Annotated in this window: 53 protein-coding genes and 2 pseudogenes (1 of these 55 only partly in view); 20 read left to right on the top strand and 35 right to left on the bottom strand. The window is 70.4% G+C overall.

Annotated elements, in window-relative coordinates; translation table 11 throughout:
* The first annotated feature begins 553 nt into the window (after positions 1 to 553).
* The 4 genes from LAJ19_RS18285 (at position 554) to LAJ19_RS18270 (ending at position 7,529) form a co-directional block, all read left to right on the top strand.
* A complete protein-coding gene (locus LAJ19_RS18285) occupies positions 554 to 1,813 on the top strand; it encodes a DEAD/DEAH box helicase (RefSeq protein WP_225524262.1) in 1,260 nt (419 codons plus the stop codon).
* A 311-nt stretch (positions 1,814 to 2,124) separates the two neighbouring features.
* Complete coding sequence (locus LAJ19_RS18280) at positions 2,125 to 3,117, top strand: tyrosine-type recombinase/integrase (RefSeq protein ID WP_225524261.1); 993 nt, start codon at positions 2,125 to 2,127, stop codon at positions 3,115 to 3,117.
* A gap of 238 nt (positions 3,118 to 3,355) precedes the next feature.
* Positions 3,356 to 3,526 carry a hypothetical protein gene (locus tag LAJ19_RS18275; protein WP_225524260.1) on the top strand — a complete coding sequence of 57 codons (171 nt, stop codon included), beginning with the start codon at positions 3,356 to 3,358 and terminating at the stop codon, positions 3,524 to 3,526.
* 253 nt (positions 3,527 to 3,779) lie between these two features.
* Positions 3,780 to 7,529, top strand: a complete 3,750-nt coding sequence (locus tag LAJ19_RS18270; protein WP_225524259.1) for a PAS domain S-box protein — start codon at positions 3,780 to 3,782, stop codon at positions 7,527 to 7,529.
* A gap of 114 nt (positions 7,530 to 7,643) precedes the next feature.
* On the opposite strand, the gene LAJ19_RS18265 is transcribed toward LAJ19_RS18270, so the two are convergent.
* Both LAJ19_RS18265 and LAJ19_RS18260 read right to left on the bottom strand, forming a co-directional pair.
* Positions 7,644 to 8,441, bottom strand: coding sequence for an isocitrate lyase/PEP mutase family protein (locus LAJ19_RS18265; RefSeq protein ID WP_225524258.1), 798 nt, complete (start codon positions 8,439 to 8,441; stop codon positions 7,644 to 7,646).
* 14 nt (positions 8,442 to 8,455) lie between these two features.
* Complete coding sequence (locus LAJ19_RS18260) at positions 8,456 to 9,028, bottom strand: TetR/AcrR family transcriptional regulator (RefSeq protein ID WP_225524257.1); 573 nt, start codon at positions 9,026 to 9,028, stop codon at positions 8,456 to 8,458.
* A 189-nt stretch (positions 9,029 to 9,217) separates the two neighbouring features.
* On the opposite strand from LAJ19_RS18260, the gene LAJ19_RS18255 reads away from it, so the two are divergent.
* A complete protein-coding gene (locus tag LAJ19_RS18255; protein WP_225524256.1) occupies positions 9,218 to 12,361 on the top strand; it encodes a cadherin-like domain-containing protein in 3,144 nt (1,047 codons plus the stop codon).
* 57 nt (positions 12,362 to 12,418) lie between these two features.
* On the opposite strand, the gene LAJ19_RS18250 is transcribed toward LAJ19_RS18255, so the two are convergent.
* Both LAJ19_RS18250 and LAJ19_RS18245 read right to left on the bottom strand, forming a co-directional pair.
* Entirely contained in the window at positions 12,419 to 13,756 is a 1,338-nt protein-coding gene (locus LAJ19_RS18250; protein WP_225524255.1) for an erythromycin esterase family protein, read from the bottom strand.
* Entirely contained in the window at positions 13,749 to 14,390 is a 642-nt protein-coding gene (locus LAJ19_RS18245; protein WP_225524254.1) for a phosphoribosyltransferase, read from the bottom strand. The genes LAJ19_RS18250 and LAJ19_RS18245 overlap by 8 nt, the downstream gene beginning before the upstream one ends.
* 343 nt (positions 14,391 to 14,733) lie before the next feature.
* Here LAJ19_RS18245 and LAJ19_RS18240 point away from each other — a divergent pair, with 343 nt between their 5' ends.
* Entirely contained in the window at positions 14,734 to 15,057 is a 324-nt protein-coding gene (locus LAJ19_RS18240) for a hypothetical protein (RefSeq protein WP_225524253.1), read from the top strand.
* Positions 15,058 to 15,117: 60 nt separating this feature from the next.
* On the opposite strand, the pseudogene LAJ19_RS18235 reads toward LAJ19_RS18240, so the two are convergent.
* The 3 genes and pseudogenes from LAJ19_RS18235 to LAJ19_RS18225 all read right to left on the bottom strand — a co-directional run bounded on the left by LAJ19_RS18235 (position 15,118) and on the right by LAJ19_RS18225 (position 16,526).
* Positions 15,118 to 15,983, bottom strand: a pseudogene (locus LAJ19_RS18235) (LLM class flavin-dependent oxidoreductase).
* Between the two features lie 40 nt (positions 15,984 to 16,023).
* On the bottom strand, positions 16,024 to 16,227 hold the full coding sequence (locus LAJ19_RS18230; protein ID WP_225524252.1) for a hypothetical protein: 204 nt from the start codon (positions 16,225 to 16,227) through the stop codon (positions 16,024 to 16,026).
* Entirely contained in the window at positions 16,224 to 16,526 is a 303-nt protein-coding gene (locus LAJ19_RS18225; RefSeq protein WP_225524251.1) for an alpha-amylase family glycosyl hydrolase, read from the bottom strand. The genes LAJ19_RS18230 and LAJ19_RS18225 overlap by 4 nt, the downstream gene beginning before the upstream one ends.
* Positions 16,527 to 16,789: 263 nt before the next feature.
* Here LAJ19_RS18225 and LAJ19_RS18220 point away from each other — a divergent pair, with 263 nt between their 5' ends.
* The 4 genes from LAJ19_RS18220 (at position 16,790) to LAJ19_RS18205 (ending at position 20,270) form a co-directional block, all read left to right on the top strand.
* Positions 16,790 to 17,545, top strand: coding sequence for a GntR family transcriptional regulator (locus LAJ19_RS18220; RefSeq protein WP_225524250.1), 756 nt, complete (start codon positions 16,790 to 16,792; stop codon positions 17,543 to 17,545).
* A gap of 71 nt (positions 17,546 to 17,616) precedes the next feature.
* Positions 17,617 to 18,660 (top strand): SIS domain-containing protein, encoded by a 1,044-nt coding sequence (locus LAJ19_RS18215; protein ID WP_225524249.1) that lies wholly within the window; start codon positions 17,617 to 17,619, stop codon positions 18,658 to 18,660.
* Position 18,661: 1 nt separating this feature from the next.
* Positions 18,662 to 19,474, top strand: a complete 813-nt coding sequence (locus tag LAJ19_RS18210) for a PfkB family carbohydrate kinase (RefSeq protein WP_225524248.1) — start codon at positions 18,662 to 18,664, stop codon at positions 19,472 to 19,474.
* Between the two features lie 28 nt (positions 19,475 to 19,502).
* On the top strand, positions 19,503 to 20,270 hold the full coding sequence (locus LAJ19_RS18205) for an ABC transporter substrate-binding protein (RefSeq protein ID WP_225524247.1): 768 nt from the start codon (positions 19,503 to 19,505) through the stop codon (positions 20,268 to 20,270).
* A gap of 49 nt (positions 20,271 to 20,319) precedes the next feature.
* Here the strand turns inward: LAJ19_RS18205 and LAJ19_RS18200 are convergent, their stop codons facing one another.
* Positions 20,320 to 21,108: an AraC family transcriptional regulator gene (locus LAJ19_RS18200; protein WP_225524246.1), complete on the bottom strand. Its 789-nt coding sequence runs from the start codon at positions 21,106 to 21,108 to the stop codon at positions 20,320 to 20,322.
* A gap of 82 nt (positions 21,109 to 21,190) precedes the next feature.
* On the opposite strand from LAJ19_RS18200, the gene LAJ19_RS18195 reads away from it, so the two are divergent.
* Positions 21,191 to 22,090 (top strand): DMT family transporter, encoded by a 900-nt coding sequence (locus tag LAJ19_RS18195; protein WP_225524245.1) that lies wholly within the window; start codon positions 21,191 to 21,193, stop codon positions 22,088 to 22,090.
* Positions 22,091 to 22,216: 126 nt separating this feature from the next.
* On the opposite strand, the gene LAJ19_RS18190 is transcribed toward LAJ19_RS18195, so the two are convergent.
* The 7 genes from LAJ19_RS18190 to LAJ19_RS18160 all read right to left on the bottom strand — a co-directional run bounded on the left by LAJ19_RS18190 (position 22,217) and on the right by LAJ19_RS18160 (position 28,044).
* A complete protein-coding gene (locus tag LAJ19_RS18190; protein ID WP_225524244.1) occupies positions 22,217 to 22,717 on the bottom strand; it encodes a DUF2382 domain-containing protein in 501 nt (166 codons plus the stop codon).
* Positions 22,718 to 22,764: 47 nt separating this feature from the next.
* Positions 22,765 to 23,667 carry a PRC and DUF2382 domain-containing protein gene (locus LAJ19_RS18185; protein ID WP_225524243.1) on the bottom strand — a complete coding sequence of 301 codons (903 nt, stop codon included), beginning with the start codon at positions 23,665 to 23,667 and terminating at the stop codon, positions 22,765 to 22,767.
* A gap of 330 nt (positions 23,668 to 23,997) precedes the next feature.
* Complete coding sequence (locus tag LAJ19_RS18180) at positions 23,998 to 24,774, bottom strand: heme ABC transporter ATP-binding protein (RefSeq protein WP_225524242.1); 777 nt, start codon at positions 24,772 to 24,774, stop codon at positions 23,998 to 24,000.
* A complete protein-coding gene (locus LAJ19_RS18175; protein ID WP_432804261.1) occupies positions 24,771 to 25,835 on the bottom strand; it encodes a FecCD family ABC transporter permease in 1,065 nt (354 codons plus the stop codon). The genes LAJ19_RS18180 and LAJ19_RS18175 overlap by 4 nt, the downstream gene beginning before the upstream one ends.
* Positions 25,832 to 26,731 carry a heme/hemin ABC transporter substrate-binding protein gene (locus LAJ19_RS18170; RefSeq protein ID WP_225524241.1) on the bottom strand — a complete coding sequence of 300 codons (900 nt, stop codon included), beginning with the start codon at positions 26,729 to 26,731 and terminating at the stop codon, positions 25,832 to 25,834. Before LAJ19_RS18170 ends, LAJ19_RS18175 begins: the two co-directional genes overlap by 4 nt.
* A 31-nt stretch (positions 26,732 to 26,762) precedes the next feature.
* Positions 26,763 to 27,710 carry an SIP domain-containing protein gene (locus LAJ19_RS18165; RefSeq protein WP_225524240.1) on the bottom strand — a complete coding sequence of 316 codons (948 nt, stop codon included), beginning with the start codon at positions 27,708 to 27,710 and terminating at the stop codon, positions 26,763 to 26,765.
* Between the two features lie 22 nt (positions 27,711 to 27,732).
* Positions 27,733 to 28,044: a hypothetical protein gene (locus LAJ19_RS18160; protein WP_225524239.1), complete on the bottom strand. Its 312-nt coding sequence runs from the start codon at positions 28,042 to 28,044 to the stop codon at positions 27,733 to 27,735.
* Positions 28,045 to 28,256: 212 nt separating this feature from the next.
* Here LAJ19_RS18160 and LAJ19_RS18155 point away from each other — a divergent pair, with 212 nt between their 5' ends.
* The 7 genes from LAJ19_RS18155 (at position 28,257) to LAJ19_RS18125 (ending at position 35,436) form a co-directional block, all read left to right on the top strand.
* Complete coding sequence (locus LAJ19_RS18155; protein WP_225524238.1) at positions 28,257 to 28,928, top strand: hypothetical protein; 672 nt, start codon at positions 28,257 to 28,259, stop codon at positions 28,926 to 28,928.
* Positions 28,929 to 28,943: 15 nt separating this feature from the next.
* A complete protein-coding gene (locus tag LAJ19_RS18150) occupies positions 28,944 to 30,074 on the top strand; it encodes an isochorismate synthase (RefSeq protein ID WP_225524237.1) in 1,131 nt (376 codons plus the stop codon).
* Positions 30,071 to 31,720, top strand: a complete 1,650-nt coding sequence (locus LAJ19_RS18145; protein ID WP_225524236.1) for a (2,3-dihydroxybenzoyl)adenylate synthase — start codon at positions 30,071 to 30,073, stop codon at positions 31,718 to 31,720. The genes LAJ19_RS18150 and LAJ19_RS18145 overlap by 4 nt, the downstream gene beginning before the upstream one ends.
* Positions 31,717 to 32,577, top strand: coding sequence for an isochorismatase family protein (locus tag LAJ19_RS18140; RefSeq protein ID WP_225524235.1), 861 nt, complete (start codon positions 31,717 to 31,719; stop codon positions 32,575 to 32,577). Before LAJ19_RS18145 ends, LAJ19_RS18140 begins: the two co-directional genes overlap by 4 nt.
* Positions 32,578 to 32,582: 5 nt before the next feature.
* The gene (locus LAJ19_RS18135; protein WP_225524234.1) at positions 32,583 to 33,833 is read left to right on the top strand and encodes a condensation domain-containing protein; all 1,251 of its coding nucleotides are present in this window, start codon (positions 32,583 to 32,585) and stop codon (positions 33,831 to 33,833) included.
* Positions 33,830 to 34,597: a 2,3-dihydro-2,3-dihydroxybenzoate dehydrogenase gene (locus LAJ19_RS18130; RefSeq protein WP_225524233.1), complete on the top strand. Its 768-nt coding sequence runs from the start codon at positions 33,830 to 33,832 to the stop codon at positions 34,595 to 34,597. Before LAJ19_RS18135 ends, LAJ19_RS18130 begins: the two co-directional genes overlap by 4 nt.
* A gap of 620 nt (positions 34,598 to 35,217) precedes the next feature.
* Positions 35,218 to 35,436 (top strand): hypothetical protein, encoded by a 219-nt coding sequence (locus LAJ19_RS18125; RefSeq protein ID WP_225524232.1) that lies wholly within the window; start codon positions 35,218 to 35,220, stop codon positions 35,434 to 35,436.
* A 67-nt stretch (positions 35,437 to 35,503) separates the two neighbouring features.
* Here LAJ19_RS18125 and pstB read toward each other — a convergent pair whose 3' ends face one another.
* The 16 genes from pstB to hpaE form a co-directional block, all read right to left on the bottom strand.
* Positions 35,504 to 36,262 (bottom strand): phosphate ABC transporter ATP-binding protein PstB, encoded by a 759-nt coding sequence (gene pstB / locus LAJ19_RS18120; protein WP_225524231.1) that lies wholly within the window; start codon positions 36,260 to 36,262, stop codon positions 35,504 to 35,506.
* A gap of 14 nt (positions 36,263 to 36,276) precedes the next feature.
* Complete coding sequence (gene pstA, locus LAJ19_RS18115; RefSeq protein WP_225524230.1) at positions 36,277 to 37,140, bottom strand: phosphate ABC transporter permease PstA; 864 nt, start codon at positions 37,138 to 37,140, stop codon at positions 36,277 to 36,279.
* On the bottom strand, positions 37,137 to 38,135 hold the full coding sequence (pstC, locus tag LAJ19_RS18110; RefSeq protein ID WP_225524229.1) for a phosphate ABC transporter permease subunit PstC: 999 nt from the start codon (positions 38,133 to 38,135) through the stop codon (positions 37,137 to 37,139). The genes pstA and pstC overlap by 4 nt, the downstream gene beginning before the upstream one ends.
* A 142-nt stretch (positions 38,136 to 38,277) precedes the next feature.
* A complete protein-coding gene (gene pstS / locus LAJ19_RS18105) occupies positions 38,278 to 39,303 on the bottom strand; it encodes a phosphate ABC transporter substrate-binding protein PstS (RefSeq protein ID WP_225524228.1) in 1,026 nt (341 codons plus the stop codon).
* A gap of 258 nt (positions 39,304 to 39,561) precedes the next feature.
* Positions 39,562 to 39,771, bottom strand: coding sequence for a hypothetical protein (locus tag LAJ19_RS18100; RefSeq protein WP_225524227.1), 210 nt, complete (start codon positions 39,769 to 39,771; stop codon positions 39,562 to 39,564).
* The gene (locus LAJ19_RS18095) at positions 39,768 to 40,487 is read right to left on the bottom strand and encodes a metallophosphoesterase family protein (protein ID WP_225524226.1); all 720 of its coding nucleotides are present in this window, start codon (positions 40,485 to 40,487) and stop codon (positions 39,768 to 39,770) included. Before LAJ19_RS18095 ends, LAJ19_RS18100 begins: the two co-directional genes overlap by 4 nt.
* A gap of 139 nt (positions 40,488 to 40,626) precedes the next feature.
* Entirely contained in the window at positions 40,627 to 41,313 is a 687-nt protein-coding gene (locus LAJ19_RS18090; protein WP_225524225.1) for an MIP/aquaporin family protein, read from the bottom strand.
* Positions 41,314 to 41,315: 2 nt separating this feature from the next.
* Positions 41,316 to 41,777 carry an arsenate reductase ArsC gene (locus tag LAJ19_RS18085; RefSeq protein WP_225524224.1) on the bottom strand — a complete coding sequence of 154 codons (462 nt, stop codon included), beginning with the start codon at positions 41,775 to 41,777 and terminating at the stop codon, positions 41,316 to 41,318.
* 4 nt (positions 41,778 to 41,781) lie between these two features.
* On the bottom strand, positions 41,782 to 42,102 hold the full coding sequence (locus LAJ19_RS18080; RefSeq protein ID WP_225524223.1) for an ArsR/SmtB family transcription factor: 321 nt from the start codon (positions 42,100 to 42,102) through the stop codon (positions 41,782 to 41,784).
* A 90-nt stretch (positions 42,103 to 42,192) separates the two neighbouring features.
* On the bottom strand, positions 42,193 to 42,999 hold the full coding sequence (hpaI, locus tag LAJ19_RS18075) for a 4-hydroxy-2-oxoheptanedioate aldolase (protein ID WP_225524222.1): 807 nt from the start codon (positions 42,997 to 42,999) through the stop codon (positions 42,193 to 42,195).
* Positions 42,996 to 43,799 (bottom strand): 2-oxo-hept-4-ene-1,7-dioate hydratase, encoded by an 804-nt coding sequence (hpaH, locus tag LAJ19_RS18070; protein ID WP_225524367.1) that lies wholly within the window; start codon positions 43,797 to 43,799, stop codon positions 42,996 to 42,998. Before hpaH ends, hpaI begins: the two co-directional genes overlap by 4 nt.
* A gap of 5 nt (positions 43,800 to 43,804) precedes the next feature.
* Complete coding sequence (locus tag LAJ19_RS18065) at positions 43,805 to 44,197, bottom strand: 5-carboxymethyl-2-hydroxymuconate Delta-isomerase (RefSeq protein WP_225524221.1); 393 nt, start codon at positions 44,195 to 44,197, stop codon at positions 43,805 to 43,807.
* Complete coding sequence (locus tag LAJ19_RS18060) at positions 44,197 to 44,982, bottom strand: fumarylacetoacetate hydrolase family protein (RefSeq protein ID WP_225524220.1); 786 nt, start codon at positions 44,980 to 44,982, stop codon at positions 44,197 to 44,199. The genes LAJ19_RS18065 and LAJ19_RS18060 overlap by 1 nt, the downstream gene beginning before the upstream one ends.
* A gap of 84 nt (positions 44,983 to 45,066) precedes the next feature.
* Entirely contained in the window at positions 45,067 to 46,038 is a 972-nt protein-coding gene (gene hpaD, locus LAJ19_RS18055) for a 3,4-dihydroxyphenylacetate 2,3-dioxygenase (RefSeq protein WP_432804260.1), read from the bottom strand.
* Complete coding sequence (hpaB, locus tag LAJ19_RS18050) at positions 46,038 to 47,516, bottom strand: 4-hydroxyphenylacetate 3-monooxygenase, oxygenase component (protein ID WP_225524219.1); 1,479 nt, start codon at positions 47,514 to 47,516, stop codon at positions 46,038 to 46,040. Before hpaB ends, hpaD begins: the two co-directional genes overlap by 1 nt.
* A gap of 1 nt (position 47,517) precedes the next feature.
* Positions 47,518 to 49,050: a 5-carboxymethyl-2-hydroxymuconate semialdehyde dehydrogenase gene (gene hpaE / locus LAJ19_RS18045; protein WP_225524218.1), complete on the bottom strand. Its 1,533-nt coding sequence runs from the start codon at positions 49,048 to 49,050 to the stop codon at positions 47,518 to 47,520.
* A gap of 143 nt (positions 49,051 to 49,193) precedes the next feature.
* On the opposite strand from hpaE, the gene LAJ19_RS18040 reads away from it, so the two are divergent.
* Positions 49,194 to 50,450: a helix-turn-helix domain-containing protein gene (locus LAJ19_RS18040; RefSeq protein WP_225524217.1), complete on the top strand. Its 1,257-nt coding sequence runs from the start codon at positions 49,194 to 49,196 to the stop codon at positions 50,448 to 50,450.
* 174 nt (positions 50,451 to 50,624) lie between these two features.
* Positions 50,625 to 51,932: pseudogene (locus LAJ19_RS22190) on the top strand (NCS2 family permease).
* Positions 51,933 to 52,097: 165 nt separating this feature from the next.
* Here LAJ19_RS22190 and LAJ19_RS18030 read toward each other — a convergent pair.
* The 4 genes from LAJ19_RS18030 to LAJ19_RS18015 form a co-directional block, all read right to left on the bottom strand.
* Positions 52,098 to 53,621 (bottom strand): FGGY-family carbohydrate kinase, encoded by a 1,524-nt coding sequence (locus LAJ19_RS18030; protein ID WP_225524216.1) that lies wholly within the window; start codon positions 53,619 to 53,621, stop codon positions 52,098 to 52,100.
* Entirely contained in the window at positions 53,611 to 54,675 is a 1,065-nt protein-coding gene (locus tag LAJ19_RS18025) for an NAD(P)-dependent alcohol dehydrogenase (RefSeq protein ID WP_225524215.1), read from the bottom strand. The genes LAJ19_RS18030 and LAJ19_RS18025 overlap by 11 nt, the downstream gene beginning before the upstream one ends.
* Positions 54,676 to 54,745: 70 nt before the next feature.
* Positions 54,746 to 55,492, bottom strand: coding sequence for a glucose 1-dehydrogenase (locus LAJ19_RS18020; RefSeq protein WP_225524214.1), 747 nt, complete (start codon positions 55,490 to 55,492; stop codon positions 54,746 to 54,748).
* Positions 55,489 to 55,532, bottom strand: partial view of a zinc-dependent alcohol dehydrogenase family protein gene (locus LAJ19_RS18015; RefSeq protein WP_225524213.1) — the 3' end only. 1,003 nt of this gene lie beyond the right edge of the window; 44 of the gene's 1,047 nt are visible here — the last part of the coding sequence; its start codon lies beyond the right edge, outside the window — the gene reads right to left on this strand; it ends in the stop codon at positions 55,489 to 55,491. Before LAJ19_RS18015 ends, LAJ19_RS18020 begins: the two co-directional genes overlap by 4 nt.

The raw sequence follows: 55,532 nt of genomic DNA, 5'->3' as shown, positions 1-55,532 counted from the left end.
TGCAAACCGCGCTGCTCCTGGACTTCGACCAGTTCAAACGCCTGAACGAGATGAACGGACACGCCACCGGGGACTCCTGGTGGCGGCGCAGGTCTTTCAGAAGGCTGTTCGCCCCTCGGACCGGGCGTGCCGGATTGGCGGGGGTTCGCCGTGCTGCTCAAGCGGTGCGTTCAGCACGCCGTGAGTCAGGTGGAGGAACGCGCCCGGCACCGTGCAACCAGGGGAATGTTCAGGCGGAGTGGACCGGGGAAACCATTACCGTGTCGTGCGGCCTGATAGACCTGGGCGCCGAACGGAATGCCACACTGAGGGCCGCCTTCCACCCGCGCGAAAAGTGCGTCTCTCACACGGATCCTGACCTTCTTTGGTCTGGCCGGTGACCCGGCCGCTGCGCCCCGCAGGCGGGCTGAGCCGTGATTTGTTCCCCAGCGCCTTGGTCAATGGGCGCAGATGCGTCATGATAAGGGAACGGCTGGCGTTTCCCGCCCGCACTCCTGCCCTTACGCACCTCGTGCTTCCGCCCCTGCGGAGGCCTCTCAAGGATGATTGAACTGTGACTGACAAGCAACACAACTGGCAGGCCCTGCTCCAGGGCCGCACCCCCACGCCCGTGCAGGCGCAGGCCATTCCTGCGCTGCTGCGCGGTGAGGACGTGGTCACCACCGCCCGCACCGGCAGCGGAAAAACCCTCGCGTTCCTGATTCCCGCCGCGGCCCGCGGTCTGGGCCGCGCCGTGCGCGGCATGCAGCCGGAAGTGCTGATCATCACGCCCACCCGCGAACTGGCCGTGCAGGTCCGGGACGTGGCACGTGAACTGAACCTCAGCGCTGGGCGCATCACGGGCGGCATCACGCCGCAGGCGACGCGCGCTGAAGCGACCGGCAAAGGGGTCATCGTCGGCACCCCCGGGCGCCTGAAGGACCTGATCACCAAACGTGAACTGAACCTCAGCCGCGTGCAGTACGTCGTTCTGGATGAAGCGGACGAACTGCTGTCCCTGGGCTTCCTGCGGGACGTGGGCGACATTCTGCGCGCCGCGCAGGCCCAGGCCCGCACGCGCCCGCAGGTGGCCATGGCGTCCGCGACGTTCCCCGCGGAGCTGCGCAGCGTCGCCGAGCAGTTCATGAACCGCCCCACCCGCATCGACGTGAACGTGCCCGGTGCGCCCGCCGTGCCGCAGGACGTGCTGGCCGGCGCGTCGGACGCCACGCACCTTCTGGTGCACACCACCCGGGATGACCTGCTGGACACCGTGGCTGAGCACGTCCGCACGGCACTCGCCGCGCCTGGGGGCTGCGTGGTGCTGTTCAGCCGCACCAAACACCTTGTGAAGCGGCGCGCGCAGAAACTCACGACCCTGCTGCCCCACGAGGTGGTCGCGCCGCTGGAAGGCAACATGGACCAGAAGAAGCGTGAGCGGACCATGACGCTGCTGCGCGAAGGCCAGTCGCGCATCCTGATCGCCACCGATATCGCCGGGCGGGGCATTGACCTGCCGGAAGTGCGCCTGGTGGTTCACCTGGACGTGGCCTCCACAGCGGAGGATCATGTGCACCGCTCCGGGCGCACCGCGCGTGCCGGACAGCCCGGCACGAACCTCGTGCTGCTGACGCCCGAGCAGCGGCAGCTGTGGCAGAGCGTGCGGCGCAAACTGCCGCAGGCCTTGCAGCCGCCCGTCACGCCGGAAGAGAAGCAGATTGATCCGGCCATTCAGGAAACGCAGGGGCGCAAGCAGACGCCGCGCCCCCCGCAGCAGGCCACGCGCGGTGGTCCGGCCGGATCCACGGCGAACGCGCAACGCCGCCGCAGGTAGGCACCAGGGCAGAAGGGAGGCCTGGACCCATAAGGTCCAGGCCTCCCTTCTGCCCTGGCCCGCGTGGCACCTGCACTGCGCGCCCACCCGCTTGCCTGCGGCCCCTCAGGAAACCTTTGGGCGCGTCCGGTTAAAGTGGCCCGGACGCGGAGGGCTCTGCCTGACTCTGGCGGCGTTGTGACGTGCTGAACAGGGCCTTGGCACACGAGGTCCACCTCCGTTTATGGGGCCTGGAGGGAACTCACCCCTCTGCTTCTCTTTTGCAGGTGCCCTTCGCTAAGATCGGCCATGGCCGACCACCCGAGGCTCACGTGACGCTTCAGTCCTACACGGCCGACGCGCTGACACAGGCGCGCACCTGGAGCGGCCTGCACGACGATGAACTCCGCCGGCGCGCTGTGAAGGCCGCGGGGGAGAAGAACCACGAGGAACTGGTTTCCCTCACCCGCGCGTACCTCACGCATGAGGGCGCCAGTGGCCTGCTCACCAGCCTGCGCACGGTGGAGGCGTACACGCTGGGCGTCCGGCAGTTTCTGGAGTACGCCTCGAATCAGGCTGTGAATCTTCTGCGGCCTGGCCGGCGCGACGCGTCCGGGTACGTGGCCTTCATGCTGGACGCCGGCCGGCAACCGGCGGGCGTTCAGCTGAAGGTGGCGGCCGCCAGCTGCCTGTACCGCGCGCTGCGCTGGGCGGGGGCCACGGACGCCGACCCGTTCAAGGACGTCCGGATTCCGAAGGACCGCACGCCGGGGCTCGTGAAACGCCCGCCGTACACCGAAGATGAGCTGGCGGACGTGCTGGATCACGCTGACGTGCACGTGAAGTTCCTGCTGTTCGTTACGGCGCACGCCGGGCTGAGAATCAGTGAGGCGCTGGCCCTCACCTGGGATGACCTGGATGAAGCGGCGCGGCGGGTGCACGTCCGCAGCGGGAAAGGCCGCAAGGCGCGGGTGGTGGCCATGAGCACCAGCCTGGCGCGGGCCACCCGGCACTACCGGGGCCTGTACGCGCCGGGCGGGCCGGGTCACATGGACGGGAAACGCACCACGGCGCAGGATCATGTGTTCCGGTACGCTTCGCCCATGACGGCGCGCTACCACCTGGAGAAGGCGTTCAGGGCGGCGGGCGTGAAGTTCCGCGGCTTTCACCCGGGCCGGAAGTACGCCGGGACGCGCTTGCTTCAGCAGGTGAAGGATTTCGGCCGGGTCGCGGCGCACCTGGGGCACGAGAGCATCGACACGACCCGCAGGGGGTACGCTCAGCTGGCGACGGATGACCTGAAGGACGACCTTGCTGGGTGGTAGGGCCGGTGGACTCCGGCCGGCGCCTGACGACTGGTCCTTGTCGTGAAGGGGGACAGGGTCAGCGCTACAGCTTCGCGCTGCCCCTTCAAGGGTAACGGGAGTCGCCGCCGTGACGCTGGGGAGGCGTGACCACCAGCCCGCCTGAGGCGGTTCCTGCCTGGGCCGACCGGCGCGAGGATGCCAATGGTGAGCGCCCAGGGGGGCAGCAGCTCATTTTCCCTGTTGGTAGACTGCGACTATGCCCAGCATCGGACCAATTGAACTGATCGTGCTGCTGATCGTTTTCGCTGTGCTGCTGGGAGGCACATTCCTGGCGGTTCGGCTGATCAGCCGTGCCTGGAAGGCTGGGCCGTCTCAGCAGGTGCGCGACCTCGAAGAGCGCGTAAAGGACCTGGAACGCCGGTCCTGAAGACACTGGCTTCTCGTAACACCCGCGTTGTCAATGCTCTTTCCCCTGGACACAGACGCTCAGAAAGGAAAAAAGGGCGGCGCGCTGTTCATGGGTCTGGCGCGGCCCGGCACGTCCGGGCCGCGCCCCGCTTAACGGGGATGCGCGCAGCGCCTGATGCGGGTCTCCCATGAAGGATCGTTGTCTGCGGCTGGGGCCGCTTAATTGTTCCTGCGCTTCCTCACTGATCTTCACCGGAAGTTAATATACGGTGATGCCCGACCTGTCCGCGAACGCCCTGGACGTGCTGAACGACCTGCCTCTGCCGGTGTTCATCACTGACGCGCGCGGGCTGGTGCTGTTCAGCAATCAGGCGCTCGCCAACACCACCGGGCAGCGCGGGCCGGACCTGCAGGGGGCCAGCCTGAGCACCGTGATTCACCCGGATGACCTGAGCGCCGCCCAGGCGGTGTGGGGCCGCGCCGCCGCGGAGGACCGCCCGGATGAGCGGGAGATTCGGCTGCGGCTCGCCGACGGCACGTACGTGTGGTTCTGTATGCGCAGCCGCGCCCGGCCGGGCGGCGCGGGCTCCGCGACAGTCCTGAGCACCTGTCATGACATTCACGCGCTGAAAGTGGCAGAAACCCGCGCGCAGCAGCTTCAGGACCTGACGGCCAGCCTGGCGGACGCGCGTGACACCGGGGGCGTGCTCGCCCTCCTGCCCAAGGCCGCGCAGGTGCTGGGCGCCACGCGGGCCGTCCTGAGCCTCCTGCCGGATCACCGCGCCGCCGGGGGACTGACCCGCACCTTTGGCCTGCCGGACCTGCCGGCCACCCTGACGCAGACCCTGCTGGCCGACGTGACTGGCGGGCCGGGCGGCGAGGGTTCCTCCCCCGCGCCGGCACTGGCGGACCGTCTGCCGGGCGCAGGGCACCACCTGATGGTGCAGCCGCTGGGGGCTGCGGGAGTGCCGCTGGGGGTGCTGGCCGTGGCGATTCCGGGGGCCGCGCCCCCCGGCCCGGCGGAGCGGACGCTGGGCCTGACTGTGGCCGGCGTGCTGGCCCAGTCGCTGCGCCGCGCGCGGCAGCATGAGGCGGAGGAAGCCGCGCGGCAGCACGAGCGGGCGCTGCTGGACGCCGCACCCACCCTGATGTGGACGTCCCGGCCCCAGGAGGACGTGGCGCGCTTCAACCGGGCGTGGGCGGAGTACACAGGGCTGAACGTGGAGCTCAAGCATGGCGCGCTGGAGCGCGCGGTGCACCCGCAGGACCTGGGCGCCCTGCGGGACGCGGCGCGGCGCGTCCTCGCCGGGCTGCCGTACAGCGGCGAGCTGCGCCTGCGGCGCGCCGACGGCGCGTACCGGTGGCATCACGTGAGCCTGCGCCCCCTCGGTCCGGACGAGTGGCTGGGCGTGGCGACCGACATGCACGAGCAGCACGAGGCCGAACAGCGCCTGCACCTCACGCTGGAAGCCAGCGGCCTGGGTGTCTGGACGCTGGATCTGTCGACCGGGACCGTGCAGCGCTCCCCGGAGACGCAGCGGATGCTGGGCTTCGAGACCACTGTGGATACCACCGACACCTTCTACGACCGGGTGCATCCGGACGACCGGGCTGAGGTTCAGGAGACCTTCACCCGGGCGATCGCCGGTGAGGGCCCGGCGTCGTTCCGGGTAGATCACCGGTTTCTGCGGGGCGACGGCACCAGCATCTGGGTGGAGCAGCTTGTGCGCGTGGAACGCAACGAGCAGGGTCAGGCGCTAAGGCTGCTGGGCGTCACGGCCGACATCACCGCCCGGAAGCAGACCGAGACGCGGCTGCGGCTGCTCGCCGGGGCGGGTGAAACGCTCGCCGAGAACCTGAACCTCCCGGAAACCCTGTCGCGCCTGACCTCCCTGGCCGTGCCGGGCCTCGCGGACTGGTGCGCGGTGTACCTGCCGCAGCCGGACGGAACGCTGCACCCTGCCGCGTACACGCACCGTGACGTGGAGAAGCAGCGGCTGGCCGAGAAGTATCTGGCGCTGTTCCCGCAGCGGGCGGATGATTTCGGCGGCGTGGCCCGGGCGTACCGTGAGAACAAAGCGGTCGTGCTGCCCAGCGTGAGTGACGACCTGCTCGACGCGCTGCCCATCACGGACCGGCAGCGGACGCTCCTGAAGGCGATGGCGTTCGGGTCGGCGCTGATCGTGCCGCTCGCCGCCCACGGGCGGGTGCTGGGCGTCCTGAGTCTCATGCTGCACCGCGGCGGCCGCGCCTTCGGGCCGGAGGACGTGCCGTTTGTGCAGGAACTCGCGCGGCGCGCGGCGCTGGCCCTGGAGAACGCCCGCCTGTACGCCCAGGCGCAGTCCCTGAACGCTGAACTGGAGGCGCGCGTCGGCGAGCGAACTGCGGCCCTTGAGGCACGCAACCGGACGCTGGAGTCGTTTGCGGATCTGTCGCGGGATCTGAGCCTGGAACTGGACCCCGACGCGCTGGTCGGGCGCGCGCAGGAGATCCTGGTGTCCCTGCTGACCGGCGGCGCCAGCACGTACTACGAACCCGGCGCCGGCACCTGGACGCTGCGCTCAAGCCGCGGCGAGTTCCGCAACCCGGCGCTGCTGCCTGCCCTGCGTGCTGGCCTGCCGCGCGGCGCCACCCCCAACCTGGACCGGCCGCTTGACACGCAGCAGCCGTACTACCAGCGCCGGTACGATCCGGCCAGCGTGCCAGTCGCCCGCGAGCTGCTCAAGGAGGTCGGGGCGACGGCCAGCCTCCCCGTCATGGTGGGCGGTGAGCCGCGCGGGGTGCTGGTCGTCGGGACGTACGAGCCGCGCGCGTGGGCGCCCGAGGAACGCGCCATGCTGGAAACCACGGCCCGCGCCCTGGGCCTGGCGCTGGAACGCAGTGACGCGCTGCGCGAACGCCAGCAGGAACGGACGTTCCTGGCGGGCATCCTGCAGAACCTGGCCGAGGGGATCGTCGCCTGTGACGCGCGCGGGCACCTCACGCTGTTCAACGAGGCGTCCCGCACGCTGCACGGCCAGCCCCTGGCTCCCCTGCCGCCCGAGGCGTGGGCGGCGCACTACCACCTGTACCGCCCGGACGGCGTAACGCCGCTGCCGCTCGCCGAGATTCCGCTGTACCGGGCCTACCAGGGGGAGCAGGTGCAGGATGCGGAGATCGTGATTCGCCCGGAGGGCGGGGAGGCGCGCCTGGTGCTGAGCTTCGGCAGTCCCGTGACAGGCAGCCGTGGGGAACGGCTGGGGGCGGTGGTCGTCCTGCGTGACGTGACTGAACAGGACGCGTCGGAGCGTGCGCTGCGGGACGCGAACGAGCACCTGCAACGCTCGAACCAGGAACTGGAGCAGTTTGCGTACATTGCCAGTCACGACCTGCAGACCCCGACGCGGGCCGTGACGAGCTTCGCGGAACTGCTCCAGAACCGGTACGGCCCTCAGCTGGACGACCGCGCCCTGGTGTACCTGCAGCAGATTATCCGCGGCGGGCGGCGCATGAAACGGCTTGTGGATGACCTGCTGGCGTTCTCCCGGGTGAACACGCAGCAGGGGGCCCTGACGCCCGTCAGCAGCGAGGGCGTGCTGCGTGCTGCGCTGGAGGTGCTCGGTCCGGACCTCGAGGCCGCCGCGGGCGTGGTGACGCACGGACCGCTGCCGGTGATTCTGGGCGACCAGGACCAGCTGACGCGGCTGCTGGTGAACCTGATCGGGAACGCCGTGAAGTACCGCCGCCCGGGCACGCCGCCCCGCGTGCACCTGACCGCCGACCCGGACGGCACCTTCTGGCGCTTCGCGGTGCAGGACAACGGCGTCGGGATCGGCGAGGCATACCTGGACCGCATTTTCGAGCCGTTCCAGCGGCTGCACGCGCAGGACGACATTGAAGGCAGCGGCCTCGGACTGCCTGTCAGCCGGAAGATTGTGGAACGGCACGGTGGTCGGCTCTGGGTGACGAGCGCGCCGGGGGAGGGCAGCACGTTCTTCTTCACGCTGCCCGGCGCCGCGCACCGGCCGGTCATGACCCGGTGACGCGCCGGCCGGACGCGCCGGACAAGGGCGGCGGCCGGCCCCCACATCACTGGAGGGCCGGCCGGATTCAGACGGCGCGTCCGGGCAAGCGGTACGTGCCGCGCGCCCTGAGGATCAGTTGAGGGGGCGGGTGCCTGCCGGCAGGGTGCCGCCGGCCACCAGGGCTGCCGCTGCGTCCTGCAGGGCCGTGAGAGCGACGCGCTGCGTGAACGGCCCGGTGGAGACGCGCGCCACACCCAGCGCCTGAAGGTCGTTCACGGGCAGGCTCACGCCGGGCACGCTGATCACCGTGAGTTTCTGCGGGCCGAACGCGGCGGCCACCTCGCGAATTTCCTCACGGTCGATCAGGCCCGGCACGAACACCACCGGGGCGCCCGCCGCGAGGAACGCCTGACCGCGGCGGATGACTTCGGCCAGCACCTGCGTGCGGGCAGTGCCGGGCGCGGCGCGCACGGCCGCGTCGGTGCGGGCGTTGAGCACGAAAGGAATTCCAGCCGCGTGTCCGGCGGCCATGACCGCCTCGACCGCGGCGACTGCCTCGTCCAGCGGTTTCATGGCGTCTTCGAGGTTGCCGCCGACCACGCCGATCTCGATGGCACGCCGGGCGGTGTCGCCGGCGTTGCCGTAGCCAGCCTCGAAATCCATGGTGACAGGCACGTTCACGGCCTGCACGATGCGGCGCACCATATCGAGGTGCAGGTCGAGCGGGATGACTTCCCCGTCAGGGTAGCCGAAGGTGGACGCGATGGAGTGACTGGCCGTGGCGAGCGCCTGCACGCCGGGCACTGCCGCGACCACCTGCGCGGACACGACGTCCCAGACGTTCGCGAGAACCAGGATGTCGGGGGCGGCGTGCAGGTCCAGCAGGGTGCGGGCGCGGGTGGCGAGGTCGGGCGTGGTGATCTGGGTCATGGGGTCTCCTGGGGTCAGGCGGCGCGAAGCGCGGCGACCGAGTGGTGGGCGATGCGGTCAAAGCGGCGGGGATCGGCGGCCGTGCGGGCGAGCAGCATGGCGCCTTCCAGGGTGGCGAGGAAGGTGGCGGCGGTGTCGGCAGGCTCACCACCGTAGTGGAGGTCGCCGCTCTGGCGGCCCTGGTCGAGCGTCTGGGTGAGCCAGCGTTCGTTGAGGTCGAAGAAGGCCCGGAGTTCGGCGCGGACCGGCGCGGGAAGCGTGCAGTCCTCAGCGGCGAGCACGGTGCACAGGCAGATGCGCCCGTCGTCGTGCACGACGGCCCGGTAGGCGGCGACGTACTCGTCGAGCTGCCGCGCCGGTGGGAGGTGCGCGAGACCGCTGAGGACCCCGGACAGCTGCGCGCGGTAGCGCTGCAGCAGGGAGACGCCCAGGTCGGTTTTGGTGGGGTAGTGATAGTGAATGCTGGCGTTGCGGATGCCCAGGTGAGCACCGATGTCCTTGTAGCTCACGGCGTGATACCCGCGTTCCTGCATGAGACGCTGGGCAATGTCCAGAATCTGCGTGCGGGTGTCGGCGGGGTCGGACATAGCAGTAGTATCTACCTACATGTAGGTAGGTGTCAAGGGATAAGCAGTGATTGTTCATCCCAGGCCAGCGCGTCTGCGCCTGCCTCCCGGGCGCCGGGTGCTTACCTGGTCCCCCGCCACTCCCCCCATTCAGGGGAGAGTCCTGCCGCTTGCCAGAAACCTGACAGAAGGCCCCGGCCATCATGAGGCATGGACCTTCCGACGCTCCGGTGGATCACGCGCCTCTGGCCGCTGTTCCTGCTGGCGCTCTGGGGGCTGGCCGCAGCGGCCCCGAGCCTCGTGATCCAGCCGCTCACCTGGAACGTCATCGGTCTGGACAGCAACAACGTCAACGACGGACCCAACATCTTCCCGGTCGGCGCGCGCGTGTGCAACGTCGGCGACGCCACCGCCACCGGCGCCCAGGCGCGCTTTGTGTTCGACGGCGGTACCACCAACAGTTTCGTCGCCCTCCATGGCCTGAGCACGATCACCCTCAAGGACCTGCCCGCCGGGCCCGCCCCGGCCCACCCGAACAAACTGAGCAGCACGCCGGCCAACTGCCAGGACGCCATCTTCAACGTGCAGATCACCCGCAGCGCCAGCGCGTACTCCAGCCTGATCTCCAGTGCCGCGACACCCGCGCAGCGCAACACCCAGCTCTACCACATCGAAGCCACCGCCACCGGCACTGGCGTGGTCTCCACGCCCACCCCCCGCGAATTGTTCGTGGAAAAACTCGTCTCCCAGAACCGCAACTACGTCATCAGCTTCACCGGTCCATCCACCGTCGCTGTGGGGCAGGAAGTCGAACTGACCCTCACCGCGTCCACCGCCACGAACGGGTACGAGCAGATGGAGAACTACCCGATCCTGGTGAACACCGTGTTTCAGATTCTGAACGTCACCAGCACGTACAACTCTCCGGCCGGCGCGATCAACAGCAGCCCCTACGCGGACGCCTGCGGCTGGGAGAACGTCATCAACAGCGTCAACTACCACAACAACGGCGCGTGCATCGGCCCGGCGAACTACGCGGGCGGCAAGGTCGGCGATACCCTCACCACCACCTACCGCGTGCGGATCGTCGGCGGAGGCGTGCAGGGCGTCTTCAACGTCATCTACGACTTCTCCGGCAGTTCCTACCACTACAACAGCGACTACGGCACCAGCCGCAACGGCTTCACCATCACCGCGGTCCGCCCGGACCTCACCCTCACCAAAACCCACACCGGCATCTTCACGGCCGGTCAGCCCGGCAGTTTCACCTTTACCGTCCGGGCCACCGACGCAGACGTGTACGGCACCACCACCGTCACCGACGCCCTCCCCGCCGGCCTGACCCTCCCCGACGGGCCGGTCACCGTCAGTGGCCCGAACGCCAGCAGCTGGGCCTGCACCGCCCTGAACAGCAAGGTGACCTGCACCAGCACGAACACCAGCGCCACCACACCCCTGCTCACCGCGGGGAGCGCCAGTACCTTTACCATCAGTGGCGTCACGGTCGGCAGCGCCGCGTTTCCCAGCACCACCAACACCGCCACGGTCAGCAACCCCAACGAAACCGCGACCGGCAACAACGCCGCGAGCGACCCCGTCAGCGTGAACCTCCCCCCCACCGCCGCCAGCGACGCGGTCACCACCCCCTACGCCACCAGCGTCACCCTGAACGTCCTCGCAAACGACACCGACGCCGCCCCCGGGACGATCAACGCCGCCACGGTTGACCTCGACCCGGGCGTCACCGGGCTTCAGACGAGCCGGACCGTCGCGGGGCAGGGCACGTTCACCGTGAGCAGCGCAGGCGTGGTTACGTTCACGCCCGTCACCGGATTCAGCGGCGTCAGCAGCGTCACGTACACCGTGCAGGACAACCAGGGGGCGCTCAGCAACGCCGCGGCCATCACCGTCACCGTCCGCCCGCTCGCCGTGAACGACACGAACACCACCCCCAGCAACCAGGCCGTCACCACCTCCGTCCTGGGCAACGACGCGGGCAGCGCCCTGAACCCCAGCAGCGTCGTGTTCCCTGCCGCCGGCCAGCCCACCGGCAGCGCCGTCACCAGCAGCGGCAAAATCCTGACCGTGACCGGACAGGGCACGTACACCGTGAATCCCGACGGCACTGTGACCTTCACGCCCGCCACCAACTACACCGGAACGGCCAGCGCCGTCACCTACCAGGTGAGCGACGGCAGCGGCCAGACCGCCACCGCCACGCTGACCGTCACCGTCACCAACCGGCCCCCCACCGCCAGCAACGACAGCGCGATCATCACCGCGCCTGGGCAGCCCATCACCCTCCCGAACGTCACCAGCAACGACACCGACCCGGACGGCACCCTGAACCTCAGCACCCTGACGTTCGTGAACGCCCCCACCGGCGGCACCCTCAGTAACGGCGGGCAGACCCTCACCATCACCGGCCAGGGCACCTGGACCCTCAACCGCTCCACGGGCGCCGTGACCTTCACGCCGCAGTCCGGGTTCGTGACCAACCCCACCCCCGCGCAGTACACCGTCCAGGACAGCCAGGGCGCGACCAGCAACGCGGCGACCATCACCCTGACGGTCAGCAGCGCCGTGGACGTCACCGTCACCAAAGCCGCTCCCGCGTACGCGAAGGCAGCCGAACCCCTGACCTACACCCTGACCGTGAAGGTCAGCGGCGGACCGGCCAGCGCCGTGCAGCTCACCGATCCCCTTCCCGCCGGCGTCACCTTCCAGGCGGCCAGTGACGCGGGCAGCTATGACGCCTCAAGCCGCACCGTCACCTGGGTCCTCGGCGCTCTGCCCACCGGCACCCGCACGGTCACCGTGACCGTGCTGGCCCCCACGGGAGCGCAGCTGACCGCCGACGCCAACGTGCGCACCCTGGTGAACACGGCGTCTGTCACCACCGCCACCCCTGAAGCCGACGCCACGAACAACTCCGCCACCGCGCAGACCTTGATGGTGCACGCCCCGCTGACGAAAACCGTCCGGAACGTCACGCGCGCCACAGCCTTCGGCTCGGCCGGCGGCGGCCTGCCCGGCGAACGCCTCGAGTACTGCATCGCCTTTCTGAACGCGGGCGGCGTTGCCCTGCCCAACTTCGTCCTCGTTGACCCGGTGCCCGCGAATACGCGCGTGGACGTCAATGCCTACGACGCGGCCCGCGCCAACGGCAGCGCCGGAAACGGCATTCAGCTGACGCGCGCCGGGCTGGGCTACCTGAGCAGCGCCCAGGACACGGACGCCGGCAGCCTGAGCAGTGCCGGCGGCACCTTCGGCCAGGGGGTAATGACGGTCCGGCTGGGCACCCTGGCACCCAACGAACAGGGCAACGCCTGTTTTCAGGTGACGATCCGCTGAGCCGAGGCGACACGCGGCCCGGCCTGCACGGGTGCCCCCCGCGCGGCCGCTGCCCAGTCATTCTCCGCTGGGGTAGGTGTCAGGGAGGTCGTCATCGGACGGCTCAGCGCCGGGCAGCGCAGCGCCTGCCGGGTCCAGGGGACGCAGCGCCCGGGTGGTGTCGACGTGAATGAGCGCGTCGTACTGCCGGGCGGGATGCGTTTCCACGTAGTGGCTCCAGCGTTCCGTCTCCGGGCGGTAGATCACCCCGATAAAGCGCTGCAGCATCTCTTCACCCAGCGTGTGGGCGGCGGCGCCGGCGCGGAGATCCAGCCAGTAATGGTCCTGGCCACTCCAGCGCGCGAGGTCGTGCAGGTGGGCTTCCAGGCTGCCGGGCAGGGGCGCACGGACGCGCTTGACGTGACCAGGGGCGTCCCAGTCGTCCGCGGCATACACCTCACCCTGCGCGGTGGTCTGCCCGATGATGACCACCTCACTGCCCCAGCGTTCGCGGGCCAGCTGCCCGAGATTGAGTTCACCGCGCCGGGTACCCATGGCGCTGCCGCGCGCGTCCCCCAGGTGCGAGTTGTGGGCCCAGACCACCACCTTCGCCGCGCGGCCCTGGCTGTCCAGATGGGCGGCCAGGGCGTCCAGCGTCTCGGCCATGTGCGTGTCGCGGATGTTCCAGGAGTCGTCGCGGCCCCGGTACATGGCGCGGTAGTACTGTTCGGCACTGCGGGCCAGCCGGGCGTTCTGCTCGGCGTGGAACAGTTCGTCGCCCGCCATGAGGCCGGCGCTGTCCGGGTCAGCGGCGCGGCGCTGCAGCTCCAGGAGTTGCTGCGTGGCCTGATCCTCACACGGGTCCCACGCGCCGTGCTCAGTCGCGTACCCGTACGCCTGGGGGTTCTCGCCGAACATCTCGAAGCACGCGTAGCGGCTGCGGGCGCGGCGGGCCGCCTCAGGATCCACGCCCTCGAGGTAACTGACAACGGCGTGCATGCTGCGGTGCAGGCTGTACAGGTCCAGGCCGTAGAATCCCGCGGCGCGCTGCGGTTGCGCCGCGTTGAAGGTGCGCAGCCACCGCGCAAACTCCGCGACCTCCTCGTTACGCCACATCCAGCGGGGAAAGCGCGTGAAGTCGCCCAGCGCGCCCCCGACCGGACCGGCCAGCTGACCGCGCACGAAGCGGTTCACGCGGTACGCATCGGGCCAGTCAGCTTCGACGGCCACCGCGGTGAACCCGCGCGTTTCGATGAGGCGCCGGGTGAGAAGGGCGCGGTCACGGTAGAACTCGTGCGTGCCATGAGACGCCTCGCCGATCAGCACAAACCGGGCGTCCCCCACGATTGCCAGGAGGCCGTCCAGAGCGTCAGGCGCGCCGGTCAGGGGATTCAGTTCGGACAGCAGGTCAGGCATGTGGGTCCTCCTTCAGGGCGGCGTGCACCTCGGCGTCGGTCAGCTGCGGAAAGTGCTGGTAGTGCAGCCCGACCGCCCGGAAGGCGGCCGGGGCGTGCAGGCAGACCACATTGTCGGCAAGGGCACGCAGGTCTTCACAGGTGTCCGGCGCGCCGACAGGTACAGCCACCACGACACGCAGCGCGCCGCGTGCGCGCACAGCGAGCACACCGGCGCGCATGGTCGCGCCGGTCGCCACGCCGTCATCGACCAGCAGGACCACAGCGCCGGACACCGCACTCAGCCGGGTCATGCCCTCGTAAAGGGCTTCCCGGCGGGCAAGCTCAGCGGTCTCGGCAGCCTCCACGGCGTGGACAGCGTGAGCCGGCACGCGCAGCTGCGCGATCAGGGCGTCGTTCAGCCAGCGTACGCCGCCCGAAGCCAGCGCGCCCATGGCCACCTCCGGGGCCTGCGGCAGTCCCAGTTTCCGGACGGGGAGGACGGCCATGGGCGCGCGCAGGGTCCGCGCGATCTGCGCAGCGACCGGCACCCCTCCACGCGGCAGGGCGACAATGACGTCTGCAGTCACGCCGCGGCGCTGAAGATGCTGCGCAAGTTGCTGGCCAGCGTCGGCACGGTCGAGAAAGGTGGTCATGAGCTCTCCTGGAGGAAAGGCGACTGTCCGCCCCTCCTTCAGAAGACCTCACCGCGCGGAGTCCCGGATGACAGAACCGTCAAGGTGGGCAGGACACCCTGCGCACTAACCTGAGGACGCCAACAAGACATCCTGAAAGCACCCTGAACCGCTTCACGTCGTGTGCCCGGCTGACCTGCCCGTTCAGGCCCACCCGGCGATGAAGGAAGACCCTTGTCAGAATTGATTCACCTGTCATGGTGGCCTGAGGGAAGCAGGAGTGTGCCTGGAACAGCAGGGCCGCCATGCCGATCCGACGTCCAGACCGTCCGGGCGGCGCGCTGCATGCCTGGGGAGGAAGCACATGACCCGTGACCGCCTTGACCGTATGAATGACCGCATGACCGACGACCACCGCTTGGACGAGCGTGGGGAGCGCGAAACGCGCTTGAATGACCGTCAGGACCGGGGAGGAATGGACGACTGGGGCCGCGGCCGCGCCGACGATGCGTCCAGGCGTCAGGACCTTCACGGCCAGGAGGACAGCATGGGCCTCCGGCACGGCACGCCTGACCACTACGAGTGGAACCGCCGGCCCAGAAGGGACGAGGGCGGCACGGACAGGCACAGCGCACATTCCGGCAATGGGCTCAGCGTGACAGGCGGCAGGTCGGCCTCCACACGCTGATGGCCTGAAGTGCGCCGGGGAGGTGAAGCTGTCCCGTCCCCGGCCGCCCGTGTGGCGCGCTCAGCGGAGCTGCGGGAGGACGTGCTGCCCGAACGCGTCAATGAAGCGCTCCTGGTCACCCCGGCCTCGTGCAGGTACAGACGCTCGAAGCCTAGCGCCTCGTCCTCCTCGGGCGTGCGGACTTCGGACTGGATGAGGTGCCCGAAGGTGTTGGCCCGCCACTGTTCATGGGCGGCGGCGCGGGCGTCCTCCTCACGGGGGGCGGAGGCCACGTGGACCTGCAACAGCATGGGCTTGCCTTCCCCGCCCCCCTCCCGGAAGGCGTCAATGATGGGCCGGAGCTGTTCGGGTGGAGCGGCCACAGTGATCAGACCGTCCGCCCAGCTCCCCACCCAGCGGGCTGTGTCGACGCTGAGGGCCGCGCCGAACACCTGCGGGGACCGGGGAGGCCGGGTGTACAGACGGGCGTCTTCCACGGTGACGTGCTCGCCGTGATACGTGACCGTTTCACCGCGCCCCAGCGCCCGCATGATGTCCACGCATTCACGCAGGCGGGCGTCACGCTGCGCTTTGAGGGGCCAGCGGGTGCCGGTGATGTGCTCGTTGAGGTTCTGCCCCGGGCGCGCACCACAGGCAGACCGGAAACAGCTCGGCGAGGATGGCGGGGTGGTAGCGCTGGCCGGGGGCGCTGACCGCGCCGAAGGTCCATCCAGGGGGGTGGCCTGCAGGGCGCCGCCCAGCCACGCCCATGCGAAGCCCGACTGACCCTGGGTGCGGGTCCGGAGGAGAAAATGGTCGGAGCACATGCCGGCCTGGAAACCGGCGGCGTGGGCAAGCTGCACGAGGCGCAGCAGGTCGCTGGGCCGGAACTGCTCGTGAGACGGGTGAAGGCCGACGGTGGGAGCAGCGGGGTAGGGCAGTGTCATTCGTTCTCCTGGGTGCGCAGCCACCGCGGGCCGTAGGGGTTCAGTGTGAAGGTGCGGGGGTGTTCAGGGAGGGACACGGCGCTTCGGGCGTGCGGCTCTCCGAGATGGCGATGCCGGCGCGGCCCGGAATCAGAGACGGTAGGGCGTCCAGGTGGAAGCCGGGCACGCCCTCACACAACCAGAAGTGCGCCTCTTTGCGCAGTTCGACCTGAACGGGCAGCTGGGCTCTGTTCAGGTGGGTCACGAACAGGGCGGAAGGGGGACAGTCGGACGTGCTGGCCCGCCCGGCCCGGGTCCAGTGACCGGGCTGCGCTGGAGGTGCAGGGGGTGCGGGTCGGCACGGGCGGACTGAAACCAGGGGTGCGGGTCGCTGGTGGGGTTCAGGGCAAGGTCCAGCCGGACCCGCTCACTGAGGTGCACAGCGCCGCCGATCAGGGCGCGGAATTCGTCGAGGGTGCCCAGGGCGGGGCCGCCGGCGCAGGAGTTCGTGAGGTTGTACCCGTTATCTGGCCGTGGGGAGGAGTAGAGGGGTTGCAGCCACAAGGGATCACGCAGGTCTGGCAAGCACGCAGGCCCAGTAGGTCGCCGATGCCGTCGCCGTTGCTGTCGTGCAAGGATCTGAGTCCGCCTTGTAGAGGGGGGCGTTCTCGGGCCAGGGAGGGGCGCGGACGCCCTGGGCGGCGGGGTGGACGGTCATTGTCTGCTGCTGAGCAGGTCAGGTGAGGCGCACCACACAGCTTCCTGAAGGGCATGCGGGGGGACGGGCCCGCTACCATTCGGGCGGGGAAGGCGGCATGCTGACCGGAATGACGAGATCTGGTGACGTGCGTGCCCCGCTGGCCTTTCCGCGGTACCTGCAGGTGCAGCAGGCGCTGCAGGAGATGATTGAGGGCACCGAGTACGCGCCGGGCGATAAGGTGCCCTCGGAGCGGGAGCTGGCTGAGCAGCTGGGCGTGAGCCGCATGACGGTGCGCCGCGCCATGGACAACCTGGTGCGCATGGGGCTGCTGGAGCGCGACAGTACGGCGGGCACGCGGGTCAGTGCGCCGAAGGTGAACCGGCTGCTGAACGACCCGCAGCTGCACAGCATCACGCAGATGGTGACGGCCGAGGGCGGGCAGGCGGGCGGGCGGCTGCTGGAGTTTCAGGTGACGGCGGCGCCCAGTCAGGTGAGTGAACGCCTGGGGGTGCCGGTGGGCAGCGCGGTGGTGATGCTGCGGCGCCTGCGGCTCGTGAATGAGGTGCCGTTCTGCCTGGAGACGAGTTACCTGCCGCACGCGCGGGTGCCGGGGCTGGCGGCGGAGGACCTGATGGGCAACCAGTCGCTGTACCGGGTGCTGCGTGAGCGGTACGGGATTGAGGCGGGGGTGGGTGAGAGTGTGATCAGCGTGGCGCCGGCGACGGTGGCGGAGGGACGGGCGCTGAATCTGGGCGCGGACCAGAGTGTGCTGCTGTACCGGACGCTGGTGCGTGACCCGGCGGGGGTGCCGTTCGAGTACCTGAAGTCGGCCAATCACCCGCAGTTCGTGGTGTTCCGGATCGGCGAGGGCGGGCGGGGCTGAGGGAGTGGGCTTGACTTCCAGGCATGCGGCGCGCACTCTTGGTCTATACCAAGATCCAGCAGGAGACCAGCATGACCACCAGTCAGACCGAACGGCCCGCCGTCACCGCGAGCCCCATCACCCCTGAGCACATCACCGGCGGCCTGCAGGCCGCCCTGCGCACCAAAGACGAAGCCGACCGGCTTGGGCGCGAACTCGCCGGGCAGTTCGACCGGATCTACCTGGTCGGCTGCGGCGCCCCCAACCGCGTCATGCTCACCCTGGAGTACTGGCTGGAGCAGACACACAGCAGCTTTCAGGTCCGCCGGTACTTCCCCGCCGAGCTCATGACCCAGCAGCCCCGCCTCGACGACCGCACGCTGGTCATCCTGGGCTCCAAATCCGGAACCACGCAGGAGACCGTGCAGGCCGCCGAGCGCCTGCGCGGCGCGCCCTGCCGCACGCTGGCCGTCACCAGTACCCCCGATGCGCCCCTGGCCCGCGCCGCACAGCAGGCCCTGTACCTCGGGGACACCGAGCAGGCCCACACCGGCCTCTTTATCGTGCTGCAGGCATTGATCGGCGGCATGATGCACGCCCGCGACGGCTGGCCCCACCAGGCGGCCCTGCTGCGCTCCCTGGACGCCCTGCCCGGCGTGCTTGTGGAGAGTGCCCGGCTGAACGACGACCGCGCCCGCGCAGACGCCCGCACCTACCAGCACGATCACATCCTGTACCACATTGCCGGCGGGCCGATGTTCGCCACCGCCTACGTGTTCGGCGTGTGCATGCTCATGGAGATGCAGTGGCTGCACAGCGTGCCCTTCGAAGCCGCCGAGTGGTTCCACGGCCCCTTTGAAATTCTCGACGCCCGGACGCCCGTCATGCTGCTGCTCGGCGAGGACCCCAGCCGCCCCCTGGCCGAGCGCGCCGAAGCGTTCTGCCGCCGCTACACCGACCGCGTGATGGTATACGACACCCGCGACTACCCCATGACGGGCGTCGCACCCGAAATCCGCCCTATCGTCGGTCCGTTTGTGCTGCAGGCCGCCCTGAACCGCTTTGCGGAACACCTCGCCGAACTGCACGGCCATCACCTCGACACCCGCCGCTACATGTGGGTCACCGAGTACTGACATGCGCGCCCTTCTCGGACTGGGCGACAACACCACCGACCTGTACGTCGATCAGGGCGTGATGTACCCCGGCGGAAACACCGTGAACGTCGCGGTGCTCGCCGCCCGCCTGGGCCGGCCCAGCAGTTATCTCGGCGTGCTGGGCAACGACGGACGCGGCCAGCTGATCCTGAACGCCCTGCGGCGTGAAGGCGTGAACATCAGCCGCGCCCGCACCGTCCCCGGAACGACCTCATGGTCCCGCGTCCGGCATCACGGCACCGACCGCGTGTTTGACGGTGATGACGTCGGCGTGTCCCGCCAGTGGACCTTCACACCGGACGACGACAGGTTCATCGGCACGCACCACACGGTGCACACCAGCGTGTACAGCGGCCTGGACGACCACCTGCCCCGCATCCGGGCCGCCGCGCGCCTCCTGTCGTACGACTACTCGACCGCGTGGACGCCCCACACCCTGAGCGCCACGGCGCCGCTGCTGGATGTGGCGTTCCTGTCGGGCGCAGCCCGGAGTCCCGAAGACTGCGTCGCCGCGGCACGCCACCTGAGCGCGCTGGGCACCGGCGTGGTGGTGGTCACCCGAGGCGCCGAGGGCGCCCTGGCCGTCCGCGGGCCGGACGTCTGCCACCAGCCGGCGGCGCCCGCCCAGGTCTCCGACACGCTCGGCGCCGGAGACGCCTTTATCGCCGCGTTCCTGCACCACTGGACCGACACGCCCGACCTGCCCGGCGCGCTGCTGCGGGGCGCGCAGGAAGCCGCGCGCAACTGCGCCACACCCGGCGCTTTCGGGCACGGCGCGCCCCTCACCCCCTGACCCCTGCACGCCCCACCCCGGAGGCCCCATGAACGGAACGCCGCTTCGCCGCTGGACCCTGCTGCTGCTCGCCACCCTCGCCGCCGCGCCGGCCAGCGCCCGCACACTGGCCGAGATCCGGCAGTCCGGGATGCTCCGCCTCGCCACCGAAGGCAACTACCGCCCGTTCAACTACTACCAGGGCAAAACCCTCACCGGCTTCGAGGTGGACCTGGGCAACGCCATCGCCAGACAGCTGGGTGTCAAAGCGCAGTGGAGCACCATCGTCTTTGACAGCCTGCTTATCGGCCTGGCCCAAAACAAGTACGACCTGGTGATTGCCAGTCACGGCATCACCCCCGAACGCCTGAAAGCTGTGGATTTCAGTGCCCCTCACTACTGCAGTGGCGGCGTGCTCGTGACGCTGCCCGGCGGACCCCGCACCACAGCCGACCTGAACGGCAAGGTCGTGTCCCTGGGCGTGAACACTTCGTACCTGCAGTACGCGCAGCGCCTCCCCGGCCTGAAAGGCATCCGGACGCTGCCCACCACCAGCGATCAGCTGACCGCCGTGTTCAACCGCCGCGCAGACGCCATAGTGCTCGACCGGTTCAACGCCATCGACGTGGCCCGCACCCTGCCCGGCAAACTGCAACTGGGGGACGTGATCTTCCCCGAGCGGATCGGCATGGCCGTGCAGAAAGGCAACAGCGGCCTGCTCAGCGCCGTGAACGGGTCACTGGCCCGCCTGCTCGGTGACGGCACCTACGCCAAACTCAGCGGCACGTACTTCGGGCAGGATATCCGCTGCCGCTGACCCTGGTCGCCGCCTGCTCTTGACCGGGGGTACCGGCGGGGGCGCGGCGTTACGCCCGGGGGACTGCGGTCCCGGCACGGACCCGGCGGCGGTAGGTCTGCGGGGTCAGGCCGGTCACCTCACGGAATTTTCGGCTGAAGGCACTGTGATCACTGTACCCGCACTCGTGCGCCACCTGCGCGACGGAAGCGTCCGTGTCACGCAGCAGACGGACGGCGGCGTCCAGGCGGACCCGCAGCAGAAACTGCTTGGGGGAGACGTGGCACACACGGCGCACCAGCCGTTCGAAACTGTCTGCGGACAGGCCTGCCTGCGCGGCCAGCGCCTGCACCTGAAGTGGCTGCGCGAAATGCGTCTGCATAAACGCCAGTGCGTCAGCGACCCGCGCGTACCCCTCGCGGCCTTCGCTGAGGGGCGGCACGTCACGTGACACGCCCGCCACGCCGACCACCGCGCCGTCCGCGCCAAACACCGGCAGTTTGTGCGTCAGGCACCAGATGGGTTCGCCGCGCGGCCCGACGTACAGTTCCAGCACGTCCCTCAGTTCCCGGCCCTCGCGCAGCGTCCGCTCGTCCTGTTCCCGGAACCGCCGTCCCGCCTCCCCTGCAAAAACTTCCGCCGCGGTGCGGCCCAGCACTTCCGCCTTATGCTGCGCCCCGCACCGTTGCCGCAACGTGTCATTCACGCTCACGTACCGGCCCTGGGTGTCTTTCACGTAGAACACCAGACCGGGCACGTCATCAAGCAGCGTCTCTACCGGCCAGCGGCCATCTGGGGTGGGGTGCAGCCAGGCACGCGGGTCGGTGGTACCGGTGGGGGGGGCGCCGCGGCGTACCATGCCGCCTATTATGCGAAACTCCGCACGCCGGGCGCGCCGTTCACTCAAGACAGCGGCCCGCCCTGCTCTCTACCCTGAAGGCATGCGCAGCGCCCCCACCCTGACCCCCACCACCCGCAGCCCCGACTCCCGGGAAGTGACCGGCATGGGTCTGGCGCTGCTGTCGGCCGCGGCGTCCGGCACGCTGGGCCTGTGGGGAAAACTGGCACTGACCCTGCAACTGAGCACGCCCACCCTGCTGAGCTGGCGCTTCGGTCTGACCGCCGCGCTGCTGCTGGCACTGGGCGCCTTCCACGTGCCGCTACGGGAGCGGGTTACGCTTCTGCTGCTGGGCGGACTGTACGCCGCCACGACCGTCGCGTACTTCATGGCCCTGACCCGCATCTCGGCCAGTACGGCCGCGCTGCTGGTGTATGTGGCCCCGGCGTTCGTGATTCTGTACGGCGCGGTGAGCGGCACCCGCCCTGCCCGCGCGCAGCTCGGGGCGCTGGCGTGCACGCTGCTGGGCCTGGGCGTGGTGGTCGGCCTGCCTGGCGCCGCAGACCGTGACGTGCTGGGTCTGTTGCTCGGCGGCCTGTCCGGCGCCGTGTACGGCGCGTACCTGTTTCTCAGCGGTCGCCTGGCCGCCGACTCGGCCCCGCTGAACGTAACGGCGCATGTGGCTGTCGTGAGCGCCGCGACGTTCGCCGCCATGGGGACCGTGAGCGGCAACCTGGGGGTTCCGGTCACGCCCGCCCACTGGGGACTGGTGCTCGCCATGATGCTGATTCCCACGCTGGTGGCCCTGCCGGCCCTGGCGGGCGCCGTGCAGCGGATCGGCGCGGCGCGCGTGAGTCTTCTGGCCAGCACGGACCCGCTGTGGGCGGTACTGTTCGCCACCGTGCTGCTCGGTGAGGTGCTCAGTGGCGCGCAGGTGGTCGGGGGGCTGCTGATTCTCGGTGGTGCGGGGCTGGCGCAGCGGCCGGCGCCCCGAGCGCCGTGAAGTCGCAAGCGGGAGCAGCCTTCGCGCTTGCGCCAGCCAATAGACCGTCAGCCTGACAGCGCCTGAAAAACAGGACTACCGGGCTGACTGTAACGGCCGCTGGGCGTCACGCTGCGGGGTGGGTGGCTACTCCCGGTCCGGGCCGCGCGTGCCGTTCGGGCGTGTCTCCTGAGATTGCCCCGCGACCTGCTCTGGCGTGACTGGCGTCTGGGCCAGGGCGTCACCCTCTTTCTGGTCCACCACCAGTACCTCCCGGGCCAGGGTGATCTCCTGCGAGACCACCTCCGTCCGGGTTTGCTTGAACACCTCAACGCGTTCGCTCACGTAGGGAACCACGCTGATCTGCGCGCGCTCCTCGTACACGAGGAGTTCATACTCCTGGGCGGGTTCGAGGGCCTCACCGTTCACCTCCACCCGGACGTCTCCGGGCGCGGCGGTGATCACGAGCACCTCGCGCTCGAGATTGACGGTGACCGTCTCCTGAGACACGCGGCGCTCCCGGCGCACCTGCACGGTACCCGTAAGTTCACGGATCGTCTGGACGACGGCCCGCTCCTCCCGGAGTTCCAGGATGCCGACGGACTCGCGGCGCTCAGGCAGCAGCTGTTGTTCGGTAGGGTCGTCCATGGCAGCAGACCGTGGGGGAACACTTCCGTGACCCCCCACGTGGTCGCTCAGCGGCGGTCGCCGTCGCGCGAGTCGATAACGTCAGTGGTGGTCGTCTCGGTCGTTTCCATGCGGTCGTTCATGAGGCCGGTGCGGTTCATGTCGGCGCCCTCGACCTGAACGTCGCCGTTCTGGCGGACGTCCAGCACTTCACGGCCGACCGTTTCGGTCACAGTCTGCTGCTCGGTGATGGTGCGCTTGCCCACCTCAATCTCTTCAGTGACGAAGGCCTGTTTGCTGACGTCGGCGCGCTCAGCTTCAAGGTGCACGGTCATCGTCTCCGTATCCTCACCGAGGCGGACGGTGCCGGACACGGGCTGCGCTTCGGTCACGGCGCGGCGCTCAATCACGATTTCCTCGCGCTCGAGGGGCACGGTCACGTTCTCGGTGCGGGTTTCGACATGCTTGCCCACCTGCACCTGCCCGGCGACATAGCGGTCCTTGTTCACCTGCAGGCGCTCTTCGAGCAGTTGCAGCCGCTGGGGCGTCTGGAACATCGTGTCATCCTCGCGGTACCTGTACTCACCGGTGGTGCCGGCCTGCTGTTCGCTGTGGGTCACGCCGCGCAGCACGCGCTCGTCGGCCACCTGGGCGTCGTAGTCATAGGTCTGATCGGCGGTGTACGAGGACATGTCCTTGACCTGATCGCGGGTCAGGGAGTCAAAGTACACGCCGTCATTCTCGATGCGCGCCAGCCCGACGGGCACCATGACTTCCTTGGCAGTGAACCAGCCGCCGGCGTCAACGATGAAGTACCGGATCCGGCCGGATTCGTCGGTGAGCGCTTCACGGATCGTGCCGAGCCGTTCGCCGTTGAGGCCGTAGGCGTGGTGGCCGATCACGTTATACGTGTCACCGAGGTCGTAATTGCGGTCGCGGACGAGTTCGGAAATAGGAATCAGTCGTGCCATGGTGTCCTCCTGTGGAAGTGTGGTGGTAACCCACCTGAACAGGGGAAGTCTGACTGTGGCCGCCATCATATTTTTCCGAAAAGTCTAAAGGAATACGTGCTGGCCGTCATTTCTGAAGGTCCACTCAAGCGCGGGTGTAGGCCGCTTGAAGAACCGGACTGAACCGTACGTGACCGGTGCAACACGCCGGGACCGGCGCAGACCGCAAAAAAAGTCAGTGCGGGAGGCCCCCAGGCGGGCCCCGCGGGGACGGGGCCTGGGTCTGTCCCGGCAACTCTACGTGGCCCGCCTGCCCGCCGCCGGGGAGCCTGCCATATGTAGCTTCCGCCGTTACTGCGCCGAGACGATCAGGGGGCAGGCGAGGCACGGGTGAGAGGTCACGAGCACCTCGTGGCCGTACGCGGCGCGGATGGTGTCCGGCGTGAGGGCCTCGCCGGGCGTGCCGCAGGCCAGCACGCGGCCCTGCGCGAGCAGCAGCGCGCGGTCAGCGTACTGAGCGGCGAGGTTCAGGTCGTGCAGTACGGTCAGAACGCCCACACCACCCGGCAGGAGGCTCCGGGCCACGCGCAGGGCCCCGTGCGCCTGCGCGAGATCGAGACTGGCGGTCGGTTCGTCCAGCAGCAGGACCCGGTCCGCGGTGTCAGGGCCGTGCAGTTGCGCGAGCGCGCGGGCCAGGTGCACGCGCTGCTGCTCACCACCGCTGAGGGTCAGGATGTCGCGGGCCTCGTAGCCGCTCAGCCCCACGCGGGCCAGCGCGTCGCGGGCAATCACCCGGTCGGCGTGCGTTTCCCGGGGGCCGTGAGGGAACCGCCCAAGCAGGACAACGTCCAGCACCTCGTGCGAGAAGGTGAGGGGCGTGTGCTGCGCCACCACCGCGCGCCGCCGTGCCAGTGCGGCGCGGCGCGGCGCTCCGCCGAGCACCTGCACGCCCTGGGCCGCCAGTTCGCCGGTCACGGCGCGCAGCAGGGTGCTTTTCCCGGCGCCGTTCGGACCGAGTACGGCGAGCAGTTCGCCGCGCCGCAGGTGCAGCGTCACGGCGCGCAGCAGGGCCCGGCCGCCGGCGGTGACGGTCAGCGCCTCGACACTTACGGGGGGCGGGCCACTCACAGGGCACTCCGGCCGGTGCGGCGCAGCAGGAACAGGAAGAACGGCGCGCCCAGCAGCGCCGTGATGATCCCGATGGGCAGTTCGGCGGGCGTGACGACCGTGCGGGCCATGAGGTCCGCCAGGACGAGGAGCGTGGCGCCCAGCAGGGCGCTGGCGGGCAGCAGCGTGCGGTGATCCGGGCCGGTTAGGAGACGCAGCAGGTGCGGCACGACCAGACCCACAAAACCGATCGTGCCGGCCACCGCGACGCCCGCCCCGACACTCAGCGCGACCAGGGTGATGATCAGCCACTTGGTGCGGGTGACGGCCACGCCCAGATGGGCGGCCTGCGCCTCACCGAGCGTGAGGGCGTTCAGGGCGCGCGCCGTCAGCGGCAGCAGCGCCGCGCCCGCCAGCACCAGGGGCGCGGCGCTGAGCACGCCGGGCCAGGTGGCGCCGCCGAGTGAGCCCAGCTGCCAGAAGGTGATGGTGCGCAGCTGCTCGTCTGTGGCGAGAAACGTCATGAGGCCGGTGCCGGCGCCGCACAGGGCGTTGATGGCGATGCCGGCCAGCAGCATGGTGGTGACGTCCACCCGGCCGCGGCGCTGCGCGAGGACGCTGATCAGCCCGGTGCAGCCCAGACTGCCGGCGAACGCCGCGGCGGGCAGTGAGTACGCGCCGAACGCGGTGAAGCCCAGCACGACACTCGCGGCGGCGGCGAGGCCCGCGCCGGCAGACAGGCCCAGCAGACCCGGATCGGCCAGCGGATTGCGGAACAGGCCCTGCATGGCCGCCCCGGCGGCGCCGAGGCCCGCGCCGACCAGCGCGCCGAGCGCGACGCGCGGCAGGCGGATGCCGGTAAGCACGGCGGCCTGCTGCGCGTCGAACGTGGCGGGAGCGGGCAGGCCCAGCAGGCTGAGCAGAATACTCAGCACCTGCGCGGGGCTGATGGGCACCGCGCCGCTGCCCACCGCCAGCACGACCGCGCCGAGCAGCGCGGCGGGCAGCACCAGGAGAACCGTGACCGCGTGGCGGCGGACGCCGGGCGCGGCGCGCTCAGCGGCGGGGGCAGCGGCGGTCACCGGCGAAAGTCAGTCTTCCACTGGCGGGCGAGGGCCAGGGCGAACTCTAGGAGGCGCGGGCCGGTCCAGCGGATGGAATCATCCACGGCGTAGATGCGGCGGGCGCGGCCGGCCGTGGTCTGCGCGACGCCCGGCAGCTTCAACGCGCCGCTGACGCCGCCCACGGCCTCCAGGCCGCGGTTCAGGAGAATGATCGCGTCGGGGTTGAGGGTCACGAGCGCTTCGGCGGTGAGGGTGCGGGTGTCGCGGAACGGCGCGGCGTTCACGCCGCCCGCCAGGGTGATCAGGTCGTGCGCGCCGCCGTCAGTGCCGTAGATGCTGGCATCGTTCGGACCGTGGGCGTACAGAAAGATGACTTTCGGCGCGCGGGCCGGGCGGTTGGCCTTCACAGCGGCGAGGGTGGTGTCGAACGAGCGGCTGAGGGCCTGCGCGGCGCCCGGAACGCCGTACACGTCCGCGAGGATGTTCAGGCGCGTGCGCACGCCGTCCAGACCACCCTCGTTGCTGGCAGGCAGCACGAGGACCTTCACGCCGGCGGCGCGCAGCTGCGCGACCACGCCGGAGTTCCTGCCGGCGGCGAAGTTGTCGGCCGTGCCGATAACGAGGTCCGGGTTCAGCGCGATGATGCCCTCGGCGGGCAGCTGCGCCCAGTGGCCCACGCTGGGAATGCGGTTTGGCGGGTAGGTGCCGGTGACGTCGGTGCCGACAATGGTCTGCTGGCGCCCCAGGCGGTAGATGAGTTCCACGGTGGTGGCGTTCAGCGCCACCACGCGCCTGGGCGGGGGAACGGTGACGGTCACGCCGTCGGCGCCGCGGACGGTGGCAGCGTGTGCGGCGCTGTGGGCGGGCAGGGCAAGCAGGGCGGCGCTGACGAGCAGACGGGTGAGGTGCTTCATGGGGTCTCCAGGGGGAACAGGGGGAGTGACGTCAGGGCTGCCAGTAGCCGCTGACGCGGCACTGTGCGGGGCTGAGGCCGTGCCGTTCACGCAGGGCGCGGCGCAGCGTGCGGGCGGTCGGGGTGTCCAGGGCGCCCCACACGGCCGCAAGCGGGTGAGGGAGAGAAAGAGCCGCGTGTGCCAGAACGGCGCCGGGGGCGCCTGTTCGGGTCAGCCAGCGCAGGCGCGTGCCGGGCGGCACGGCTACGTCGTCCAGGGCCCGCTGGTCGTTGGGGTCACCTAGCTCGATCAGCACGGAGGGCGCCGCACGGTCAGCCCAGTGGTCGAGCAGGGCACTCAGGGTGGGCAGGGCCGTTTCATCGCCGAGCAGCAGGACCGGGCCGGCCGCGAAGTCCGGAACGGGCTCGTGGCGGCCCAGGGTGACGTCCACGCGCGTGCCGGCCGTCAGGCGGCGCCCCCAGGCGCTGCCGGGTGTGGCGCCGTGCAGGAACACGTCCACGTCGGCGGTGCCGCGCTGCGGGTCGACGCGCCGGACCGTGTATGCGCGGCTCTCGGTGCCGGGCGCGCCGCTCAGCGCGAAGCGGGCGGCGTAGCCGGGCTGCCAGTCGCTCAGCGTGTCGGGGTCGGTGTGGAAGGTGAGGCGGCGCAGGTGTGGACTGAGGTGCCGGGCCGCCTGGAGGGTCCAGGGCACGGTGCGGGTGCCGGGCCGCGCGCCGAGCTGTGCCCTGGCGTCGGACACGAGGGCCCGCAGGTTCTCGTGCGCGGGCCGGGCCGGGTCCGGGAAGCTGAGGGGGAAGGTCCGGGTGTCCTGGTCGGTCGTTACTTCCAGCTGGAGGCCGTGGGCGTCCAGGGTGAGCAGTTGCGCGGCCCGGGGCGCCGGGGCGGCCGTGAAGGCGCGTGCGATGAGCAGCAGTTCCGGGGCGTGGTCCTCGTTGACGTGGTCGATGATGTCGGTCGGGCTGGGAGGGGCGTGGGTCATGCGGCTCACCTGTGCGGGGCGGTCAGTGGAACTGCCGGGCGTGTGGGGGGACGGTCAGGATCAGGTCGCGGAAGCTCTGAAATTCCTGTGGGGTGAAGGTGACGCCGGTGGGGCCGCACCAGAGTTGTGTGGCGTGCGCGGTGTGCTGCAGGGCCCAGTCGGTGCGGGCCGCGTGGGGGGCGGGTGCCGTGAGCAGGTCGTGCAGATCACGGAATTCGCTGGGGCTCAGGGCGTAGTTCAGGTGGTGCCAGATGACGTGCAGGCTGCCGCAGGTGCAGCGCATGACGCGCCGGGTGGTACTGGGAGCGTGCAGGGGCGTGAAGCCGTGGCACATGGTGGCCTCCTGGGTGCAGGCGGGACGGCGCGTCTGGCGCTGGGCCGGGGCGCGCTCAGGACGGAACGGCTGGGTCGGGCGAACCGACGCGCCGATCCTGCACTAATCCGATTAACTTAGTCAAGTTTAGCTTCGACCTCAAATGGTCATCTTGACTAATTCAATCGGATTTGTCAGATTGCCCCCGGCCGGTCATCCTGCGCCGGTCATCCATGACGCCCTCCCCCACCCCACAGCTTCTCCTGCAGGAACTGCAGGCGCTGCTGCTCACCCTGCACCCTGCCCTCCCGCCCGGCAGCCACCTGTGCGGGGCCGTGACCGGCCAGGCCGTGCTCTGGACCCCCACCACTTCAACGCAGACTGCCCCGCACTGTGCGCCTCCCCCTCCCCCGCTCCGTCTCCCACCCCACGCACCCCAGCGCCGCGTCCAGGACCACCAGGCCGGCCGGCAGTGTGCCGCCCTGGCGCTGCGCCTCGCCGGACACACCGGACCGGCGCCGGACCTGGCCCGCAGCCGCTCCGGCGCACCCACCTGGCCGCCCGGGTACAGCGGCAGCCTGACCCACGCCGGCGGGCTCAGCCTCGCTGTGGCCGGCCCGGCCCCCCTGCTGCTGGGCATTGACCTTGAACCCCTCGGTTCCGCCGCCTTCCCTCCAGAGCGGCTGCTCCGGCACGTGCTGAGCGAAAGTGCATTCAAAGCCCTGAACGCCGCACGCGGCGTTCCGTTCGACCCGGCGCATTTCTCGCCGCTGTGCGCCGCCTCCGGCCGCGCCCTGCTGACCGCGCAGGGCTGGGCGGACCCCCTGCCCGTCACCTGGACCTGCACCCCCTCATTCATCGTGGCCCTCACGGTCCTCCCCTCACCGCTGCTCCCTGCGTCCTGATCTCCGGAGGTCGTCATGACCCTGACCCTGCCTGTTGCGCCCCTCACGCCGTCCACCCCGGCCGTCCCCGCGTGGCACTCACCCAGCCTGACCCTGCACCTCACGCACCCGCACGCACCCCCCCTGACCAGCCCGGCCGACCTGCTCACCTGGCAGCACGGCGCGGCGCCACACGAGCACCTGGTCGGCGCCGTGGGCTTCGGGCCGGACAGTCCCCTGTGCTTTCATCCCGCCGCGCCGGTTCACCCGGCCGCGGACCTGCCCCTCCCCCCGGCGATCCCCCGGCACGTGCTGGCCGCCCGGACGAGCCCCGCTCCCCGCACGTTCGAGGCGAATGTCGCGCAGGCGACCGCCGCCATCCGCTCGGGCGCCCTGCACAAGGTCGTGCTGGCCCGCACGCTGCACCTCACCCTGGACCCCGCACCGGACGTCCGTCACGTGAGCGCGCACCTGCACGCCCTGGCCCCGGACGCGTTCGTGTTTGCCCTGCCGCTGGAACGCGGCGGGGCCACCTGGCTGGTGGGGGCCAGCCCGGAACTGCTGCTGCGCAAACGCGGCCGGCACCTGACCCTGCGCCCACTGGCCGGCACCCGCCCCCGCCACCCGGACCCGGCCCTGGATCTGCGCCGCGGGCACGACCTGCTCCGGTCCGCCAAGGACCGGCACGAGCACGCCCTGATGGTGGACGACCTGCGCCGCACCCTGACGCCCCTGTGCCGCGACCTCACGGTGCCCGAAACGCCGCAGCTCGTGCAGACGGCCGGCCTGTGGCACCTCGCCACCTCCATCCAGGCGGAACTCCGTGACCCGCGCCTGCACGTCCTGGACGTCGTGCAGGCCGTGCACCCCACCCCCGCGGTCTGCGGCGTGCCCCAGGCCGCCGCCCACGCCCTGATCAGGGAACTGGAGCCGGCGCGCGGGCTGTTCGCCGGCGCGGTCGGCTGGTGCGACGGCGCCGGCAACGGCGAGTGGGCCGTGACCATCCGCTGCGCGCAGCTGCGCGGCCCGCAGGCGCACCTGTTCGCCGGCGCGGGCGTGGTGGCCGACTCGAGTCCCGCCGCCGAGCGCGCGGAAACGGCCGCGAAGTTCGGCGTGATGCTGCGCGCCCTGGGCGTGAACCCCGCCGCGCTGGACGGCACGCTGTGACCCCGGACCGCACTGCCGGTGCAGACTTCACGCCCTGGCCGGAAGCGCTGGCGCGCACCTACCGCGCCGCCGGGTACTGGCGGGGCGAAACGTTCAGCGTGTGGCTGCGGCGCCTGAGCGAACGGTACGGTGACCGTCCCGCGCTGCACGGCGCCGAGCGCGGCGCGGCGCGGACCGTCACGTACCGCGACCTGCACGACCGCACGTCCGGGTACGCCGCCGCATTCGCCGCGCGTGGCCTGCGCCGCGGGGACCGCGTGGTGATGCAGCTCCCGAACACCCCCGCGTTCTACGAGGTGCTGATGGGCCTCCTGCGCCTGGGAGTGCAGCCGGTTCTGGCGCTCGCTGCGCACCGCGAGCAGGAACTCCGGTCGTTTGTCGCGCAGACCGCGGCGCGCGCCCTGATCACCGCGGACACACACGCGGGGTTCGATCACCGGACCCTGGCGCGGGCCGTGCAGGCCGCGTACCCGGCGCTGCAGGTCCTCGTGCTGGGCGACGCACAGGACTTCACGCCCCTGGCGCCGCTGGACCCGGCGGCCTGGCCGGACCAGCCCGAACCGGCCGGCGCGGCCGGCACCGTGGCGCTGTTCCAGCTGTCGGGCGGAAGCACCGGCACGCCGAAACTCATTCCCCGCACGCACGACGACTACCTGTACTCGATTCGCGCCAGCGCGGAGCTGTGCAGGCTGGACCCCGGCACGGTGTTCCTGGCGGCGCTGCCCGCCGCGCACAACTTCACCCTGACGTCGCCGGGCGCCCTGGGAACCCTGCACGCAGGCGGGCAGGTGGTCCTGGCCGCCAGTCCCGCACCGGACGAGGCGTTTGCGCTGATGAACGCAAGAGGCGTGACGCATGTGGCGCTCGTGCCGTCGGCGCTGCTGGTGTGGCTGCGCGCCGCGCCCGGCTGGACCTTCCCCGCGCTGCAGGTCGTGCAGGTGGGCGGCGCGCCCCTCAGTGAGAGCGCCGCCCGTCAGGTTCCGCAGGTGTTCGGCGCGGCGCTGCAACAGGTGTTCGGCATGGCCGAGGGCCTCGTGAACTACGTCCGGGCGGGCAGCCCGGACGACGTGACCTTCAGGACGCAGGGCCGCCCGATCAGCCCGCACGACGAGGTGCTGGTCGTGGATGACGAAGACCGGCCCGTGCCGGACGGCAGGCCTGGACACCTCCTGACGCGCGGGCCGTACACCATCCGCGGGTATTTCCGCGCGCCCGACCACAACGCCCGCGCCTTCACCCCGGACGGGTACTACCGCACGGGGGACATCGTGACCCGCCGCCCGGACGGTCACCTGACCGTCACCGGCCGCCACAAGGACCAGATCAACCGCGGCGGGGAGAAGATCGCCGCTGAGGAGATCGAGCACGCCCTGCAGGGCCACCCGCTGGTGTTCCAGGCGGCGCTGGTGGGCGTGCCGGACCCCTGGCTGGGCGAACGCAGCTGCGCGTTCGTGCAGCTGCGTGAACCCACCGGACCGGAGCTGCCGCTGGAGCTGCGCCGCTTCCTGCGCGCGCAGGGCCTCGCGGACTACAAGCTGCCTGACCGGGTGGAGGCGCTGCCCGAGCTGCCCCGCACCCCTTTCGGCAAGATCGACAAACCCGCCCTGCGCGCCCGCCTGAACGCCCGTGAAAGGAGCCTGCCGTGATTCCCCGCCTGAACCCCTATCCCATGCCCACCCCCGAATCCTTTCCCGCCTCGCGCGCGCCGTGGACGCCCGATCCCGCCCGGGCAGCGCTGCTCGTGCACGACCTGCAGGTCTACTTCCTGCAGTTCTATGACGAGACCTGCCCGCCCATCCCGGCGCTGCTGAGCCACGTGGCGCGGCTCACGGCGTGGGCGCGCACCCAGGGCATTCCGGTGGTGTATACCGCGCAGCCCGGCGCGCAGTCGCCGGACGACCGCGCGCTGCTCAGCGACTTCTGGGGCCCGGGCCTGCCGGACGATCCAGCGCTGGTGGCGGTGCACCCGGCGGTGGCGCCGCAGCCGGGCGACACGCTGCTGACCAAGTGGCGCTACAGCGCCTTTCAGCGCACGGCGCTGCGTGAGCACCTGAAGGGGTGGGGCCGGGATCAGCTGCTGATCTGCGGCGTGTACGCGAACATCGGGTGCCTGCTGAGCGCCGCGGACGCGTTCATGCAGGACGTGCAGCCGTTCCTGATCGGTGACGCGCTGGCGGACTTCAGTGAGGCCGAACACCGGCAGGCGCTCGCGTACGGCGCGGCGCGCTGCGCGGCCATCACGCACACGGGCGAGCTCCTGGCGCTGCGCGGGTCATGGACGCCGCAGCGGGTTCAGGCGTCGGTGGCCGCCGCCCTCGGGGTGACACCAGACGCGCTGCGCCCGGACGACGACCTGCTGCTGCTGGGCCTGGACTCCATGCGGCTGATGCTCCTGACCGAGGACTGGCAGCGTGCCGGGCACCGCGTCACGTACGCGGACGTCGCCGCCCGCCCCACCCTGGGTGCCCTGACGGCGCTGCTGTGCGGCGCGGCGGTCCGGTGACGGCCATGCCGCTGCCGCTCACGCAGGCGCAGCTGGGCCTGTGGCACGAGGAGCAGGCCAGTCCCGGCGGCACGCTGCACCACATTGCGGAGGTGCTGACCATCCGCGGGCCGCTGAACACGGCGCTCTTTGAAGAGGCGCTGCGGCGCGCCCTGGCAGACGTCACGGCGCTGCACGTCCGCTTCAGCGAGCAGGGAGGCCGCGCGTGGCAGACGCCCACCGGGGAGGCGCCCCGGCCGCTCCGGCACGTGGACCTGCGGGGCCGCACCGATCCGCCCAGCGAGGCCCGCGTGCAGACGCTCACGCTGCTGGACCGCCCGCTGGGCCTGAGGACGGGCGACCTGTACCGCCACACGCTGTACCGGCTGGACGAACAGGCGTGGCAGTGGGCACTCATCACGCATCACATTGCCCTGGACGGGTACGGCATGACGCAGGTGCTGAACGGCGTGGCCGCCCACTACCGCGCCCTGTCGGGCCTGCACGCGGTGCCCGCGCCGTTCGGGCCGTTGGGTCCCGTGATTGAGGAGGATGAGGCGTATCAGCGGTCCCCCGAGCGGGCCGCGCACGGCACGCAGCTGCGCGCCCTGTACGCGGACCTGCCGTTCGAGGAGGCGCCCCTGCTCACGCTGGGCCTGCGCCGCGGGCACCGCGTGCAGGCCACACTGCCGCCCCCTCTCGTGCGGGCCCTGCGCACGGAGTCGGTTCAGGGCGCCGCGTGGCCGGACGTGCTGTTTGCCGCGAGCGCCGCGTGCTGGCACGCGCACACCGGGGAGCGGACGGTGCTGCTGGCCGCGCCCGTCATGCTTCGCCTGGGCAGCGCCGCAGCGAGGGTGCCCTGCATGCGCATGAACCTGCTGCCCCTGCGGGTGGACGTGCGCCCGGCCGACACCCTGCGCACCCTGACGCGACGGGCCCACGAGGCACGCCAGGCCACGCAGCGCGCCGCCGCGTACCGCTTCGAGCATCTCTGGGCCGACCTGCGCGGCCGCCGCCTGTTCGGGCCGGAGGTCAACGTGATTCCGTACGCCGCTCCGCTGGATTTCGGTCCTGACGTGCAGGTGACGCGGGACACGCCGGCGTCCGGGCCCGTGGAGGACCTCGCGTTCACGTTCGCGGCCTGGGGCGAGTCCCTGAGCGTCACGCTGGACGGCCACCCGGACCTGTACACAGCTGCCCAGCTCAGGATGATTCTGCACCGGTTCACCGCGCTGCTGGCCGCCGGACTGCCGGGCACGGCGACGGTGCCGGCATGAACGGCACGAACTGGGCGGACCGGGTGGCACTCGTGACCGGCGCGGCCCAGGGCATCGGCGCGGCGGTCACCCGGGCACTGGCCGCGCGGGGCGCGCGCGTACTCGCCACGGACGTGCAGGGCATCCCGGACGACCTCAAGGCGCTGCTTGGCGTGAGCGCCGCGCCGCTGGACGTCACCGATCCAGCGGCCGCCGAGCGGGCCGTGACGCTCGCCGAGGACCGTCTGGGCCCCCTGACGGACCTCGTGAACGTGGCGGGAATCCTGCGGCCCGGGCGGCTCACGGACCTCAGCGACGCGGACTGGCACGCCACCATCGCGGTCAATACGACCGGAGTGTTCTTCGTTTCTCGCGCCGCGGCCCGGCGCATGCAGGCCCACAGGCGCGGCGCGATCGTCACGGTCGGCTCAAACGCCGCGCATGTGCCCCGGTCGGGCATGGGCGCGTACGCCGCCAGCAAGGCCGCGGCCACGCACCTGACGCGCTGCCTGGCCCTGGAACTCGCGCCGTACGGCGTGCGCTGCAACCTGATCTCCCCGGGGTCCACAGACACGGCCATGCAGCGCCAGCTGTGGACCGGGCCCGACGCGCCTGCCCGCGTGATTGCCGGCGACCCGGCGCACCACCGGGTGGGGATTCCGCTGGGGCGCCTCGCCACGCCGGAAGACATTGCGCACGCCGCGCTGTTCCTGCTGTCCGATGAAGCCCGGCACATCACCATGCAGCACCTGACCGTCGACGGCGGCGCCACCCTGGGCGCCTGAGCGGCGCGGGTGGCCGGACCGGAAGCGTCAGGCAGGGTTAGTGCGGGGAGTGGGGGCTGCCTCCACCCCCTCGGGTGCGGTTCGCGTTCGGTGAAACGCACGCGGTCACGGTGTCCCGGCGGGAAGCGACCCCGCAGCGTAAAGCCGCGCTGGTCACCTGTGACGTTGCGTGTGGGCGGCGGGGCCGGACAGCGCACACTGGCCGCTGCGCGGCTGATGTAGCGACCGCACCAGCTGGCGCCTGTCTGGGTCAGCGGCTCTGAGGGGCGCGCCGGACGCCGCCCCCGGTCGCGTTTGTGTGATGCAGCGGGCTGGTGCCGAGGCGTGATGGTGGCAATCAGACACCGGGCAATCAGATGGGTGAGCCCACCATCAGGAACGGTGCCACGAACTGCCCTGCCGCCGCAGTGCCGGGCAGATGCCCGCCCCTCCACCTCATGAAGAAAGATTCATCATCCCCAACGATGGCATGAGATTCCCTTCAGGGAACATTTGTGCAGTCTTCAATATTTAAAGGATTGGGGCCTTTAAGCTTAATGCATCCGTTCCACAACTTCTCCCCGGAGGGTCAGATGCAGCGAATTCAAGAGCCCGTAATCTGCCGTTGGGTTCCCGGAACAATGGATCAGGTGCGTCTGTGTGGCGTGCAGGGCGAGCAGATTCTCTCGGCCCGCGAGGTACAGACCTTGTTCGGCCGGCGCGCTCTGGATGAACTGTACCTGACGGGGAGCTCGCATCAGGTGATGGTGCGCCGCGCACCCCTGTGTGCCGCGCGGCTCGCGGACCGCCGCCATGCACCGCGCCTGCAACCCGAGCACAGCCTGAACGTCAGCGTCTAGCGTGCGCAACGCGCGGCGGACGCCCTCTTCTGACCTGGAGGGCGCCCGCCGCGCCTGGGCCGCAGGTTCAGCCGAAACGGCCGGTGACGTACGCCTCCGTCCGCTCATCCCGGGGGGACGTGAACAGCTGCGCCGTCACGCCGTGCTCGACCAGGTCGCCGTTCAGGAAAAAGCTGGTGGTGTCGCTCACGCGGGCGGCCTGGTGCATGTTGTGCGTCACGATGATGATGGTCGTGACCTTCTTCAGGTCTGTCATCAGGTCCTCGATCTTGGCGGTACTCGCCGGATCGAGGGCGCTGGTGGGTTCATCCATCAGCAGGATTTCCGGTTCAACGGCAAGCGCCCGCGCGATGCACAGCCGCTGCTGCTGCCCGCCTGAGAGGCCGGTCGCCGGGGTCTTCAGGCGGTCTTTCACCTCGTCCCACAGGGCCGCGCCGCGCAGGGACCGCTCGGCCACCTCCATCAGGCGCTTCTGGTCGCGCATCCCGGCGAGTTTCAGGCCGGCCACGACATTCTCGAAGACACTCATCGTGGGGAAGGGATTGGGCTTCTGGAACACCATCCCCACACGGCGGCGCATGCTGACCGGATCCACGCCGGGCCCATACACGTCCTGTCCGTCCAGGAGAATGGTGCCCTGCACGCGCGCGCCGGGCGTCAGGTCATGCATGCGGTTGATGGCCCGCAGGAACGTGGTTTTTCCGCAGCCGCTCGGGCCGATGAGAGCGTTGACCGTGCCGCGCTGCACGCGGAGGTTCACGCTGTTCACGGCCTGCTTCTCGCCGTAGTAGATGTTGACATTCTGTGCGTCAAGGATGGGGGTCAAGGTCAGGGCTCCTTTTACTTTCGCCGGCTGGCGCGGCGGGCGAGCAGACTGGTGAGGAAGATCAGGGTGATCAGGAGCAGCGCGCCCGCCTTTGCGAGGCGCTGGTTCTCGTCGTAGGCGCTGGTGGCGCCGCGGTAGATTTCCAGCGGCAGGGCGCTCATGGGTTTGGTGGGGTCCAGATTGATCTGGTTGTTGCCGAATGCCGTGAACAGCAGCGGCGCGGCCTCCCCGGCCACGCGGGCCAGGGCCAGCATCACGCCGGTCACGATGCCGCCGGCTGCGGCCGGCAGCACGATACGCAGCGTCACGAGCCACTTCGGGAGGCCCAGAGCGAGCCCCGCCTCGCGGACGGTGTGCGGCACGAGCTTGAGGACTTCCTCGGTGGTGCGGACCACGATGGGAATCATCAGGAAGCCCAGCGCGACCGCACCCGCCAGGCCGGAGAACCCGAAGTGCAGGACGATCAGGCCGTACGCGACGAGGCCCATCACGATCGCGGGAATGCCGGCGAGGACGTCACTGATCATGCGGATGGTGGGCATCAAGGGGTGCCGGGGGTACTCGGCGAGAAAAATGCCGCCTGCCACGCCCACCACCACCCCGATCACGCTGGCCATGGCGAGCATCTCCACGCTGCCCAGAATGGCGTTGGCGAGCCCGCCCCCGGTCTCCCCTTCCGGGGCCGGCACGCGCGTGAAGAAGTTGACGTTCATGGCCCCGATGCCTTCGCGCAGCAGGTACGCGAAGATCAGGATCAGGGGCGCCACAACGATCAGGGTGGCGAGAAGAATCAGGCCGCCCATCAGCAGGTTCCGGGCGCGCCGGGCCGCGCTGAGCTGGTGGCGGGGCGGCCGGTCGGTGCGGACGGCGCTCATCATTGAATTCCTTTCGGTGTCAGGCGCGCGATGATCAGGCGCGCGACGTAGTTCACGATGACGCTCATGATGAACAGCGTCAGGCCGAGCGTGACGACGCTGGAACGGTGCAGGGCTTCCTGCGCGTCACCGAACTGGTTGGCAATCACGGACGCCATGGTGCTCGCCCCGCCGAACAGACTCTTCAGGACGTCCTGGCTGTCCCCGATGACCATGGCCACCGCGAGCGTCTCGCCGAGCGCGCGGCCAAGCGCGAGAATCACGCCGCCCATGATGCCGGCGCGGGCGTAGGGCAGAATCGCGCGGGAGATGACCTCCCACTTGGTGGCGCCCAGGGCGTACATTGCCTCGCGCTGGTCCTGCGGCACCAGGCGGATCACGTCCCGGGCCACGGACGCGGTGTACGGGAGGATCATCACGGTCAGGATGATGACGGCCAGGGCCAGGCCGCGCCCGTCGAAGGAGCTGGGCACAAAAAAGCACTGCAGTGTCGTCTGCCCGGCATCCCACAGCGCCTTGCACTGCGTGTACAGCGCGATCTTCTCAGGCGCCTGGAAGAACCCCTGTTCCCACCGGCTCAGGATGGGCGAAATCACGAACAGGGCCCACAGGCCGTACACAACGCTGGGCACCGCTGCCAGCAGTTCGATCAGGTACCCGACGGGATTCGCCAGCCAGCGGGGGGCGTACTCGGCAACGAACAGGGCGCTGGCAATGGCGAGCGGCACGCTGATCACCAGGGCCGCGAGGCTGGTCACCAGCGTGCCGGTAATCATGGCCAGCGCGCCGAACTGCCCGGTAACGGGATTCCAGAGGCGGCTGGTGAAGAAGTCCAGACCGAACCGGCGCGCGGCCGGCCAGGACTCGGTGCCCAGCTGATACACGCTCAGCAGGAACACCAGCACAATGACGGCGGCGAGCGCGAGGATCAGCACCTCGAACAGGCGGTCGCTGCGGCTGCTCAGAGCGGCGGACGGGTTGGGGATGCGTTTGCTCATGGGGTCATGACCTCACCAGGTCTCATGGGCTCAGTTCACAGGGCGTTCGTCAGGGGCACGTCAGCCCGCGCGCCTGGCCCGGAGCTCAGTGACGCGGCGCCGCCCCGGGGTGGGGCGGCGCCGCGCGGGGTGGGGCGTCGGTTCAGAGTTTCTTGCCGCTGAAGGTCATCTTCCCGATGATGCTCTTCGCTTTCGCCGCGACGTTCTCCGGCAGCTTGGCGTAGTCCAGGGGCTCGTTGTACTGCTGGCCCGCCGTGACCACCCACGTCAGGAGTTTTTTCAGCGCGGCCGCCTGGGCCTGCGTCCGGCCCGCGTAGCTCTGCTCCTTGTAGAAGATCAGGTACGTGAAGCTCGCGATGGGGTACGCGTCGGGGTTGGCGCTGTTCGTGAGGCTGACGCGGGTGTCGGCGGGAATAACAACTCCTTTGGCGGCCAGGGAGGCGGGGCCGTTGTCGGCCAGCACGAACTTCCCGGCGCGGTTCTGCACACTGCCGAACGGCAGTTTGTTCTGCCTGGCGTACACGAGTTCCACGTACCCGATCGCGCCGGGCGTGCTCTTCACGACGCCGGCCACGCCGTCGTTGCCTTTGGCGCCTGTCCCGACGGGCCACTGGAGGCTGTTGCCCACGCCCACCCTGGACTTCCACTCGCCGCTGACCTTGCTGAGGTAATCGCTGAAAACGAACGTGGTGCCGGACCCGTCGCTGCGGCGGGCAACCGTGATGGGCAGGGGGGGAAGGCTCACGCCGGGGTTCAGGGCGGTGATGGCCTTGTCGTTCCAGGTTTTGATCTTCCCGAGGTACATATCGGCCAGGACCTTCCCGGTGAATTTGAGCGGCGCGGTTACGCCGGGCACGTTGTAGGCGGGCACCACGGCGCCGATGGCCGTGGGAATGTGCAGCAGCGCGCCGGGGGCGTCCTTCATGGCTTCGTCGCTCATGGGGTTGTCGCTGCCGGCGAAATCGACGGTGCGTTCCGTGATCTGCTTCTGGCCGGCGCCACTGCCCACTGACTGGTAGTTCACGCTGACACCGGTGTCCCCCTTGTACTCGGCGAACATCTTGCTGTACAGCGGGTAGGGAAAGCTGGCCCCGGCGCCGGTCAGGTTGCTCTGCGCGGCGGCAGTGGTCACGGCGAGGGCGGCAGCGAGGGTGAAAAGCTTCTTCATGGACGGCAGTGTGCGGCGCGATTGTCAGCGGCGCGTCACGCCCGACGTCCGCGGGGCGACCAGGACTTCGGCGCCGGGGCCCAGGGCTCAGGTCAGGGTCAGTGGGAAGCGGGAACGGCCGACGTTGAGCGGTCTCTCCGGCGCTCCAGGACCCGCGGCCCCCTCCACACGCCAGGCCCGGCGGCAGGACGCAGCACGTTATGTCCGGCGCGCGGTTCTGCCGGGCCGCTCAGGGCGCCTGGTGGGCCGCCGGCACGTTCACCCGCGGGATTTAAGCTCAGCTTCCCGCTCGCGGCGGCGCTGAAGGGTGTCCCGGTAGTCCACCTGCCCGGTCAGGAACAGCAGGACGGTGAAGGCGACGATTCCTCCGATAATCACCGGGCCGCGCCCCAGGATCACGCCCAGGAACGTTACGCCCAGGGCAATGGATGTCAGGATCATCAGGATTTCTGTGGGTCGGTGTCTCATGATTCTCCCCGGCCAGACCGGAGCCGCGCGGCTTCTCTGGCGCCCTGGGGGGCCTGCTGCGCGGCCCACTGTGCGGCGGCTTCCACATCGTACGCCACCCGCCGGAACGTGACGCTCCACGCGCCGCGCCCACGTTCGAGCAGGGTCCAGCGGGCCTGGGGGCAGCCGTCCTTCTGGCGGGAGACCGCGCCGGCATTGACGACGGTCACGGCACCGATCTGCCGCACGTGTTCCAGGTGCGAGTGGCCCACAATCACCACCTGCGCGGCGCCCGCCGTTCCCAGGCGGTTGCGGACCAGTTCATCGGTCGCCCAGCCGGTTTCGTCCCGCAGCAGGGCAGCCCAGGGGGACACCGGCGTTCCGTGCGCCGCCAGGACTTCCCCACCGGCGAGCGTGAGCGCCGTGGGCAGCCGCGCGAGGGCCGCTCCGGCCCCGGGGGGAAGCACGCCATGCAGCCACGTCAGCATGTCCCGTTTCCGCGTGGTGTCCGTGAGCGGCTCGCCCAGCCGCTCGTCGGTGTTCCCGCGGACTTCCAGCACGCCGTACCTCGCCCGGAGGTGCTGCTGAACCTGCCAGGCGCCGGCTGGATCCGCCCCGCCGTGCACCTGATCACCCAGGTTCACCCAGACGTCCGGCCGGTGCCGCTCGATGTCTGCGCTGACCGCTTCCAGCGCGAAGCGGTTGCCGTGCACGTCCCCGAACACCGCGACCCTCATGCGCGCACCGCAGAGCGGCCAAGCGGCGGCCCGGCGCAGGAGTCGGCCGCTGGGGCAGTGCCGGACCGTGGCAGGGACACGGCGCCCGCGACACGCCCCGAGTACAGACGGGCATCGGAACCCCAGGCCGGCAATGCGGTCATCGGGCGTTTCGGTCCGGAACGAATTCCTGGGCGCGCTCTGGAGACGTGCCGAGCGGCTGAGCGGGCGTAAGCAGACGGTTGGCGGCGGCGGCCAGCGCCGCGCCCAGCAGCGGCGCGGCCCAGTACACCCAGTGGGCAGTCCAGACGCCGCTCGCCAGGGCCGGCCCGAAGGACCGGGCGGGGTTCATGCTGGCGCCGGTGATAGGCCCGGCCATGGCGGCTTCCAGGGCCACGACGCCCCCGACCACCCACGGCAGGCCGGAGCGCAGCGCGATGAGCAGCAGGAAGAACGTCAGGAGGGTTTCCAGCGCGAACGCCTGAAGCAGGCTCCCTGCCGGAACCGTGGCGCCCAGGTCGCCGGTCAGGCCGAACAGGCCCAGCAGGACCGACGCGGCCAGCACCGCTCCGGTCAGCTGGGCCGCGACGTAGGGCAGAACCTGCGCCCGGGGGAAGCGCCCGGCGAGGGTGAGCGCGACGGTGGCGGCCGGGTTGATGTGCGCGCCGCTGACCGGTGCCAGCGCGGCAATCACTGCCGTGACCGTCAGGCCGAACACCAGCGCGACGCCCAGGTGCCCCAGCGCGCCCGTCTGCGCCTGCACAACGGCCGCGCCCGGGCCGAAAAACACCAGGGCGAAGGTGCCGAGCAGTTCGGCGGTCAGCGCGCGGCGCAGGGAGGCGGGCACGTTCAGGCGACCGTGACGGCGGGGCTGTCCGCGTAGGTGGGTGGCACGGGGGTGCCGGTGCCGAGCGCCTGGACGAACGCCTCGAAGAGGGTCCGCTGCTGGTCACGGACGGCGCGCCAGCGGTTCAGGCTGCCGCCGGAGGGGTCCACGAACGGGTAGTGCAGGCGCGTGGTGCGGCCCGGGTAGACCGGGCAGGTTTCAGCCGCGCTGTCGCAGACCGTGATCACGTAATCGAAGTTCTGCGGGTCGGGCACGTCGTGCAGGGTCTTGCTGGTGTGGGCGCTCAGGTCAAGGCCGAGTTCGGCCATCACGGTCCGGGCGTCGTCTTTCACGCGGGTGGCTTCGGTGCCGGCCGAGTGAACGTCCAGGGGAACGCGCAGCCGTCGGGCCGCGTCGCGGGTGAGGGCTTCGGCCATCTGGCTGCGGGCACTGTTGTGCGTGCAGAGAATCAGGACGCGGATCATGGGTTCAGCATATGGATTTAATTTGATGCGTCAAGGCGGCGGGTGAGACAAACACGTCGGTCAGCAGTGCGCCGCCCAGGCTGAACAGCCGCTCCTGACACAGCGTGTAGTAGATGTTCTTGCCGCGTTGCTCCGCCTGCACCAGCCCCGCGTCCCGGAGAACTGCCAGGTGGTAGGACACTTTCGACTGCGGCAGCGCGAGCAGCAGTTCGAGGTCGCACACGCACCGTTCTCCCTGTGCCAGCAGCCGCACGAGTTCATACCGGATTTCGTGCGACAGGGCCTTGAGCTGCGCCAGCACCGGGGTTGAAGGCAGAAGCGTCATGCCGTCATGGTACGGCCTTCATCAGGTTCAACCGGTGCGTCCGGGCGGGCGGCGGAATCACCGTCCCCGCTGCCCGCCCTGCCGCCGGGCTCAGTACGGCCCGCTGCCGGGTCCGTCCGGCGCCGCCTGGGCGCAGAACCGTGAGGCGAGGTCGCGCGTGGCCCGCGCGAGCAGGGAGGTGTCCACGCCTACTGCCACGAAGGTGCATCCCGCCTGCAGGTACAGGTCAGCCTGGGCCTCGGTGCACAGGATGCCCGCGGCGCGGCCAGCCGCCGTGATGCGGGTCACGGCGTTCAGGATGGCGCCCTGAACCTCCGGGTGCCCGGGATTCCCGCGGTGCCCCAGGCTGGCCGACAGGTCGGCCGGGCCGATGAACACGCCGTCCACGCCGTCCACGGTGAGAATGTCATCCAGCGCGGCCAGTCCGGCGGCGCTTTCCACCTGGACGAGCAGACACACCTGCTCGTCGGCGTGATGCACGTAGTCGGCCGCAGCGTTCCAGCGGGACGCTCGGGCAATGGCGCTGCCCACCCCCCGCACGCCGCGCGGCGGGTAATGGGTGGCGGCCACGAGGTCGCGGGCCTGCGCGGCCGTTTCGACCATGGGAATCAGCAGGGTCTGCACGCCCAGGTCCAGGTACTGCTTGATCAGGTGGGTGTGCCCTATGGGGGGCCGCACGACCGGCGTGACCGGGTACGCCGCGAGTGCCTGCAGGATGCTGAGGGTGCTGCGCACGTCGTTCGGGGCGTGCTCGCCGTCGATCAGCAGCCAGTGCAGGCCGGCGCCCGCCACGATTTCCGCGCTGTACGGGTCGCCCAGGGCCAGCCACAGGCCAATCTGCGCCTCGCGGCGCGCCAGGGCCGCCTTGAACGGGTTGTGCAGGTCCGGCGCGGTCATCGGCTGAACCTCAGGGTGACGCTGCCCAGCGGGCCGTAGTCCGCGTGGAACACGTCGCCGGGCGCGGCGTCTACCGGGCGGGTGAACGATCCGGCCAGGACGATCTGTCCGGCCCGCAGGGTCACGCCGTGCGGCGCGAGGCGGTTGGCGAGCCACGCGACGCCTTCGGCCGGGTGGTTCAGGACGCCGGCACTGACGCCGGTTTCTTCAATCACGCCGTTGCGCGCCAGGAGGGCGCCCACCCAGCGGAGGTCCACGTCGGTGGGGCGCACGGGGCGGCCCCCCAGGACGATGCCGGCGTTCGCGGCGTTGTCGCTGATGGTGTCCGTGACCTTGCGGGTGGCGCCGGTCTCGCGGTCCACGCGCTCGATGCGCGCGTCGATGATCTCCGCGGCGGGCACCACCCAGCGCGTGGCGTCCAGCACGTCCGTGACCGTGACGTCCGGGCCGCGCAGGTCCTGCCCGAGGATAAAGGCCAGTTCCACTTCCACGCGCGGCACGATGAAGCGCTCACTGGGGATGGGCTGCAGTTCGCTGAACACCATATCGTCGAGCAGCGTGCCGTAATCGGGTTCATTGATGTTCACGGCCTGCTGCATGGCGCGGGAGGTCAGGCCGATCTTGTGGCCGATCACGCGCCGGCCCAGCGTGAGCTTGTGGGTGACCCAGGCGTCCTGCACGCGGTAGGCGTCGGCAATGCTGAATTCCGGGTACTGGCCGGACAGCTGCCGCAGCGGCGCGCGCGTCTGTTCGGCGTGGTGCAGGCGCCGGGCGCCGTCCTGCACCTGCGCGTCGGTCAGGGCGGTCACGCTCGCTCCTGGCGGTAGCGGGCGTGAATGTTGTTGTGCTTGAAGGTGCCGGCGCCGCTGAATTCAGTGATGTCCAGGGACAGCGCAAGGAACCGCGTTCCGAAGTCGGCCTCAAAATGCGCTTTGAGCACCCCGAACAGGGCTTCTCCGGTGTCGCGCTTCACCGCGTCGCTGCGGCCCGCAGCGATCTTCAGGGTGACGTGCACGAACGCGTCGTCGTGCGTGCCGTCCGCGACCAGGTACTCGGTCAGGCGCACGGCGCGGGCGCGGATGCCGCCGGGCGGGTACACGTCTTGGCGCGCGAGCAGCACGCCGTTCAGGGCGCGCAGCAGCGCCGGCATGCGCGGGTCCGGGAGGTTATCGGTGTACTCCACGATCAGGTGCGGCATTATACCCGCGCTCCTTCCTGCGCGGTCAGCGGTTCGGCGGTCTCCGACTCCCACTGCACGTCGTTTTCCAGGGCGCCCAGCCCGTCGATCTCGAGGCGCATCACGTCGCCGGGTTTCACGTGTGACACGCCCTTGGGGGTCCCGGTCAGGATGACGTCCCCGGCCTGCAGGGTCATGAAACGGCTCATGAACTCGATCAGTTCCGGCCCGCGCAGGATCATGTCCCGCGTGTTGCCTTCCTGCCGCAGTTCCCCGTTCACGAACGCCCGGAGGCCCAGGTTGTCCGGGTCGGGCACCTCATCGGCCGACACGAGGTACGGCCCCAGGGGACCGAAGGTATCCCAGCCCTTGGCGCGCATCGGCGGGCGGTAGTAGTTGCTCACGTAATCGCGCACGACGAGGTCGTTGGCGATGGTGTACCCGCCAATGTAGTCCAGCGCGTCCCTGGCCTTGACGCGCCGGGCGTCCCGGCCGATCACGACGCCGAGTTCCACCTCGTAGTGCATGAACTGCGCGCCGCGCGGATACTCGACGGTGCCGCGGTGCGGCAGCAGACTGGTGTTGGGCTTGAGGAACATCACGGGTTCCTCGGGCGTTTTGAAGCCCAGTTCGGCGTTGTGGTCGGCGTAGTTCAGGGCCAGTGCGATGACCTTACCCGGCGTGACGGGCAGCAGGAACTGCACCTCATCCGGGTGGTGGCCCTCGCCGGCGGCGTCGATGAGGAGCCCGTCGCGCAGCACCCCGCGGTGCTGGCGGCCACGGGCGATGAAATTGGCGGTTTTCATGGGTGGAACCTCACTGTGAAACGGCTGAGCGTGAAGGGCGCGCCTGGGCCCGAGCGGCGGGGCGAGCGTCCTTCACCCGGAAGGTTAGATCACGTGAACGGGCAGGCCCTGCAGCTCACTCTCGCGCGGCTGCACCCAGCCGCCCCCGTAGGCTTCGAGCAGCGAGCCTTCCTCAAACCAGCTTTTTGGCGTCCTGGCGCCCCACAGCGTCTGGCGGCGCGGGTCGTTCAGGTGCCAGCGGATCGGTTCGAAGTCCGGGTCGACCGTGAGGTAGTCGCTGGTGTACAGCTCGATGCGGTGGCCGTCCGGGTCGCGGATGTACAGGAAAAAGGCGTTGCTGATGCCGTGCCGGCCCGGGCCGCGTTCGATGTGCTCGGGCATGCGCGCCCCGGCGAGAATGTCGCAGGTGCGGATGATGCTCTGCATGTCCGGCATCCAGTACGCGAAGTGGTGCAGCCGGGGCCCGGCGCCGTTCGTGAGCGCCAGGTCGTGCACGCTGCCGCGGCGCTGAATCCACGCCGCCCAGATGCGGCCGTGATCGTCCTCGGTGTACTCGCTGAGGCGGAACCCCAGGTGATCCATGTACCAGCGCATCACGCTCTGTACGTCCGGCGTCATGACGTTGATGTGGTCGATGCGTTGCAGGCCCGCGCCGCGGTGCAGGTGGTACTCCTGCAGCAGCCAGGGGTGTTTGACGGACTCCGCGTAGAACGCGACGGGCACGCCGTAGGGGTCCTGAAAGCGCAGCAGGCGCGGACGGTCGACTTCGGTCTCCCAGCGGTAGGGAAGGCCCTGGGTGTCCAGGAACGCTGTGAGGGCGTCCAGGTCGGCGGGCGTGCCCACGCGGTACGCGAGGTGCTTGACACCCGCTTCGGGCGCAAGTTCGAGTTTCAGGGTCCATTCGCGGTCCTCGTTGGCGCGCAGGTACAGCGCGCCCTCGGTTTCGTGCAGGACGTTCAGGCCCAGCAGGTCCACGTAGAAGTGGCGGGACGCGGCGAGGTCGGTGACGTAGAAGATGCCGTGGGCAATCCGGATGGTGTTGGGGACGGTCATCATCAGTCCGCCGCGACCTGCCGGGTCTGTGCCAGGAACTGCCGGATCCGTGTGACGTACGGGGCCTTGTCGTAGACCTCGTACAGGGCGCTGTGCATGCGGATGGGGTCGCCGAAGAAGTGCTTCTCGTAGAGGTTCTGCCGCGCGCCAAAGGCACTCAGGGTGAGGTCCCAGGCCAGCCGGAAGAGTTTCAGGCGGTCCTCAGCGCTGGCGTTCGTGGCCTGCAGGTGCTTCTCGATGAAGGCGCCCAGGGGCCCCTCGCGGTCGGCCCGGCCCGGCATCATGATGATGCCCGACGCGCCGAGCAGCTGAATAATCTCGTTCAGGCGCGGGTAGATCGCCGGGTAGTAGTTGCGCGCGGCGTCCAGCGGCCCGCGGGCGGGCGTCATCACGCCGTACGCGTTCAGTGAGGCACCCTCGACCGCCGCGACCTGCAGGGCCTTCATGATTTCCAGCGTCACGATGATCTCGCTGACCTTGCTCTGCACGTGCTGGAACTGGCCGCTGCCGACCGTGTCGACGATGGCCTGCGCGACCCCCAGGAACGCCTCGGTCTTGCTGACCTTCTGGTTCACGACCTGGTACGCCATGTGCAGCACCGCGTCCGTTTTGGCGTACGCCTGATTGGCGAGGGTCATGTCGTACATCAGGAACACCCGTTCCCAGGGCACCAGGACGTCGTCGAAGATCACGAAGGCGTCCTGCTCGTCGAAGCGGCTCGACAGCGGGTGGTCCTCCACGTCGCGGCCCAGGTCGAAGGGTTCACGGCACTGGAAGTACAGACCCGGCGTGTCGGTCGGCAGGCCGAAGCCGATCGCGTAGCGGCTGCGGTCACCGTTCTCCTTGATGACCGTGGAGGGAAAAATCAGAATCTCGTCGGCGATCGGGAGTGTGGCGAGCATCCGCGCGCCGCGCACGATCACGCCCGCCCCGGTTTCCTCCACGATGCCCATAGCGATGTAGGGGTCCGGCAGTTCAGACGCCTGCTTGCTGCGGTTCACCTGCGGGTTCGTCAGGGCGTGCGTGAGGCACAGGTCGTGGTCCCGGACATACTCGAAGTAGCGGCGCATGTTCTCACTGAAGTTGCGCCCCGATCCGGGCTCACCGCTGCTTTCGCACTGGTCGAAGTACGCGCTGGCCATGCCGGCGGCCATGACGTTGGTGTTCATGTAGTCCGGCGCGCGGCCCAGGGTGCCGAGCGAGTAGTCGGCGCGCAGCCGGTGTGCCTCGCCGATCTTGCGCAGGTCGTCCTTCGTGCGGGGCACCAGGAAGGCCGTGGCGTGCCGCTCGCCGTTCTCTTCGAAGGTCAGCAGGTCCCGGTAGCGGGGATCGTGCTGCAGGTCGTACAGGTCCGCGAGCGAATGGGCGATGTTGCGGGTGGCGGGGTGCGTGGTGGGGTCGGTCACAGGCGCGCCGTCCACGTACAGGTTCGGGGGGTTGTGCCTCAGGCGGTCGAGGAACTGCTGTCCGGTGCGGGCCATGTCACTGCTCCTTCGGGTCGGGCCGGGGCAGGCCGAGCTGCTGCGCGCGGTGCCCGTTGAGGTTGATGGCGACGTTTTTGGTTTCCATGTAGAAGTCAAAGGAGTAGTCCCCGCCGTCGCGGCCGATGCCGCTGGCTTTCATGCCGCCGAACGGGGTGGGCAGGTGGCGGACGTTTTCGCTGTTCACCCAGATCATGCCGCTGTCCAGGCCGTGCGCGAAGGTGTGGGCGCGCGTGAGATCGTTCGTCCAGAGGTACGCCGCCAGACCGTAGGGCACGTCGTTGGCCATGCGCAGGGCGTCCTCGTCCGTGTCGAAGGGGATCACGGTCAGGACCGGGCCGAAGATCTCCTCCTGCGCAATGCGCATGTCGTTGCGGGCGTTCGTGAACAGCGTGGGGCGCACGTAGTTGCCGGTGTCGCCGATGCGTTCGCCGCCCACGCGGATGGTGGCGCCGTCCTCACGGGCCGCATCGAAGTAGGAGCAGACCTTCTCGAACTGCCGCGGGTGAATCAGCGGCCCGACCTCCGTGGCGGGGTCGAGGGGATCACCCACGCGGATGTGCGCCACACGCTCGGCAAGGCGGTCCACGAAGGCGTCGTGCACGCTGCGCTGCACCAGCAGGCGGCTGGAGGACGTGCAGCGCTGGCCGTTCAGGGAGTAGATCATGAACACGGCGGCGTCGAGCGCGCGGTCCAGGTCGGCGTCGTCGAACACCACGACCGGGTTCTTCCCGCCAAGCTCCAGGTGCACGCGTTTAAGGGTGTCGGCGCCCTGTTTCTGGATCAGGCTGCCGGTGCGGCTCTCCCCGATGAACGCGATGGCCCTGATCAGCGGGTGCTCCGTCAGGGCCCGGCCGGCAGACTCGCCGAAACCGTGCACGAGGTTCACCACGCCGGCGGGAAGGCCCGCTTCGTGCATGATCTCCGCGAGGAGGGTGGCGGTTACGGGGCTCCACTCGGCGGGCTTATGCACCACGGTGCACCCGGCCGCGAGCGCCGGCGCGATCTTCCAGGTGGACAGCATGAACGGCGTGTTCCACGGGGTAATCACGCCCACCGGCCCGACGGGCTGCCGGACGGTGTAGTTCAGGAACCCTTCGGTGGGGAGGCTCAGGCCGTCCTGCGCGGCCTCGGCACGGTCCGCGAAGAAGCGGAAATTCTCGGCGGCGCGCGTGGCGGCTGATTTCATGAAGCGGATGGCCTGTCCGGTGTCCACGCTCTCCGCGGTGGCAATTTCAGTGGCGCGCGCCTCGATCAGGTCCGCCACGCGGTACAGCAGCGCCCGGCGCTTCCTGCCGCTCAGGGCGCGCCACGCCGGGAAGGCGTCGTGCGCGGCGCGGGCGGCGCGGTCGATATCGGTGGCGTCCCCGCTGGCGGCCACACCCAGGCGGCGGTTGTCGCTGGGCGCGTGGAAGTCGAAGGTGTCGCCGGAGTGTGACGGCACCCAGTGACCACCGATGAAGTGCAGCAGCGGCGAGCGGAGGCGCCGTTCGAGGCTTTCCAGGGGAGCAGAGACGGGGGGAGTGACGGTCATGAACCCTCCAGGGACGTGGGGGCGGCGGGGCGCCCGGTGCGGTTGAGTTGAGCTTCACTGCAGCGTAGGCCCCGCCGGGCAGCGGCTCAAGCGGCAAATGCACACAAATGACAAGGGCCGTTGTGTGTTTCTACAATGCAGGCGTGACGCCCGACCCTGTCCCTGACGAAACTGCCATGGCGGTGCGGCTGCCTGCCCTGCGGGCCGAACTGGGACTGGCGGCCGGACCGGACGGGGAGGTAACCACCCTGGACGAGGCCGCCCGCGCCCTGCCCGGGGTGTCAGCCGGGGCGCTGCGCGCGGCGTTCCTGCGCCTGAGCGCCGCCCGGCTCCGGCCGCAGCTGCCGGCCCTGCGGGCCCTCTTGCAGGACGCGCAGCGGGCCCTGGACAGCGCGCAACCGGAAGCCGCACTGGCCCGCTGGCTGGCCCAGGTGACCGGTGGGCAGGCCACGGTGCGCTCAAGCTGGGGGGACCTGGTCGCCAGCGAAGGGGACGCGCCGCCCGGCGCCGAGCAGTACGAGGTGCCGCTTGCCTTCGAGCGCCGCCCGGTGGGCACACTGCACCTTCAGGCGGCGCCCGGCTGGGGGGACCTCGCGGCCCTGATCGCGGACCTGCTGCGCCTCGCGCGCCTTCAGGCGGCCGCCGCGGGCGCCGCGCGGCGGCGCGTGGGCGAACGGCAGTTCGAGACCCTGCTGTCCGGCGAGCCCGGCGCGTTTGCGCCCGGCACCCGGGCGGTCCTGGCGGCGCTGCGCCTGACCGGCCCGCCTGCCCGTTCCGCGCGGATGCGTGAAGGCCGCGAGCAGCAGCTGGACGTGCTGTGCAGCGTCGGAGAAGGCTACTTCTACCGCCGGAACCTCACGTGCCTCACGACGGTGCGGGGCGAACTGGCGCTGTGGCTGTGGTTCACGCGTGACCCGCAGGGCGAGGCCGCCGGCCTGCACGCCGCGCTGCTGAACGCCACGCCCCGCGACTTCCGCCTGGGCGTCAGCCAGCCGCACCCGGACGCAGCGCTGGTGCGGCGCGCCCTGCGGCAGGCCGAACAGGCGCTGGACGAGGCGCGCGGAGCGCGCTCCGCCGTGACCTTCGAGCACCTCGACCCGCTGCAGTCGGTGCTGGACAGCGCCGCCCGGCACGCCCTGAGCGAGCAGCTGCGCGCCCGCCTGCTCACGACCGACCCGGACGGCAAGCTGGAACTCACCCTGCGGACCTACCTCGCGCACAGCGGCTCCCTGGCCGAGCTGGCCGGCACCCTCAACGTGCACCTGAACACCCTGCGCTACCGGCTGCGGCGGCTGGAAGGCGTGCTGGGCGGCCCGCTGAGTGATCCGGCCGTCGTGACCCGCGCGTACCTCGCGTTTCACGCGACCGGCACCTCGGGCGCCCTGCGGTCCACGTCCTGAGCGGACCGTTACCGGCTCAGGGAACCCGGCATGGGCCGCAGGCCGGGGGTGCTGTAATGCGTCCTTCGTGCTGTCCCGCTCCGGGGCGGCCCCCAGGAGGCTTGCCCTGACCACATCCACCCCCACCAGAGTGCCCTCGACCGGTTTTTCGGCCTGAGTGCTGCGGGCAGCAGCGTGGCGCAGGAGCTCCGCGCGGGCATCACAACGTTTCTGACCATGAGTTACATCCTGTTCGTGAATCCCCAACTGCTGTCCGCCGCGATTCCCGTGCCGAACGCGTTCGTGCAGCTGCTTATGACCACGGCGATCGCCTCGGCCTTCGGATCGCTCGCCATGGGCCTCGTGGCCCGCTATCCCTTCGCGCAGGCGCCCGGCATGGGCCTGACCGCCTTTTTTGCCTTCACCGTCGTGCAGGGCCTGGGGGTGCCGTGGCAGACGGCGCTGGGGGCGGTGTTCATCTCCGGAGCGCTGCTCAGCGTGCTCGGTGCCCGGCAGGCGACCGTGCGGGCCATTCCGCTGGGCCAGAAATTCACCATCACGGCCGGCATCGGCGTGTTCCTGGCCTTCCTGGGGCTGCGCAGCGCCGGCATCGTGGTCAGCACCCGGCCACCATCGTGGGTCTGGGCCACCTTACGGCGCCCGGCGCCGTCCTGACGGTCGCGGGCGTGCTGATCACGGCCGCGCTGATGGTCCGGCGCGTAAAGGGGGCCGTGCTGTGGGGCATCCTGCTCACCAGCGCCGCGGCGATCGCGCTGCGCCTCCCGGTGTACGCGGGCGGACCGGACGACGCGCTCCAGGCCTTCCCGGGCTTCACCAGGCAGGGGCTGGGCGTGCTGGACAGTCCTGTGTGACCCGCGAGCCTGGTGGGGCAGCTGGACCTCGCGGGCGCCGTGGGCCTCGGCCTGCTGAGCGTGGTGTTCACGTTCTTCTTTGTTGATTTCTTCGACGCGACCGGCACCCTCACCAGCCTGGCGCAGAAAAGCCGCTACCTGGATGAACGCGGTGACATGCCGCGCGCCCGGCGCACCTTCGCCGTGGACGGCCTGGCCGCCATGTTCGGGGCGTTTATGGGCACCAGCACCACCACAGCGTACGTGGAAAGCGCCAGCGGGATCGGCGAGGGGGGCCGCACGGGCCTGACGGCCGTGACGGTCGGCGTCCTGTTCTGCTGAGCATGTTCCTGTGGCCGCTGGCCGCCGCGATTCCCGGCGCAGCCACCGCACCCGCCCTGATTCTGGTCGGCGCCCTGATGATGGACGGCGTGCGCTTTATTGACTGGGAGGACCTCCGCGAGAGTCTGCCGGCCTTCCTGACCATCGTGGCCATGCCGCTGATTTCAGTCTCGCCAACGGCGTGAGTTTTGGCGTGATCACGTACTGCGCCGTGAAGGTGCTCGCCCGGCGCGGCCGGCAGGTGAGCCCGATCCTGTACGGCGTCGCGGCGCTGCTGCCGGCCCGCTACGTTTTCCTGGCCAGCGAGTAGCGGCAGCGGCGGATCCCAGGCGGCCCGGATCCCCGGGCCGCCTCGTGCGTCTGCGCAGGGCAGACCAGCAGACTCAGGGCCAGGAGCCTGACAGGCGGCCGTGCCCCGGGAGGCCTGGCCAGCGCCTGCTGGTCTGCCCGCTGGGCCTGCCCACCGGCGGGCGCCTCAGGGGTGGTCGCTCAGGGCGTGCACTGTCGGGCGCGTCTGCTGGTACAGGTCGCGGTACAGGCTGTACAGCTGGTCGTACCGGGCGCGGTGCGCGGGATTGGGCGTGACCGGCTGGCCGGGGCCCACCCAGGTGGTCAGGTCGTCCCGGGTCAGGACCCCGGCAGCCAGCCCGGCGAGGAAGGCGTCGCCGTAACTCGCCCCGACCGTCACCGGGGGGACGTGCTGGGTCTCGCCGGTGACATCACTGACGATCTGCAGCCAGAGCCGGCCTTTCGTGCCGCCGCCCACGGCCACCACGCGGCGGACGTCGGCACCCAGCGCCGCAAAGGCCTCCAGGTTGTGGCGAATGCCGAACGCCACGCCCTCCAGCGCCGCGCGGAACAGGTGCGCCCGGGTGTGCGAGAGGGTCAGGCCCGCGATGACCCCGCGCGCCTGCGGGTCGTTGATGGGCGTGCGTTCCCCGCTGAAGTACGGCAGGCACAGCAGCCCCTGCGCGCCGGGCGGCAGGTCCCGCGCGGCCGCGAACAGCGCGTCGTAGGCCTGCTCGGTCGGCAGGTCCCGCGCGAACTCGTCGGCCATCCAGCGCGTCAGGCTGCCGGTGGTGCCCATGCCGGCCGCGAGGTTCACCTGCCCGGGAAACGCGCCGCCCACCGACCACACCCGCGGGTCCGGCGTGGCGGCCGCCTGCACCAGCACGAAGAACGTGGTGGAGCCGTACATGAGCATCAGGTCACCCGGGGCCCGCACGCCCACACTGAGCGCCTCGGCCAGGGCGTCCACCGTGCCCACCGCCACGGGCGTGCCGGGGCGCAGGCCGGTCAGGGCGCCGGCTTCGGGCGTGACCTCCCCGGCCCGCTCGTCACTCCACGCCAGGTCCGGCAGCCGGCTCAGGTCCCGGTCGCCGAGCACCGCGGCGCTGAACGCCGGCGACCACTGGCGGGTGCGGGGGTCGTACAGCGGCATGCAGTGCGCGGCGGTGTGGTGGTCCATGACGTGGCGGCCGGTCAGGCGGTAGGTGAGGTAGCTGCTGGCGGTGGTGAGCGTGTGGGTCCGGGCCCAGACGCCGGGTTCGTGCTCGCGCAGCCAGCGGATCTTGGGGCCGGTGGCCTGGCTGGTCAGGGCCATGCCGCTGTGCGCGAAGAGGCGGGCTTCGCCCAGTTCGCGGTTGAGCGCGTCGATCTGCGCCTGGGCGCGGGTGTCCACGCCGTAGAGGATCCCGGGGCGCAGCGGCCGGCCGTGCGAGTCGAGCGGCAGCACGGTCGGCCCGATCGCGCTGCACGCCACCCCCGCCACCCGCGCGGGGTCGACGCCCTGCAGCAGCGTGCGGATCAGCTGCTGCGCGTCGGCCCACCACACGGCGTCGGCGTCCTGTTCCACGTGGCCGTGCTGAGGCACGTGGATGTCATGCGTCCGCGTCACCTGGCGCAGCACCGTGCCGCGCAGGTCGGTCAGGACGCCCTTGCTGGAGTAGGTGCCGACGTCCACCCCGATCAGCAGGTCTCGCGCCGGGTCAGCTGACATCGATCATGACCTTCATGCTGCTGCGCTTCTCGGCGTCCGCGAAGGCAAAGGCGTCCGGGGTCCGCGTGAACGGATACCGGTGGGTCACGAGAGCGTCGAGGTCCACAGCGCCACTCGCGGCCAGCTGCACGGCCGCCGGGTAGCAGTTGGCGTAGCGGAACACCCCGCGCAGGGTCACTTCGCGGCTCGCGGCACTCACGATGTCGAGCGTCACTTCCGGGTCGGGCGGCAGGCCCACCAGTACGGCCACCCCGCCGGGTTTTGGGGCGGCGAGCGTCAGGCGGGTGGTAGGCAGGCTGCCGGCGGTCTCGAAGGCGACGTCCACCCCGGCGTGCGAGGCGGGCAGGCCGCCGTGCGTGAGGTTCCGGATGAAGGCCAGCGGGTCGCCCTGGCGGGCATTGAAGGTGTGCGTGGCGCCGGAACGCCGCGCGAGGTCCAGCCGGAAGTCCTCCAGGTCCACGGCGATGATGGTGGTGGCGCCGGCCGCCCGGGCGGCCATCACGGTGGTGCAACCGATCGGGCCGGCGCCCAGCACCGCGACCGTGTGGCCCGGGCGCACGTCGCCCTTCCGGGCGGCCCACAGGCCCACTGCCAGGGGTTCGAGGAGGGCGGCGGCGTCGTCACTGACCGTGTCCGGCACGGGGAACACGAAGTCGTCGGGCCACAGCACGAACTCGCTCAGGGCGCCGTTCACGGGGGGCGTGGCCATGAAGGTCATGTCCGGGCAGAGGTTGTACGCGCCCTGCTTGCAGTACGCGCAGCGGCGGCAGGGCACGCCGGGTTCCAGGGCCACGCGGTCGCCGGGCTGCACGTGCGTGACGCCGGGGCCGACTGCGTCGACCACGCCGCTCACCTCGTGGCCCAGGACCAGTGGGCCCTGCACCACGAAGGCACCAATGCGGCCGTGCGTGTAGTAGTGCACGTCGCTGCCGCACACCCCGATGCGTTTTACCTGCACGCGCACTTCGCGCGGGCCGGGGGCGGGCACGGCGCGGTCCTCGAAGGACAGGGTGCGGTGCCCGGACAGGACGGACGTTCTTGAGGTCAGGGTCATAGCAGTCCTTTCAGGCCGGTGGAGGCGCGGCGTCACCCGCCGCGCCCGGCGCGGTTCAGGGGGTCGGGACCTACCAGCAGGTGTAGCCGCCGTCGACGACCAGGGCGTGCCCGGTGACGAAACTGGCGGCGTCACTGGCGAGGTACAGCACGGCCGGGGCGATCTCGGCGGGTTCGGCGAGGCGGCCCATCGGGGTTTCCTTCAGCCAGGTCTCGCGCCACTCGGGGGTCTCCAGGCCGCGCTTGGTGAGGGGCGTGGCGGTGTAGCCGGGCGCGACGCAGTTCACGCGCACGCCGCGGGAGGCCCACTCCCCGGCGAGGGAACGGGTGAGGTGAATCACGCCGGCCTTGCTGGCGTTGTACGCCGCCTGCGGCTGCGGGTGATTGCTGATCAGGCCGCTCATGCTGGCGGTGCTGACGATGCTGCCCCGGCCCTGGGCGAGCATGTGCTGTCCGAAGGCCCGGCAGCACCAGAACACCCCGTCGAGGTTCACGCGCATCACGGCCGTCCAGTCGTCATCCGGGGTGTCTTCGGCCGGGGTGTTGCGGACGATTCCGGCGTTGTTCACGAGAATGTCGGCGCCGCCCAGTTTCGCGGCGAGGGCGGTCGCGGCGGCCGGATCGGTGACGTTGAGCGGTTCGAAGGCCGCGCCGATGCTGCGCGCGGCGTCATGGCCCACGTCGGGGTTCAGGTCGGCAATCGTGACGCGCGCGCCGGCTTCGGCGAGCCCGCGGGCAATCTCGAAGCCGATGCCCTGCGCGGCGCCGGTCACGACGGCGTGGCGGCCGTCCAGGCGGAACAGATCAAGGATGCTCATGCGGTCTCCTGGGGGGCGTGGGGGCTGATCAGGACCTTCT

Origin of the sequence: Deinococcus taeanensis (assembly GCF_020229735.1) — a bacterium.
Lineage (GTDB): Bacteria > Deinococcota > Deinococci > Deinococcales > Deinococcaceae > Deinococcus > Deinococcus taeanensis.
This window is presented reverse-complemented; position numbering and strand designations above follow the sequence as displayed.

Bases quoted from the DNA above. Each gene is read 5' to 3' on its own strand.
- LAJ19_RS18275 (WP_225524260.1), top strand. From the start codon at position 3,356: ATGCCCAGCATCGGACCAATTGAACTGATCGTGCTGCTGATCGTTTTC.
- LAJ19_RS18270 (WP_225524259.1), top strand. From the start codon at position 3,780: ATGCCCGACCTGTCCGCGAACGCCCTGGACGTGCTGAACGACCTGCCT.
- LAJ19_RS18265 (WP_225524258.1), bottom strand. From the start codon at position 8,441: ATGACCCAGATCACCACGCCCGACCTCGCCACCCGCGCCCGCACCCTG.
- LAJ19_RS18260 (WP_225524257.1), bottom strand. From the start codon at position 9,028: ATGTCCGACCCCGCCGACACCCGCACGCAGATTCTGGACATTGCCCAG.
- LAJ19_RS18255 (WP_225524256.1), top strand. From the start codon at position 9,218: ATGGACCTTCCGACGCTCCGGTGGATCACGCGCCTCTGGCCGCTGTTC.
- LAJ19_RS18250 (WP_225524255.1), bottom strand. From the start codon at position 13,756: ATGCCTGACCTGCTGTCCGAACTGAATCCCCTGACCGGCGCGCCTGAC.
- LAJ19_RS18245 (WP_225524254.1), bottom strand. From the start codon at position 14,390: ATGACCACCTTTCTCGACCGTGCCGACGCTGGCCAGCAACTTGCGCAG.
- LAJ19_RS18240 (WP_225524253.1), top strand. From the start codon at position 14,734: ATGACCCGTGACCGCCTTGACCGTATGAATGACCGCATGACCGACGAC.
- LAJ19_RS18220 (WP_225524250.1), top strand. From the start codon at position 16,790: ATGACGAGATCTGGTGACGTGCGTGCCCCGCTGGCCTTTCCGCGGTAC.
- LAJ19_RS18215 (WP_225524249.1), top strand. From the start codon at position 17,617: ATGACCACCAGTCAGACCGAACGGCCCGCCGTCACCGCGAGCCCCATC.
- LAJ19_RS18210 (WP_225524248.1), top strand. From the start codon at position 18,662: ATGCGCGCCCTTCTCGGACTGGGCGACAACACCACCGACCTGTACGTC.
- LAJ19_RS18205 (WP_225524247.1), top strand. From the start codon at position 19,503: ATGAACGGAACGCCGCTTCGCCGCTGGACCCTGCTGCTGCTCGCCACC.
- LAJ19_RS18200 (WP_225524246.1), bottom strand. From the start codon at position 21,108: ATGGTACGCCGCGGCGCCCCCCCCACCGGTACCACCGACCCGCGTGCC.
- LAJ19_RS18195 (WP_225524245.1), top strand. From the start codon at position 21,191: ATGCGCAGCGCCCCCACCCTGACCCCCACCACCCGCAGCCCCGACTCC.
- LAJ19_RS18190 (WP_225524244.1), bottom strand. From the start codon at position 22,717: ATGGACGACCCTACCGAACAACAGCTGCTGCCTGAGCGCCGCGAGTCC.
- LAJ19_RS18185 (WP_225524243.1), bottom strand. From the start codon at position 23,667: ATGGCACGACTGATTCCTATTTCCGAACTCGTCCGCGACCGCAATTAC.
- LAJ19_RS18170 (WP_225524241.1), bottom strand. From the start codon at position 26,731: ATGAAGCACCTCACCCGTCTGCTCGTCAGCGCCGCCCTGCTTGCCCTG.
- LAJ19_RS18165 (WP_225524240.1), bottom strand. From the start codon at position 27,710: ATGACCCACGCCCCTCCCAGCCCGACCGACATCATCGACCACGTCAAC.
- LAJ19_RS18160 (WP_225524239.1), bottom strand. From the start codon at position 28,044: ATGTGCCACGGCTTCACGCCCCTGCACGCTCCCAGTACCACCCGGCGC.
- LAJ19_RS18155 (WP_225524238.1), top strand. From the start codon at position 28,257: ATGACGCCCTCCCCCACCCCACAGCTTCTCCTGCAGGAACTGCAGGCG.
- LAJ19_RS18150 (WP_225524237.1), top strand. From the start codon at position 28,944: ATGACCCTGACCCTGCCTGTTGCGCCCCTCACGCCGTCCACCCCGGCC.
- LAJ19_RS18135 (WP_225524234.1), top strand. From the start codon at position 32,583: ATGCCGCTGCCGCTCACGCAGGCGCAGCTGGGCCTGTGGCACGAGGAG.
- LAJ19_RS18130 (WP_225524233.1), top strand. From the start codon at position 33,830: ATGAACGGCACGAACTGGGCGGACCGGGTGGCACTCGTGACCGGCGCG.
- LAJ19_RS18125 (WP_225524232.1), top strand. From the start codon at position 35,218: ATGGATCAGGTGCGTCTGTGTGGCGTGCAGGGCGAGCAGATTCTCTCG.
- pstA (WP_225524230.1), bottom strand. From the start codon at position 37,140: ATGATGAGCGCCGTCCGCACCGACCGGCCGCCCCGCCACCAGCTCAGC.
- pstC (WP_225524229.1), bottom strand. From the start codon at position 38,135: ATGAGCAAACGCATCCCCAACCCGTCCGCCGCTCTGAGCAGCCGCAGC.
- pstS (WP_225524228.1), bottom strand. From the start codon at position 39,303: ATGAAGAAGCTTTTCACCCTCGCTGCCGCCCTCGCCGTGACCACTGCC.
- LAJ19_RS18100 (WP_225524227.1), bottom strand. From the start codon at position 39,771: ATGAGACACCGACCCACAGAAATCCTGATGATCCTGACATCCATTGCC.
- LAJ19_RS18095 (WP_225524226.1), bottom strand. From the start codon at position 40,487: ATGAGGGTCGCGGTGTTCGGGGACGTGCACGGCAACCGCTTCGCGCTG.
- LAJ19_RS18085 (WP_225524224.1), bottom strand. From the start codon at position 41,777: ATGATCCGCGTCCTGATTCTCTGCACGCACAACAGTGCCCGCAGCCAG.
- LAJ19_RS18080 (WP_225524223.1), bottom strand. From the start codon at position 42,102: ATGACGCTTCTGCCTTCAACCCCGGTGCTGGCGCAGCTCAAGGCCCTG.
- hpaI (WP_225524222.1), bottom strand. From the start codon at position 42,999: ATGACCGCGCCGGACCTGCACAACCCGTTCAAGGCGGCCCTGGCGCGC.
- LAJ19_RS18065 (WP_225524221.1), bottom strand. From the start codon at position 44,197: ATGCCGCACCTGATCGTGGAGTACACCGATAACCTCCCGGACCCGCGC.
- LAJ19_RS18060 (WP_225524220.1), bottom strand. From the start codon at position 44,982: ATGAAAACCGCCAATTTCATCGCCCGTGGCCGCCAGCACCGCGGGGTG.
- hpaD (WP_432804260.1), bottom strand. From the start codon at position 46,038: ATGATGACCGTCCCCAACACCATCCGGATTGCCCACGGCATCTTCTAC.
- hpaB (WP_225524219.1), bottom strand. From the start codon at position 47,516: ATGGCCCGCACCGGACAGCAGTTCCTCGACCGCCTGAGGCACAACCCC.
- hpaE (WP_225524218.1), bottom strand. From the start codon at position 49,050: ATGACCGTCACTCCCCCCGTCTCTGCTCCCCTGGAAAGCCTCGAACGG.
- LAJ19_RS18030 (WP_225524216.1), bottom strand. From the start codon at position 53,621: ATGTCAGCTGACCCGGCGCGAGACCTGCTGATCGGGGTGGACGTCGGC.
- LAJ19_RS18025 (WP_225524215.1), bottom strand. From the start codon at position 54,675: ATGACCCTGACCTCAAGAACGTCCGTCCTGTCCGGGCACCGCACCCTG.
- LAJ19_RS18020 (WP_225524214.1), bottom strand. From the start codon at position 55,492: ATGAGCATCCTTGATCTGTTCCGCCTGGACGGCCGCCACGCCGTCGTG.